This window comes from Archaeoglobus neptunius (assembly GCF_016757965.1).
Lineage (GTDB): Archaea > Halobacteriota > Archaeoglobi > Archaeoglobales > Archaeoglobaceae > Archaeoglobus > Archaeoglobus neptunius.
Genome location: NZ_JAEKIW010000005.1, coordinates 1 through 56,520 on the forward strand (window position 1 = coordinate 1; position 56,520 = coordinate 56,520).

Annotated in this window: 57 protein-coding genes, 1 tRNA gene and 1 other RNA gene (1 of these 59 only partly in view); 26 read left to right on the forward strand and 33 right to left on the reverse strand. The window is 45.2% G+C overall.

The window, feature by feature from the left end; all coding sequences use genetic code 11:
• A partial coding sequence (locus tag JFQ59_RS12775; RefSeq protein ID WP_407928333.1) for an AMP-binding enzyme occupies positions 1-135 on the forward strand: 135 nt, incomplete at its 5' end.
• Here JFQ59_RS12775 and JFQ59_RS04395 read toward each other — a convergent pair.
• The 6 genes from JFQ59_RS04395 to JFQ59_RS04420 are packed head-to-tail and all read right to left on the reverse strand — an operon-like array spanning position 132 to position 4,875.
• A complete protein-coding gene (locus JFQ59_RS04395) occupies positions 132-1,112 on the reverse strand; it encodes a hydroxyacid dehydrogenase (protein WP_202319206.1) in 981 nt (326 codons plus the stop codon). The genes JFQ59_RS12775 and JFQ59_RS04395 overlap by 4 nt on opposite strands.
• Positions 1,113-2,159: an Ldh family oxidoreductase gene (locus tag JFQ59_RS04400; RefSeq protein ID WP_202319207.1), complete on the reverse strand. Its 1,047-nt coding sequence runs from the start codon at positions 2,157-2,159 to the stop codon at positions 1,113-1,115.
• Positions 2,160-2,170: 11 nt separating this feature from the next.
• Positions 2,171-2,683 carry a 2-oxoacid:acceptor oxidoreductase family protein gene (locus tag JFQ59_RS04405; protein WP_202319208.1) on the reverse strand — a complete coding sequence of 171 codons (513 nt, stop codon included), beginning with the start codon at positions 2,681-2,683 and terminating at the stop codon, positions 2,171-2,173.
• A gap of 1 nt (position 2,684) precedes the next feature.
• Complete coding sequence (locus JFQ59_RS04410; RefSeq protein ID WP_230972302.1) at positions 2,685-3,500, reverse strand: 2-oxoacid:ferredoxin oxidoreductase subunit beta; 816 nt, start codon at positions 3,498-3,500, stop codon at positions 2,685-2,687.
• Entirely contained in the window at positions 3,497-4,657 is a 1,161-nt protein-coding gene (locus JFQ59_RS04415) for a 2-oxoacid:acceptor oxidoreductase subunit alpha (RefSeq protein WP_202319209.1), read from the reverse strand. Before JFQ59_RS04415 ends, JFQ59_RS04410 begins: the two co-directional genes overlap by 4 nt.
• Positions 4,654-4,875, reverse strand: coding sequence for a 4Fe-4S dicluster domain-containing protein (locus tag JFQ59_RS04420; RefSeq protein ID WP_202319210.1), 222 nt, complete (start codon positions 4,873-4,875; stop codon positions 4,654-4,656). The genes JFQ59_RS04415 and JFQ59_RS04420 overlap by 4 nt, the downstream gene beginning before the upstream one ends.
• 464 nt (positions 4,876-5,339) lie before the next feature.
• Between JFQ59_RS04420 and JFQ59_RS04425 the strand changes: the two genes are divergently transcribed.
• The 5 genes from JFQ59_RS04425 to JFQ59_RS04445 all read left to right on the forward strand — a co-directional run bounded on the left by JFQ59_RS04425 (position 5,340) and on the right by JFQ59_RS04445 (position 14,850).
• Complete coding sequence (locus JFQ59_RS04425) at positions 5,340-6,500, forward strand: B12-binding domain-containing radical SAM protein (protein ID WP_230972316.1); 1,161 nt, start codon at positions 5,340-5,342, stop codon at positions 6,498-6,500.
• Positions 6,497-9,883 (forward strand): helicase-related protein, encoded by a 3,387-nt coding sequence (locus JFQ59_RS04430; protein ID WP_202319212.1) that lies wholly within the window; start codon positions 6,497-6,499, stop codon positions 9,881-9,883. The genes JFQ59_RS04425 and JFQ59_RS04430 overlap by 4 nt, the downstream gene beginning before the upstream one ends.
• A 5-nt stretch (positions 9,884-9,888) precedes the next feature.
• Positions 9,889-11,793, forward strand: coding sequence for a DUF1998 domain-containing protein (locus tag JFQ59_RS04435; protein WP_202319213.1), 1,905 nt, complete (start codon positions 9,889-9,891; stop codon positions 11,791-11,793).
• Positions 11,786-12,373 carry a phospholipase D family protein gene (locus JFQ59_RS04440; protein ID WP_202319214.1) on the forward strand — a complete coding sequence of 196 codons (588 nt, stop codon included), beginning with the start codon at positions 11,786-11,788 and terminating at the stop codon, positions 12,371-12,373. Before JFQ59_RS04435 ends, JFQ59_RS04440 begins: the two co-directional genes overlap by 8 nt.
• Positions 12,374-12,534: 161 nt before the next feature.
• A complete protein-coding gene (locus JFQ59_RS04445; protein WP_202319215.1) occupies positions 12,535-14,850 on the forward strand; it encodes a DISARM anti-phage system protein DrmE domain-containing protein in 2,316 nt (771 codons plus the stop codon).
• Positions 14,851-15,034: 184 nt separating this feature from the next.
• Here the strand turns inward: JFQ59_RS04445 and JFQ59_RS04450 are convergent.
• Positions 15,035-15,108: transfer RNA gene (locus JFQ59_RS04450), tRNA-Met, on the reverse strand.
• A gap of 72 nt (positions 15,109-15,180) precedes the next feature.
• Between JFQ59_RS04450 and gyrA the strand changes: the two genes are divergently transcribed.
• Positions 15,181-17,544, forward strand: coding sequence for a DNA gyrase subunit A (gyrA, locus tag JFQ59_RS04455; protein ID WP_202319216.1), 2,364 nt, complete (start codon positions 15,181-15,183; stop codon positions 17,542-17,544).
• Here gyrA and JFQ59_RS04460 read toward each other — a convergent pair.
• The 3 genes from JFQ59_RS04460 to JFQ59_RS04470 are packed head-to-tail and all read right to left on the reverse strand — an operon-like array spanning position 17,524 to position 20,042.
• Positions 17,524-18,690: a digeranylgeranylglycerophospholipid reductase gene (locus JFQ59_RS04460; RefSeq protein ID WP_202319217.1), complete on the reverse strand. Its 1,167-nt coding sequence runs from the start codon at positions 18,688-18,690 to the stop codon at positions 17,524-17,526. The genes gyrA and JFQ59_RS04460 overlap by 21 nt on opposite strands.
• A complete protein-coding gene (locus JFQ59_RS04465) occupies positions 18,690-18,878 on the reverse strand; it encodes a DUF362 domain-containing protein (RefSeq protein WP_202319218.1) in 189 nt (62 codons plus the stop codon). The genes JFQ59_RS04460 and JFQ59_RS04465 overlap by 1 nt, the downstream gene beginning before the upstream one ends.
• Before the next feature lie 39 nt (positions 18,879-18,917).
• Positions 18,918-20,042, reverse strand: coding sequence for a 4Fe-4S binding protein (locus tag JFQ59_RS04470; RefSeq protein WP_202319219.1), 1,125 nt, complete (start codon positions 20,040-20,042; stop codon positions 18,918-18,920).
• A gap of 138 nt (positions 20,043-20,180) precedes the next feature.
• On the opposite strand from JFQ59_RS04470, the gene JFQ59_RS04475 reads away from it, so the two are divergent.
• The 4 genes from JFQ59_RS04475 to glmM all read left to right on the forward strand — a co-directional run bounded on the left by JFQ59_RS04475 (position 20,181) and on the right by glmM (position 23,621).
• A complete protein-coding gene (locus tag JFQ59_RS04475; RefSeq protein ID WP_230972303.1) occupies positions 20,181-20,978 on the forward strand; it encodes a DUF63 family protein in 798 nt (265 codons plus the stop codon).
• Positions 20,975-21,733 carry an SAM hydrolase/SAM-dependent halogenase family protein gene (locus tag JFQ59_RS04480; protein WP_202319221.1) on the forward strand — a complete coding sequence of 253 codons (759 nt, stop codon included), beginning with the start codon at positions 20,975-20,977 and terminating at the stop codon, positions 21,731-21,733. Before JFQ59_RS04475 ends, JFQ59_RS04480 begins: the two co-directional genes overlap by 4 nt.
• A complete protein-coding gene (locus tag JFQ59_RS04485; RefSeq protein ID WP_202319222.1) occupies positions 21,733-22,137 on the forward strand; it encodes a DUF61 family protein in 405 nt (134 codons plus the stop codon). Before JFQ59_RS04480 ends, JFQ59_RS04485 begins: the two co-directional genes overlap by 1 nt.
• A 140-nt stretch (positions 22,138-22,277) precedes the next feature.
• Positions 22,278-23,621 carry a phosphoglucosamine mutase gene (gene glmM, locus JFQ59_RS04490; protein WP_202319223.1) on the forward strand — a complete coding sequence of 448 codons (1,344 nt, stop codon included), beginning with the start codon at positions 22,278-22,280 and terminating at the stop codon, positions 23,619-23,621.
• On the opposite strand, the gene JFQ59_RS04495 is transcribed toward glmM, so the two are convergent.
• Entirely contained in the window at positions 23,610-24,209 is a 600-nt protein-coding gene (locus JFQ59_RS04495) for an SCP2 sterol-binding domain-containing protein (protein WP_202319224.1), read from the reverse strand. The genes glmM and JFQ59_RS04495 overlap by 12 nt on opposite strands.
• A 117-nt stretch (positions 24,210-24,326) precedes the next feature.
• Between JFQ59_RS04495 and JFQ59_RS04500 the strand changes: the two genes are divergently transcribed.
• Positions 24,327-24,704, forward strand: a complete 378-nt coding sequence (locus JFQ59_RS04500; RefSeq protein ID WP_202319225.1) for a thioredoxin family protein — start codon at positions 24,327-24,329, stop codon at positions 24,702-24,704.
• Positions 24,701-25,054 (forward strand): hypothetical protein, encoded by a 354-nt coding sequence (locus tag JFQ59_RS04505; protein WP_202319226.1) that lies wholly within the window; start codon positions 24,701-24,703, stop codon positions 25,052-25,054. Before JFQ59_RS04500 ends, JFQ59_RS04505 begins: the two co-directional genes overlap by 4 nt.
• A 74-nt stretch (positions 25,055-25,128) precedes the next feature.
• Here the strand turns inward: JFQ59_RS04505 and JFQ59_RS04510 are convergent, their stop codons facing one another.
• The gene (locus JFQ59_RS04510; protein ID WP_202319227.1) at positions 25,129-25,800 is read right to left on the reverse strand and encodes a HisA/HisF family protein; all 672 of its coding nucleotides are present in this window, start codon (positions 25,798-25,800) and stop codon (positions 25,129-25,131) included.
• 72 nt (positions 25,801-25,872) lie between these two features.
• Between JFQ59_RS04510 and JFQ59_RS04515 the strand changes: the two genes are divergently transcribed.
• The 4 genes from JFQ59_RS04515 to JFQ59_RS04530 are packed head-to-tail and all read left to right on the forward strand — an operon-like array spanning position 25,873 to position 29,096.
• Positions 25,873-26,694: a F420-dependent methylenetetrahydromethanopterin dehydrogenase gene (locus JFQ59_RS04515; RefSeq protein WP_202319228.1), complete on the forward strand. Its 822-nt coding sequence runs from the start codon at positions 25,873-25,875 to the stop codon at positions 26,692-26,694.
• Positions 26,695-26,738: 44 nt separating this feature from the next.
• Entirely contained in the window at positions 26,739-27,653 is a 915-nt protein-coding gene (locus tag JFQ59_RS04520) for a potassium channel family protein (protein ID WP_202319229.1), read from the forward strand.
• Positions 27,625-28,278: a potassium channel family protein gene (locus tag JFQ59_RS04525; RefSeq protein ID WP_202319230.1), complete on the forward strand. Its 654-nt coding sequence runs from the start codon at positions 27,625-27,627 to the stop codon at positions 28,276-28,278. The genes JFQ59_RS04520 and JFQ59_RS04525 overlap by 29 nt, the downstream gene beginning before the upstream one ends.
• 23 nt (positions 28,279-28,301) lie before the next feature.
• Positions 28,302-29,096: an MBL fold metallo-hydrolase gene (locus JFQ59_RS04530; RefSeq protein WP_202319231.1), complete on the forward strand. Its 795-nt coding sequence runs from the start codon at positions 28,302-28,304 to the stop codon at positions 29,094-29,096.
• A 19-nt stretch (positions 29,097-29,115) separates the two neighbouring features.
• Here the strand turns inward: JFQ59_RS04530 and JFQ59_RS04535 are convergent, their stop codons facing one another.
• From JFQ59_RS04535 to JFQ59_RS04550, 4 genes are all read right to left on the reverse strand, one after another.
• Positions 29,116-30,150, reverse strand: coding sequence for an ATP-grasp domain-containing protein (locus tag JFQ59_RS04535; protein WP_202319232.1), 1,035 nt, complete (start codon positions 30,148-30,150; stop codon positions 29,116-29,118).
• Entirely contained in the window at positions 30,129-30,887 is a 759-nt protein-coding gene (gene cofE, locus JFQ59_RS04540) for a coenzyme F420-0:L-glutamate ligase (protein ID WP_202319233.1), read from the reverse strand. Before cofE ends, JFQ59_RS04535 begins: the two co-directional genes overlap by 22 nt.
• Positions 30,877-33,597 (reverse strand): alanine--tRNA ligase, encoded by a 2,721-nt coding sequence (gene alaS, locus JFQ59_RS04545; RefSeq protein ID WP_202319234.1) that lies wholly within the window; start codon positions 33,595-33,597, stop codon positions 30,877-30,879. The genes cofE and alaS overlap by 11 nt, the downstream gene beginning before the upstream one ends.
• 76 nt (positions 33,598-33,673) lie before the next feature.
• Positions 33,674-34,663 carry a sensor histidine kinase gene (locus JFQ59_RS04550; protein WP_330999842.1) on the reverse strand — a complete coding sequence of 330 codons (990 nt, stop codon included), beginning with the start codon at positions 34,661-34,663 and terminating at the stop codon, positions 33,674-33,676.
• A 74-nt stretch (positions 34,664-34,737) separates the two neighbouring features.
• Here JFQ59_RS04550 and ffs point away from each other — a divergent pair.
• Positions 34,738-35,049: signal recognition particle sRNA (gene ffs, locus JFQ59_RS04555), an RNA gene on the forward strand.
• A 42-nt stretch (positions 35,050-35,091) separates the two neighbouring features.
• Complete coding sequence (gene argS / locus JFQ59_RS04560) at positions 35,092-36,741, forward strand: arginine--tRNA ligase (protein WP_202319236.1); 1,650 nt, start codon at positions 35,092-35,094, stop codon at positions 36,739-36,741.
• Positions 36,742-36,903: 162 nt separating this feature from the next.
• Here the strand turns inward: argS and JFQ59_RS04565 are convergent, their stop codons facing one another.
• The 3 genes from JFQ59_RS04565 to JFQ59_RS04575 form a co-directional block, all read right to left on the reverse strand.
• Complete coding sequence (locus JFQ59_RS04565) at positions 36,904-37,710, reverse strand: zinc-dependent metalloprotease family protein (protein WP_202319237.1); 807 nt, start codon at positions 37,708-37,710, stop codon at positions 36,904-36,906.
• Between the two features lie 4 nt (positions 37,711-37,714).
• Entirely contained in the window at positions 37,715-37,981 is a 267-nt protein-coding gene (locus tag JFQ59_RS04570) for a hypothetical protein (RefSeq protein ID WP_202319238.1), read from the reverse strand.
• 185 nt (positions 37,982-38,166) lie between these two features.
• The gene (locus JFQ59_RS04575) at positions 38,167-38,586 is read right to left on the reverse strand and encodes a UPF0236 family transposase-like protein (protein ID WP_330999845.1); all 420 of its coding nucleotides are present in this window, start codon (positions 38,584-38,586) and stop codon (positions 38,167-38,169) included.
• Positions 38,587-38,816: 230 nt separating this feature from the next.
• On the opposite strand from JFQ59_RS04575, the gene JFQ59_RS12550 reads away from it, so the two are divergent.
• Together JFQ59_RS12550 and JFQ59_RS12555 are read left to right on the forward strand one after the other, a co-directional pair.
• The gene (locus tag JFQ59_RS12550; protein WP_269140560.1) at positions 38,817-39,371 is read left to right on the forward strand and encodes an AMP-binding protein; all 555 of its coding nucleotides are present in this window, start codon (positions 38,817-38,819) and stop codon (positions 39,369-39,371) included.
• The gene (locus JFQ59_RS12555) at positions 39,343-40,461 is read left to right on the forward strand and encodes an AMP-binding protein (RefSeq protein WP_269140557.1); all 1,119 of its coding nucleotides are present in this window, start codon (positions 39,343-39,345) and stop codon (positions 40,459-40,461) included. The genes JFQ59_RS12550 and JFQ59_RS12555 overlap by 29 nt, the downstream gene beginning before the upstream one ends.
• Here JFQ59_RS12555 and cdhB read toward each other — a convergent pair.
• Together cdhB and cdhA are read right to left on the reverse strand one after the other, a co-directional pair.
• Positions 40,458-40,985, reverse strand: a complete 528-nt coding sequence (cdhB, locus tag JFQ59_RS04585; RefSeq protein ID WP_202319240.1) for a CO dehydrogenase/acetyl-CoA synthase complex subunit epsilon — start codon at positions 40,983-40,985, stop codon at positions 40,458-40,460. The two genes, JFQ59_RS12555 and cdhB, sit on opposite strands and share 4 nt — an antisense overlap.
• A 10-nt stretch (positions 40,986-40,995) precedes the next feature.
• A complete protein-coding gene (gene cdhA / locus JFQ59_RS04590) occupies positions 40,996-43,392 on the reverse strand; it encodes a CO dehydrogenase/acetyl-CoA synthase complex subunit alpha (protein ID WP_202319241.1) in 2,397 nt (798 codons plus the stop codon).
• A gap of 202 nt (positions 43,393-43,594) precedes the next feature.
• Here cdhA and JFQ59_RS04595 point away from each other — a divergent pair, with 202 nt between their 5' ends.
• Genes JFQ59_RS04595 through JFQ59_RS04610 form a run of 4 tightly spaced genes read left to right on the forward strand, consistent with a single transcriptional unit; the run spans position 43,595 to position 46,263 of the window.
• Positions 43,595-43,831, forward strand: a complete 237-nt coding sequence (locus JFQ59_RS04595) for a FeoA family protein (RefSeq protein ID WP_202319242.1) — start codon at positions 43,595-43,597, stop codon at positions 43,829-43,831.
• On the forward strand, positions 43,812-44,261 hold the full coding sequence (locus tag JFQ59_RS04600; RefSeq protein ID WP_202319243.1) for a metal-dependent transcriptional regulator: 450 nt from the start codon (positions 43,812-43,814) through the stop codon (positions 44,259-44,261). Before JFQ59_RS04595 ends, JFQ59_RS04600 begins: the two co-directional genes overlap by 20 nt.
• An 11-nt stretch (positions 44,262-44,272) precedes the next feature.
• On the forward strand, positions 44,273-45,970 hold the full coding sequence (gene feoB, locus JFQ59_RS04605; RefSeq protein ID WP_330999846.1) for a ferrous iron transport protein B: 1,698 nt from the start codon (positions 44,273-44,275) through the stop codon (positions 45,968-45,970).
• The gene (locus JFQ59_RS04610; protein WP_202319244.1) at positions 45,961-46,263 is read left to right on the forward strand and encodes a hypothetical protein; all 303 of its coding nucleotides are present in this window, start codon (positions 45,961-45,963) and stop codon (positions 46,261-46,263) included. Before feoB ends, JFQ59_RS04610 begins: the two co-directional genes overlap by 10 nt.
• Before the next feature lie 4 nt (positions 46,264-46,267).
• Here the strand turns inward: JFQ59_RS04610 and JFQ59_RS04615 are convergent, their stop codons facing one another.
• The 9 genes from JFQ59_RS04615 to JFQ59_RS04655 form a co-directional block, all read right to left on the reverse strand.
• Positions 46,268-46,507: a DUF5320 domain-containing protein gene (locus JFQ59_RS04615; RefSeq protein ID WP_202319245.1), complete on the reverse strand. Its 240-nt coding sequence runs from the start codon at positions 46,505-46,507 to the stop codon at positions 46,268-46,270.
• A gap of 5 nt (positions 46,508-46,512) precedes the next feature.
• Positions 46,513-46,710: a DUF5320 domain-containing protein gene (locus JFQ59_RS04620; protein WP_202319246.1), complete on the reverse strand. Its 198-nt coding sequence runs from the start codon at positions 46,708-46,710 to the stop codon at positions 46,513-46,515.
• Positions 46,711-46,880: 170 nt separating this feature from the next.
• Positions 46,881-47,645, reverse strand: coding sequence for an Mrp/NBP35 family ATP-binding protein (locus tag JFQ59_RS04625; protein ID WP_202319247.1), 765 nt, complete (start codon positions 47,643-47,645; stop codon positions 46,881-46,883).
• Entirely contained in the window at positions 47,646-48,497 is an 852-nt protein-coding gene (locus tag JFQ59_RS04630; protein WP_202319248.1) for an ATP-binding protein, read from the reverse strand. It lies immediately after the preceding gene.
• Positions 48,494-49,282 (reverse strand): nucleotide-binding protein, encoded by a 789-nt coding sequence (locus tag JFQ59_RS04635; RefSeq protein WP_202319249.1) that lies wholly within the window; start codon positions 49,280-49,282, stop codon positions 48,494-48,496. Before JFQ59_RS04635 ends, JFQ59_RS04630 begins: the two co-directional genes overlap by 4 nt.
• On the reverse strand, positions 49,279-49,530 hold the full coding sequence (locus tag JFQ59_RS04640; RefSeq protein WP_202319250.1) for a hypothetical protein: 252 nt from the start codon (positions 49,528-49,530) through the stop codon (positions 49,279-49,281). The genes JFQ59_RS04635 and JFQ59_RS04640 overlap by 4 nt, the downstream gene beginning before the upstream one ends.
• Entirely contained in the window at positions 49,521-49,943 is a 423-nt protein-coding gene (locus JFQ59_RS04645) for a NifB/NifX family molybdenum-iron cluster-binding protein (protein WP_202319251.1), read from the reverse strand. The genes JFQ59_RS04640 and JFQ59_RS04645 overlap by 10 nt, the downstream gene beginning before the upstream one ends.
• Positions 49,944-49,993: 50 nt before the next feature.
• Entirely contained in the window at positions 49,994-50,341 is a 348-nt protein-coding gene (locus JFQ59_RS04650) for a NifB/NifX family molybdenum-iron cluster-binding protein (RefSeq protein ID WP_202319252.1), read from the reverse strand.
• A gap of 50 nt (positions 50,342-50,391) precedes the next feature.
• The gene (locus tag JFQ59_RS04655; protein ID WP_202319253.1) at positions 50,392-50,889 is read right to left on the reverse strand and encodes an ACT domain-containing protein; all 498 of its coding nucleotides are present in this window, start codon (positions 50,887-50,889) and stop codon (positions 50,392-50,394) included.
• Between the two features lie 58 nt (positions 50,890-50,947).
• On the opposite strand from JFQ59_RS04655, the gene JFQ59_RS04660 reads away from it, so the two are divergent.
• Positions 50,948-51,793, forward strand: a complete 846-nt coding sequence (locus JFQ59_RS04660) for an ABC transporter ATP-binding protein (protein WP_202319254.1) — start codon at positions 50,948-50,950, stop codon at positions 51,791-51,793.
• 44 nt (positions 51,794-51,837) lie between these two features.
• Here the strand turns inward: JFQ59_RS04660 and gatD are convergent, their stop codons facing one another.
• From gatD to JFQ59_RS04675, 3 genes are all read right to left on the reverse strand, one after another.
• Positions 51,838-53,055 carry a Glu-tRNA(Gln) amidotransferase subunit GatD gene (gatD, locus tag JFQ59_RS04665; protein WP_202319255.1) on the reverse strand — a complete coding sequence of 406 codons (1,218 nt, stop codon included), beginning with the start codon at positions 53,053-53,055 and terminating at the stop codon, positions 51,838-51,840.
• Positions 53,048-54,499, reverse strand: a complete 1,452-nt coding sequence (gene argH / locus JFQ59_RS04670) for an argininosuccinate lyase (protein ID WP_202319256.1) — start codon at positions 54,497-54,499, stop codon at positions 53,048-53,050. Before argH ends, gatD begins: the two co-directional genes overlap by 8 nt.
• Positions 54,500-54,730: 231 nt before the next feature.
• Positions 54,731-56,520, reverse strand: the 3' portion of a protein-coding gene (locus JFQ59_RS04675; RefSeq protein WP_202319257.1) for a DNA topoisomerase VI subunit B. 22 nt of this gene lie beyond the right edge of the window; the window shows 1,790 of its 1,812 coding nt (coding positions 23-1,812); its start codon lies beyond the right edge, outside the window — the gene reads right to left on this strand; it ends in the stop codon at positions 54,731-54,733.

The window sequence follows — 56,520 nt, forward strand, 5'->3', positions numbered from 1 at the left end:
CATTTGATGAAGTTCGTGGATGAGGGGAAGATAACCAAATGGGCGGTGCCAGACAGATTTGAGATCGTTGACGAGATACCCAAAACCAGTGTTGGAAAGATAGATAAGAAAGTGCTGAGGCAGATGTTTGGTTAAAATACTGGGTTGAGCGGCCTCTCGCCTGACAGAATTCTTTTCACCTCCTCGACAACCATCAGCGACATTCTTTTCCTCGATTCAACGGTGATCCCGGCGATATGTGGGGTGAGGATTACGTTGTCCATTTTAGACATCTCTCTGTAAAGCTCGCTTTCTGGCGGCTCTTCTTCAAAAACATCCAGTGCAGCTCCACTTATTTTACCATTGATGAGCCCCTCATATAGTGCTTTCTCATCGAGAACCCCACCCCGTGCGGCATTTATTATAACAATGCCTTTTTTCATCTTCTCGATCTCTCTTCTTCCAATTATACCCTTCGTTTCAGTTGTCAGCGGAACCTGTATGATGAGGTAGTCAACCATCAAAATTTTTCCGGGAACTTTAAGACCCTGCCGCCTATCATCGTCGGTCAACGGTTCGTATCGCACACCAAGTTCTTTTTCAATCTGCCTCCTTCTCAGTACATCGTAGTAGAGCACCTGCATGTTGAAGCATCTGCAAAGTCTGGCAACCTCGGCCCCAATCCTTCCAAGACCAAGGATGCCTGCAGATTTTCCGTAAATTTCCGTACCATCATACCTTAACCTGTAATCCCAGTTTCCCTTCTTGAATTCCTCCTGGGTTGTGTGAAGTTTCTTGGCGAGAGCCAGCATCGTGCATATTACATACTCAGCAACGGAAACTGTGTTCGTTCCGGGAGTGTATGCGACAACTATACCTCTCTTCCTTGCCGCTTCAACATCGATGTTGTCATAACCAACTCCCCATCGCACTATCCCCTTCAGCTTTTTGCCATTCTCGATTATTTTCTCCGTGATCAATGCCGGCACTCTTGCGACCAGCACGTCAGCGTCTTTCACTTCCTCTGCAAGTACCTCTTCTTCAACATCCGGGGATATCCTCACGTTTCCCAGTTTGCTGAGCTCTCTCACAATAAGCTCGTCAATGTGGCTCGTCAGCAGTATCTTCGGCATTTACACCATCTCCAGCCCAACCCGGTATTTCTCAGCCAGAAGTCCTATCTGCTTCCACGTCTCCTCATGGACAGTTATGCCCTCTTTAAGCTGTTTCTGTTCCAGTCTGTACTCCAGCTCACCGGGAATCAAAACTTCGGATACACCCTCTGCTTTTTTGCATCCTTTAATATGATTTATGAGGGAATTCATTCTGTCTAAAAATTCATCAACCCCCACGAAAGTTTCAATGTCGATGGCCATGATCGTGTTGCCGAGGTTTGGGGGTTGGGAGAGGTCGAAGATTGGATGGGGCATGTCCGGGACAATGCTGCCGCCTGTTATGACTGCTGAAAGGATTTCCACAGCAAGCCCCAGTGCGTAACCCTTTGCTTCCCCTATGGGTACAAGAGCCCCCTCCAGCGCCTCTTCTGGATCGGTGGTTGGACGGCCGTATTTGTCTATTGCCCAGTTTTCCGGTATTCTTTCACCCTTGAGTGCGGCAAGTCTTATTTTCCCAACAACACCGGAGGTTATTCCCATATCAAGGACGAAAGGAAAATCTCTTCCTGTCGGTGCTGCAACGGATATCGGGTTTGTTCCGAGCTTCGCCTCTCTGCAACCGTAGGGGGCCACGAATGGTGGGGCGTTGACGAACATTATTCCGATCATGTTTTCCTCAGCGATTTTCATTGTGTAGTATGCGAGCATCCCGAGGTAATTTGTGTTACGGGTAAGTACAGCACAGACACCGTTTTTTCTTGCCTTCTTAATTGCGATTTCTGCCGCTCTAACAGCCACGACCTGTCCCGGGCCATTGTCTCCATCAATCCATGCATACGAATGCCCTTCGGCTATGGTTTCTATTTCCGGATGCAGGTTTACAACACCACTTTCAATGCGAGGAATGTAACTCGGGAATCTCATAATTCCGTGAGAGTGAACACCTCTCAGATCGGCCTTTACCGTAGAGTCGGCAATGATGAAAGCATCCTCTTCGGAAAGTCCCAGCCTGACAAGTATTGATTTGCATATTTCTGTGAGTTTATCTGGCATTACAACCGGCATGATATTCCCTCTCAGCCCATTTTGCTTAGCTCAAACCCCGCCATTAAAGCCCTCAGGTTCTTTTCCTCTGTCCCCTTTGGAACCCTTCTCAGTACAGCCTTTTCCGCAGATTTGATATTCACGACTTCTGTACTTCCAACGAGATATCCGACCACTATCATGTTATAACTTGCCCGTAGTCCCAGTTCTTCAGCCTTGGTTGTGAACGCACTCCCAGTGAACCGCTCGCCAGTTCTCACCATGTCGGTATCAATTATAAGCACCCCACCATTCTTCAAAATTGCACTGTTCTCCTCATACGCCTGCTGCGAAAGTGCAACCAGAATGTCAGCCTCGGTAACAACGACATCGAAAATGGGATCGGTAGAAATTATCACATCGGCCACCGACGCTCCACCCCTGCTCTGGGCGGAATAGTCCTGGGTTTGAATAACGTTCAGCCCTTCAATGGCTGCGGCCTCACCGAGAACAACTCCCGCAAGAATAACACCCTGCCCACCAAAACCTGCAATTCTTATCTGCATGCTACTCACCTTTCTCAATTAGCCTGTTCAACTCCTCAACAAACTCCGGCCTGTCCACGTCCACGAACTCCCCAATGGTAATCCTGCCCTCCAGCTCTTCTAGGCTCATCTTGGCCGCCTTTTTTAACGGTACTGAAACTTTCAGAAACCACTTGAGCATTTCAGTTGCAGTTCTCAACTCATTTCTCCTACCATACTGCACCGGACATTGGGAGATAACCTCGACAAGAGCAAAGCCTTTCTTCACCATGGCCTTTTTAATTGCCTTCAGGAGAGCGAATGGATGGGCAGTTGTCCATCTTGCAACGTAGCTTGCGCCGGCCTTTGCAATCGTTTCTGAGATGTCAAGTGGATGTTCAACATTCCCGTAGGGTGTTGTCGTCGTTTTAGCACCGAAGGGTGTTGTAGGAGCAACCTGTCCTCCTGTCATTCCGTAGATAAAGTTGTTAACGAGTATGACCGTGATGTCTATGTTTCTTCTTGCAGCATGGATCAAATGATTGCCTCCGATTCCTGCCAGATCACCATCTCCGGAGATAACAACGACATACTTGTCTGGCAGACCAATCTTAATTCCCGTGGCGAATGCTACCGGCCTTCCATGGGTGGTGTGCAGTGTGTCCGATTTAAAGTAGGGGCTTGGAATCCACGCAGCGCATCCAATTCCCGAGACCATAACCAGATTTCTTGGATCAATTCCGAGCTCGTCTATGGCATTTGCGAAGACGTTCAGAACAGTTCCACCACCGCATCCGGGACACATGGTGGTTGGCAGAACTTCCTCTCTCAGATACTTCAGCATTCGGTATTTTTTCATGACATCACCCCTGATATCGCCCTGTAAACTTCGTCACTTGTTATCGGCACTCCGCCTATCTTGTTTACGCCGATAAGCTTCACATCATCGTTTGTAAACCGCTGAACTTCGAGAATAAGCTGTCCCAAATTCATTTCCGGCACCACAATCGCTTTAACATCTTTACCCAGCTCGTTAATCCTTTTTCCAGGAAACGGATGGATTGTGATGACTCTGAAAAATCCGGCTTTTATCCCCTCTTTTCTGGCCCTCAAAACGGCTCCGAGAGATGGTTTGGCACTTATCCCCCATGAAATCACAAGAATTTCTGCATCATCGGTAAACTTCTCTTCCCACTTTACAATATCCTTCTCATGCTCCCTAACCTTTTCATGAATCCTCCTAACAAGTCTGTCATGAACGGATGGGGTGAAAACGTCTCTCATTCCCGTCTCCTTGTGCGTTGAGCCCGTAACGTGTGTGAAGTATCCTTTTCCGAATATGGGCATGGGTGGGACCAATTCTCTGCCAAAAGGGTACTTGGTCTCCTCCATGTTTGTTGGCAGTTTCCTCTCAATAATACTTACCTCATCAGGGTCAGGGATTCTTATCTGTTCCCTCATGTGCCCGACAATCCCATCGGCAAGAACCATAACCGGCATCCTGAACCTCTCGCTCAGGTTGAAGGCATCAATAGTTATCCAGAAACACTCTTCAACACTCGATGGACTCAGAGCGATTGCAGGATGGTCTCCGTGTGTTCCCCATCTTGCCTGAAAGAAGTCACCTTGTGCCCCCTTCGTCGCCTGGCCCGTGCTCGGACCGCTTCTCTGAACATCTACGATGACTGCTGGAGTTTCGGTCATTATGGCGTAGCCTATATTTTCCATCATAAGGCTGAATCCAGGACCGCTTGTGGCGGTCATCGTTTTCAACCCTGTCCAGGATGCCCCGATAATTGCCGCTATACTCCCTATCTCATCCTCCATCTGGATGTAGTATCCTCCCACTTTCGGAAGCTCTCTGGACATAGTTTCGGCAATTTCCGATGCAGGGGTGATCGGATAGCCCGCATAGAATCTGCAACCCGCAAAAATTGCACCATATGCTATTGCTTCATCACCCTGCATGAAGTAGTTACCCTTAGGATACAGCCTGCGCAAAACGTTATTGCTCATGACCTCACCTCCTCGATAGACAGGGCAAAGTCAGGACACATTATCTCGCAGCGTCTGCAGATGGTGCATTTGTCCGAATTTTCGGGAACTGGGTAGTGAACGCCTCTCTCACTCAAATCCTTCGAGATCTCAAAAACTCTGGTGGGACAGACCTCGATGCATATATTGCAGCCCTTGCAGAATGCCCTGTTCACGTGGATTTCAACGTTTTTGCCCATGCTATCTCCTCCACGATCTAATCACATAATCTATAATGATCTTTTCTATGATAAATTTTTTGATCGAAATCTGCCTTCTTTTTTTCCGAAATTATTCCTCATCTCCCAGCAAATCTTTAGTGAAACTTGACGAGAAAGCGATAAATTGATAATCAGAGAGAAAGGGAAAGGAACGCTAACTAAGCCAATAGCAGAGGTCAAGAATGTAATATCTGGGATAGTAAAGCAGATATAAAACTAACAAAATTAAAGAAGCTGGGGAGACCGAAGAAAGCTATCTGGGGAATAATATGGATGCAACGCAATAGTTCTCCAAAAAGATATTCGGGAGAAATAGGCTAAAAAATAACCAAGGACAAGATCATGATGTATTAGAAATGGATGGCTGAGCGAAATGGGAGTTATGGATTACCTTTTCTAAAAAGTTTTAAATACAACTGATTTCAAACACATCGGTGAGTGTTATGCACGTGCTGTTAGTAAAGCCGATGTTTTACACTAGGTATCCTCCTATTGGCTTACTTAAAATAGCCTCCTATCACAGAAACCTAGGAGATACAGTTGAATATATTGAAGGCGAAAAAGTTCCCACAGGAAAACCAGATTTGATTTATATTACAAGCCTATTCACTTACGCATGGAAGCCTGTCTATAGGGCTGTAAAATACTACAAGGAGATATATCCAGACGTTAAAGTGATTCTTGGTGGGATATACGCTTCTCTTATGCCTGACCACGCGGCACTTTCAGGAGCTGACGAGATTTATGTAGGGTTGTTCGAAGAGGCTGAAGACCTTATGCCTGCCTACGATTTAGTTCCGGATTGGGATGGTAGTATTATTTTTGCGTCTCGTGGATGCATAAGAAGATGCCCGTTTTGTGCAGTTCCAAAGCTTGAAGGAGGGATTAGCAGGATTAGGGACACTATAAAGCCACTTGTTTATCCAAAACACACTAAAATAATACTTTGGGATAACAATATATTGGCGTCACCAAAATGGAGGGATATATTCGACGAACTGGAAGAACTCGGCAAGAAGGTAGACTTTAATCAAGGAATTGATGCTCGACTAATTACCGATGAAATTGCCGAAAAACTTGCGAGTCTAAAAACAAACATCTTGAGACTTGCTTATGATTCAAAATCGGAAAGAAAAGCTTTAAAAAAAGCTATTGAGAAATTAAATGCTGCGGGAATTAATGGACGAAAAATACTCGTTTATATTCTTTACAATTTCCGTGATGACCCACAGGACTTTTACGAAAGAGTTAGAGACGTTCTTGAATGGGGTGCTGTAGCTTATCCGATGAGATTTGAGCCGTTAGATAGCCTTGAAAAGAACAAATATGTCTCTCCAAACTGGTCTGTAGAACAACTAGAAATGGTTGCAAAAGCTCGCAGAGTTCTCGGTTATTCCGGTGCTTTGCCACCCTATAAAGCACTGGTAGAGAAATTTCGAAAAGCAGAAACATTTGAAGAGGCATTCAAGTTGAGGCCACCCTCTAAGAAACAAAAAAAGAATACAAGGAGAAAATTTAACAAGAAGTCTGCTGAAAGTAAGAGATATTATGACCTTTACAACAAAATCGTGGTGGATGATGTAGGGGGTGTAATTAGGTCATGAATAATGCGATTGTAGAAAATGAATTTTGCGAATTTTTAGTTGAAGAGGTAATAGAAAGATTAAAAGGGAGCCACCCACATTACTCCCGATTAATTCTTCTAAATCAATACCCTCATAGGTATATAATATTAGGTAGTCTCGCACCGAAAATCATTAGAGGTAGTAATGACAGTAGTGAGTTAGAAATGTTTGAGAGTGAAGAAGTTAGGAAAACAATAATATCTGACAGGGTAAAATCGATTAGTTTTCTTCTAAATTCAAACGAAGTAAACCTGAAGCTGAAGGTTAGTTTTTACGTATTCTTTAGGACTGTACCGACTTTAGAAGAGCAAGTACTATTTCTGAGAGGTTACGAAGGACCTATCAAAGATTTTATAGGAGACTTCAGAACAGAAATAACAAATCCTGAACATGAATATCAAATTGCGCAAGTATGGCAGCGGAAGCTGGTGGTAATTGAGAAGGACCTGAAATTAAATTTAAATGGCTTAATACAGGACCCACTTGTCATCTCTTTAAAAGAAGACGCTATCAGAGCTCTTAAGGAAGGAGGAGAAACTATAAAAGTACCAAAAATATCTAAAAAATCGTTTGTTGGTATCGAAGCTCTAGAGAGCAAAGAAAAGTTCGAAGAAGAAATATCACGCTACAGTACTGAAATTACCGTAGATGAGCTAGTCAATGATTTTCTTAACGTATATCTTTACATTAACTGCGAAAACTATGAGCAAAATGGACAAGTCTTTAAAAAAATCAGGATAGTTATAGTAAATAACACCATATATGACAAAAAGAGACACAAAAACATATACTTAGACCCAGCCATTTTTGACTGTAATATAACAGTGCTCCTAAGTGATGATATTTTTCCCTTTAAAGTAAGAAGTCCCTCAGGTGAAATCATAGAAATACCTGTCAGAGCGAACAACTGCAGTGCTGAGTACACTAAAAATTCAGAGTTCAGTTTAATAGAGACTCAAAACTTCCTTCGTTATGATGAGCCCAGAATTCGCCCCAGAACATCTCCCCCAGACAAACCAGATATCTTCCCAAAATTTTCCGTATTATCGGACCTTGACAATGGAGGTTTTGAAATATTGGAAGCTATATATGACAGCCTCAGAGGATACTATTTGACGTTGGCTCAAGAAAGACCAGAACTAAAAGACCATATCTATGACTTCATAAAAAAATACAATGAGGGTTTAACTCTTCTAACAAACGATACTAACGCTAAAAAAGCATTCGAATTGATGAACAAAGTCTTCGACCACTACTCAAAGGATGATTTCGACTCCTGGAGGTTGTTCCAGATAGTTTTCATAATATGCAATTTACCAGATGTAGTCACTATGAAGGACTTGGACAGCGTAGACCTCCTAAATGTGTTTACAGGGGGAGGAAAAACCGAAGCTTACTTCGGTTTATGCATGTTCGCTGCATTCTACGATAGACTCATTGGGAGAGATTTCGGGACTACAGCCATAATCAAGTTTCCTCTGCGAATGCTCTCCATCCAGCAGCTTCAGAGGTTGACGCATATTTTAATAAGTGGCAATTACATTAAAAATCATGAGAACATTGGAGGCGAGGACTTTTCGCTTGGATTTTTTGTTGGAAAGAGTGCTGAATTCCCTGGGTCGTCTCTCTTAATTATACGAAGACTTAAACCAAATACTCCGGGAAAGTTCATAGATTCCTGCCCACTCTGCAATTCCAAAGTGTATTTGACTTACGATCATCAAAGTCTCGCTATATATCACACCTGCTCAAATGACAGTTGCTTTCTTAGTAAAGGTTTGGCGATTCACTATACACAACAGGAAATCTACCGATTTATGCCAACTTTCATTGTCAGTACTGTTGATAAAATGGGTTCGATAGCCTACAACAGACGTTTTAGAGGGCTAATCGGAGGGAAGGTCAGAAGGTGCAGAAAAGGACATGGATTCTTCCCTGATGGGGATAAGTGTACAGTATCCATTATAAAAGGAAAGGAAAAGATAATGTGCAATGATCGTGGAGAAGAAGTATCCTTGCCGAACACTTTTGGACCAAGACTGATGATACAGGATGAACTTCACTTAATTCGTGAAGGTTTTGGGTCAATCGTATCTCACTTCGAGACGCTGATAGAGACAATGAAAGAAAGATTTACTGGAAGTCGTCTAAAATACCTCTGCACAACAGCCACAATTGCTGGTGCTGATAACCAAGTCTTTAACCTATATCTTAAAAAATTAAGAGTTATTCCTCCAGAATCTGGATACGACATATCCAAGTTCTTCTTTGAGTCCGTAAAGGAAGATGACAGGCAGATTGTTGGCAGATATGTCTTAGGGCTAAGACCCAATTTAAGAGACAACCAGTATGCAACTCTCTTAACACTTCGCTACATAATTCAAGTTATTCTGTCAGCCATGTTAAAACCTAGTGAAATTGCTCAGAGACTGGATATTTCTGAAGAAGATTTAAGACAACTCCTTAAAAACTACATGTCATACCTAACATATCACAACAAGAAATCTGACGTCCAATCTACAGCCTTTTATCTCAGAGACGTAGTTGAATCAAAGTTCTATTACAACCCGTCGCTGGAGATAAGGAGGTTGCTTTTAAGAAAAACTCTAACAGGAGATAATACAACCGAACAAGTTAAAGAAGTTGTGAACGAGTTGATAGATTTTGAAAAATTGAAAGAACCAAGAATCTTCGTAACTTCTGCGACCAACATTGTTTCTCACGGAGTTGACATTAAGTGGTGGAATATAATGTTGTTCCAGGGAATGCCGAGGAATACGGCAGAATATATTCAGGCATTGAGCAGAGTAGGCAGGAGTTCAAGCGGGATCGTGTTCGTATGGTATTATCCCAATAGAGTCAGAGACTTAGACTTCTACAAGAATTTCAAGATATATCATCCAGTTCTTTATAAACACGTTGAGCCAGTTCCCATTACAAGATGGTCAAAGCTGGCGTTAGACCAAACAATACCTTCCGTCTTTAGTGCGTCGATTATTAATTACTTGTCTGAGTTGAAGAAAAAACCAATTTATTCAGACTCGCATTTCATACGATATCTTATAAATGAGGAAAGTAGCGAGGAAGATGTTGACCGAAACTTTAGGACGATTCTGGATTTCATAGAAAAAGCTTACATGAGAGATTTTGAAGATTGGCAGTCGCAGGCGCTTACAATGCTTATACCAAAGAAAGTTGAAGAACTTAGGAAAAATGTCTATAACCAAGCCAGATACAGGTCAGAAAATTTCTTCCCGAGACATCTTAGATTGCTTTACGGATTGAGAGGAATTCAAGACATGATTAGCCTTGAATATGATTCAGATACAAGTGTGTTTATACGGAGGAACTCTGGGAGGTGATACACATGAACAGGATGAATCTGGATTTTTCGGCACACAGCGCACTTTTTAGGGCTATGAAGAATATGATAGTTATACACGACGATTTCGTGTTCAGAGTAAAAAGTCTTGAGAGAAGACATCCATCTAAAGATATTAACATCACAAGATTAAAGAGGGCAATTTTTAACGAAATCCAGAGACTTTTCAACTTCAGAATTCAAAGTTATAACCTCCTATATCCTCCCATAACAGATGACGAAATTGCAGGACTCAGCATTCACCAAATAGTTGTAAAGAAGGATGAGACACAAGAAGACGATGTTTATGCTGGCAGAGTTGAGTTATATCCTTTAGTTTTTATGTGTGATATATGTGGAGATTTTAGAGAGATCAGCTCTCAAGACTTGCAGTACTTCGATACGAAATGTTGCGTCCAAGGATGTAATGGGAACTATCGTCAGTTAAGCCTGCTACGCTACTGCCGAGAATGCGGTAAAGTCGAGCATTTTCGCTATTGGTGTAGGGCTGAGAATGATAGAAGCCTTTCTCAGAAGTATACTGAGCACCCGATACAGCTACTCCAACCATCCAAAGACGCTCTTTTTGGCTGGAAATTCAGGTGCAAAACATGTGGATGGGAAAAAGATATATTTGATTTCTCTTGTGACCATTTCGACCAAAAAGCCCAAAAAAAGATTTCCGATAAACCACCAACCAAATTCGACCCCCTGACAATAAGAGAAGGGGGCGTATTCCAACCAATCGTGAAAACATACGTTTCTATAGAACCTTTAGAAAACGAGAAGATTCTGGAGGAGGAAGAACTCCTTATTGCGGTTGGTTACCACCTCGGAATGTTCTCATTTTTAGAGGACATTCTGAAAAGAAGTGAGGGAGAAGCAGAAATTATGAGCTTCAAGCAGGTTAAAAATTTACTAAGTTCTCTTAGAAACCTAAAATCAGCAGGGTTAATTAGGTCTGAGCAAGAGAAAGTCTTGGACCAAATGGAGTCCGTACTGGAAAATCTCAAAACCGCAATAGGACTCATTGGAACAAGAAACCTTGATGAATTTCTTACGATTAAAGACCTGACGATGCCTAGGGGAGACCCCGATGACATTTACAGTCGCTTCGTCAAAGATTACGAAGGACATCTTGAAAGTTCAAGTCTCCCAGCTGATAAAAAGGAGGAAATAAGGAATAAATACAAGAGAATGTGTGGGAATTTTGGGATTCAAAATATCACCTATATCCCTGAAATTAAACTTGTTTCAGCATACATCGGCTACATCAAAGGGCCGTTTCCGAGAGATGGGGTACCTCATTTTGAGCCAATTTGGATAGATGAAAGAAAGAAATTTGATGTCCACGAGCGAAATTTTGAAGCGTACATACACCCTTACAACACAGAAGGCATATTAGTTGAGTTTAATCCTCTCAAAATAGTAAGTTGGCTGCGTGAAAATGGCTTCGATGAGCTACGTGCCAACAACGAAAGCGAAGCACGAAAATTGCTTGTGCTTTTACGAGAAGAGAGTGATGACGGGCCCTATAACATGATTTTCAGACTCCTACACACTTTTTCTCATGCTTTCATGATGAATGCAAGTACATACTGTGGTCTTGACACGGATTCCTTGGGTGAGATTATTTTCCCCTCCGCAACTGCCGTAATGATATACTCGACAAGCGTGATAAACATTGGCGGGCTTCAATATATGTTCGAAAACAACTTACCTGAGGTTTTAGAAGATATGCGGAATCACATTCAAGAATGTATCTACGACCCTGTATGCTCTTCAGAAGGAGGAGCTTGCTTTGCATGTATGTATCTACCAGAATACGTCTGCGGGTATCTCAATCAAACTTTGGATAGAAGGATTTTTACAGGTTCGGAAAGTTTGCGGGGGTTCTGGGAACATGGCTAAATTGACAGACTTATTAGAGATTATAGACAAAAAAACTTCGGTTGTTTGCTTAAGCTACCCCTTTTTTGATAAGTACGGGATATCTGCAGAAATTGAGTACTCAACTGTACTCTCACTGCATGACTGCTTCCAATTCCTATTTGAAGTTGCTGAAAAGAAAATAGATATTTGCTCCCCATTTATTGAAGCTAACGCCTTACTGAGGTATAAAGACATTCTGCGTGAAAAGATTGAAAATGGAGTAAGGCTCAGGATCGTGGCAAGGGTGTTAGATACCGCTGAGGACAGACCTCTTGGCAAATTGAATAGTATAGTCCAACACATTAATCCACAAAACTATCCAAACCTAAAAATCTATCAGTACCATTATACTAGCCCCCGTGGAAAACTGCTAAGTGGGATACATGCAAAATTCATAACGGTAGATGGCAAATTTTGCTATTTGGGAAGTGCGGATATTAAAAATTCTTCGTTACTAAAAAACCTTGAATTAGGAGTCCTCACATCAGACAAGGAGATCGTCAAAGTAACGGAAATGATTTTTAAGGAGCTTGTTAGAGTATCTGATGAAGTTGGATAGTGATCATGAGCGAAAATAATAATGTTTTCAAATGGTGGGAAGAGTTCAACCTTACCTTTCGTAATCCTAAAAAAAAGAGTATGGACGTGTGTATATCCAGCGGCAAAAAGCCCTTTTTATCTCCATATACTAACTTTATAATTAACACGTCAATTGAACTAATGAAAAAAGGAAAGAACGTTGTAATTGCATCTTTTAAACCGATAATTCGCCCTATGCCACTCATTGGGTACATGGCATCCAAAATATTTCGTAAAGATGTCGAGATCGTCACTTATCGGAGTTCAAAAGAACATCACAACGCTTACTGTTTATTAGCAGAAGCGAACTACGTTTTTCTTTCAGTCCCTCCTATATTGGCTAAACAAAACGAGGAAGAAGGTCTTGTTTACCATTTGCAACCTTACATGCCAAAAGTGGGACGTAGCAGAAAATTGGATTTACTACAGGACGCTACTAAATCCTTAGGCACTTCAAACAAAGTACTGTTCTCAGAAAACTATTTAGTATTGTCGCAAGGAGAAGTTGAGATAAACGTTAAAAACGAAAAAGTGTTAGCAAGGTTAGAACCCAGAGTCTTCTTAATTGAAAATGGAAAGTTTTACTTAAAACATTCAAAATACTTCATGAAGTTTGCCGAAAACGTTGATGGTACCTTCCTGATTTACATACAATCATCACTCAATGATGTTGTTTTAGAGTTTGCCAAAAGCCTCGACGCTGAAATTATTTATTTACCACAGTCTTTTTTGTCACTTACTAAACATCATGCATACGATAAGTACAAAACAAAAATCTCCAGTAACAAATTCTTATTCACTGCTGGATTTCCATTCTCAGAAGATGGATGGTTTTTAAAAGATGCCCAAGCTTTGCTTGATATGTTGAATTTCGACCACGAATATGATTACTTCTACCCCAAGATTGAAATTGTGGGTATAAAAGGGTTCGAAAACTTAAAAGTACACCTTCAAAATATCCTAAAACAACTTTATGGGTTATTTCAGGCTCAGGTAAACATAAAGTATCTTATAGGAGACGTTTACAAAACCTCTACAAAAGCAATAAGGAGATTCCTACCTCCTGACTTAATATCCAAGTACAACCCTCGCACTGGATACCCTGAAATTGAGTACGAATACTACTTAAAACAGATTGAACGTGCCCTTAACCGTATATCAGATGGCCGATTCTATGCTAAACTTCATGATGTTCGTTATAGCTTTTCAGCGATCTGCAACACCCTTAAACAAGTCAGTAGACCCTATAGTAAAGATAGTTTCCCAGATAGTAAATTGATGACTTTGCTAAAACTATTAAAACAAAGGGAGCCTGGAAAAAGATACTATATTTGCTGCACCAATGACCCAGTTAGCACTGTTGAAAGAATAGTCAAAAATTATCTGGGTGATACGAACACCCGCAATGGGGTAATAGTCCTTAATCCAAATAGTCTTGCAGACCTCCTGAGTAAGAATGAAATAAAACCCAATTCGGTTTTAGTAGTCTCAGACCCAACAAGTGTATTTAAGTTACTACCTGCCCCATTTGATAAAGTGTTCGTCTTGGCTTACGAAGGCGTTGAAAATTATGAAGAACTTGAAAACTGGGAAATAAAAAAAATATATGATACAAAGTTGGCTATCGATTTGATTTACAGCTTGCATAGACAGCTCGGAATAGAACCTCCAAAGTTATTCTCGAAACTTCTAAAAGAGTTAGTCGGAAAACGTGAAGAAGAATATCTCAAGGAAATATCAAGAATGAAAAAAGTTCTACCTAAAGTTAGAGATGAACACCGCACTCCGTCTTACTATCAGAAAAGTGAAAGAAGTGTCCGAACTTGCAGAGTATTGTTAGAACCCTTAAAAGGAGGCATGTGTCGTGAATTGGAGGGTACACTCAACAAACGCATCCTGAGAATCGAGGAATCTACAGGTTTCGAAGTTGTTACATTATCAGAACTTAAAGATGAAGACGTGGTTTGTTTAATAGACGATGATGATAGGAAAGACTTGGTTGATTTCCTCTCTGAATTCGTCATGGAACAAGTTGATACCGAGTTTGTGAAATACTGGTATACCAAACTTGTAGAATTCCTTGCTGAGAACCAGATGACCTATTCTGAATTCTACAAAATATACAAGAGCACTAAAAAGAAGAATGTTAGAACATTTCCGGCAGTGAGACAATGGCTGCTGGGTAAAACTCTGGCTCCAGACGATAAAGATGACCTGAAGGTGCTTGGAGAAATTATGGATGATGACTTTCTGCTTGAAAATTACGCGAGGATTTATGAAGAGGCAAACAAAATCAGAAAGGTGCATAGAATCGTTGGCAGGAAAATATACAACATTGTCAGAGGTATTATTACTTCAGACTTTTCAAGTATAACGAGCTTTGATGATGAATTGATAGCTTCCAGAGTTAGATTATACAGAGTAGTCTCAGTCGATACAGGAAATTCTACACCTTAACTCCTAAAATTGACGGACTCAAAAAGCTTTCTTCTAACTTTTTACTATACTTTACTTTGCATCAGAAAGTAGGAGGTAGTTAGATTTTTATAAGGGCTGAAAGTGGACAAATAGTACAATCCAAGTCTATAAAATTCGACTCCTGGTGGAAAGTCATGGTAGGGCATAGAACTGGAAGAAGGAGTGCCGAGGGGGGGATTCGAACCCCCGACCTCCTGATTATGAGTCAGGCGCCCCAACCAGCTAGGCTACCTCGGCTCAGTTAAAGTTGCCTGCATTGAATTAAAACACTTTCGCTTAAGTTTTTAATCCCCGGATTGACATTCAAGAATGGAACTGCTCAGGGACATCAGTGAGGAATTGAAAAGTTCGTACATCGATTATGCGATGAGCGTGATAGTTGGCAGAGCCCTTCCTGATGTTAGAGATGGTCTGAAGCCGGTACAGAGGAGAATTCTGTATGCGATGTACGAGATGGGATTGCTGAGTAACAGACCATACAGAAAATCCGCAAGAATAGTAGGAGAGGTTCTGGGTAAGTATCATCCTCATGGTGATACTGCAGTCTATGATGCCCTCGTCAGACTGGCTCAGGATTTCTCAATGCGCTACCCGCTGATTGATGGTCAGGGTAATTTTGGTAGCATAGACGGCGATTCGCCTGCGGCCATGAGGTACACCGAGGCAAGGCTGGCAAAGATTGCCGAGGAGATGCTGGCAGACATTGAAAGGAATACAGTTGACTTCATGCCGAACTTTGACTCCACCCTGCAGGAACCGGAGGTTCTTCCGGCGAAAATTCCCAATCTACTAATAAACGGCTCAAGCGGCATAGCTGTCGGCATGGCTACAAACATACCACCCCACAACCTTTCGGAGGTGTGCGATGCGGTTGTTGCGTTTATCAGAAATCCGGAGATTTCGGTTGACGGGCTGATGAGATACATTACTGCTCCTGACTTTCCGACTGGAGGAATAATCGTGGGCAGAGAGGGCATAGCTGAAGCATACAGAACCGGAAAGGGTAAGATAATCGTGAGAGGCAGGGTTGATGTTGAGGGAAACAGTCTGATCGTCAGAGAAGTGCCTTACATGGTCAACAAGGCAAAGCTTGTGGAGAGCATCGCCGAACTGGCGAAAGACAGAATCGACGAAATACGGACGATCAGGGATGAATCTGACAGAGAGGGTATAAGAGTTGTCATCGAGTTAAAGAGCGGTTCAAACCCGGAGCTTGTTTTGAAGAAACTGTATGCATATTCCAATCTTCAGACAACCTTCGGAGTAATCTTGCTGGCTCTCGTTGATAAGGAGCCAAGAATTCTTAACCTCAGAGAGATCATAGCACTTTACGTTGACCACAGAAGGAACGTCGTCAGAAGGAGAGTTACCTTTGACCTCGAAAAAGCCAGAGAAAGACTGCACATCGTAGAGGGTTTGAAGGTTGTGGTTGAGGACATAGATAATGCTGTAGGTCTTATCAGGTCTTCACCCTCACCGTCTGAAGCCAAGAAGAGGCTGATGGAGAGGTACTCTCTCTCATCGAAGCAGGCTGATGCCGTTTTGCAGATGAGATTGCAGAAGCTCACTGCCATTGAAATCGACGCTTTGATGGCTGAGTATGAGGAGCTGAAGTCGAAGATTGCGGAATATGAGTCGATTCTGGCGGATCCGAAAAAAATTGACGATATAATCGTCAGAGAGGTGCTGGAGATAAAGGAAAAGTACGGGGACGAAAGAAGAACGGAGATAGCCATTCAGCAAGATGAAATTGCAGCGGAGGATTTAATAGAAGAGGAGGAGAACATCGTGCTGATAACCTCGGAGGGATTTGCGAAGAGAATGTCGCTCGAAGAATTTCGGCTGCAGGCGAGAGGGGGCGTGGGGGTAATAGGCACTGCACTGGGCAGAGAAGATAGCATTTCGGTTTTCAGAATTTGCAAATCAACCGATCATCTGCTGCTCTTTACAAACACGGGCAGGGTGTTCTGGATCAATGCTTACGAAATCCCCAAGATGGACAGAACTTCGAGAGGAACGAGTCTGAGAAAGTTCATAAGGCTTGAAAACGGTGAGAGAGTGGTTTCTGCAATAGGGGTGGACAGTTTTGATGAGAAATCTGTAGCGATACTCTCTTCGGACGGGTACATAAAGAGGGTTTCGGTGTCTGAATTTGAGAACGCCAAGAGGGCAGGAATAAGGGCATCAAGCGGTGATATAGCATTTGCCGAGCTTGTAGAGGATGAAAGTGTCGTTATAGCGACATCAAATGGAAATGTTGTAAGGCTAAAAGCCTCGGCGATACCGGAGTACGGAAGAAATGCCAAGGGGGTTATAGCTGTAAGACTTCGTGAAGGTGACAGTGTATCGTCTATGAGCACATCAAAGGGGGAATATCTTCTGATTCTCACCGAGAAAGGCTACGGAAAGAGGTGTCACATCGACGAGTTCAGGTTCATAGGTAGAGGTTCGATGGGCATGATAGGTTACAGGGTTTCGGGCAAAACCGGAAAAGTCGTATTTGCAGAGCTCTGCAGTGGTGGAGAGGCCTTTATAATAAGTCCTGACGGCTACTGTATAAGGGTAGATATATCCACGATTCCGGTCCAGGGCAGGTACTCCTCCGGGGTGGTTGTGGCAAGAAAAGGTGTGGCTGCGGTGGCTCTCAAAAAATTATATAAAAATGCTTTTTAAATCCCAGAGCAATCTCGGGTGCGCCTTGATCAGCTCGGTTACAATCGCCCTTATACTCATTTCACTTAAATTTTTACCGGATATGCTTGCTGCCAGCTTGTTGATGGTGGCATCATCCATTTCGAGGAATTTTAGCTGGAGCTTTTTGTTTCTTTTCAGCTTCTTTCCGAAATCATCTTTCCAAAGTTCATCGTACTTCCTGAGAAATCCAGCAGAGAAATCGCCCTTTTTAACTGCCTCTGCAGCCACTTTACCCGCATAGTAACCGCCTGCCAGGGCATTTGCTATACCTCCTCCAGTTATCGGGTCAGCGTGGAAGGCAGCATCCCCAACAAGCATGATATTGTCACTAACGGCAGTTTCAATCTCTCCATATACGGGAACAGCACCGGCAACAACCTCAACAACCTTGCCCTCGATACCTTCCCTCTCAATGAATGCATCAAGATACTCTCTCGCCGTTTTTTCTGCCATTTTTGGTAAAACACCTATCCCCACATTTGCCGAGCTGTTTCCCTTCGGAAATATCCAGGCGTAACCTCCCGGAGCAACCTCTCGGCCGAGGTAGAAGTAGGTGTAGCTCTGGTCAATGTCCAGACCTGTCATGAGGTACTGGACACAGCTTTCGATGTCATTCATCTTGAGTGTTTTGATTATTCCGGCCTTTCTTCCTATCTTGCTCTCCACACCATCTGCACCAATCAAAATCCTTGCTTCCACATCCCATTCTTCGCCCATTCTTCTCAGCTTTACCCTTACAAACCCGTTTCTTCTTTCAAAATCAGTGCAGGCTGTTTTTACATAAACCTCAGCCCCGGCCTTTGCGGCCTCCCTGGCAATGAATCTGTCAAATATTTTCCTCTCAAGAACGTATCCAACCTCGTTACCTGCCATCTCCTCGGACATCACGACCTCGGTCTTATCCGGGGCGTAAATTTTGGCTCCCGTAACCTCGGCTGCGATCCATTTCTTGTCAACCTCAAAAAATCGTTCAACGTTCTCCCTGCTTATCCCCTCGGCACATCTCACCGGAGTTCCGATCTCCTGTCTTTTCTCCACGAGAAGAACCTTAAGCCCGTTTTCTGCGGCGGTCTTTGCGGCCATGCTTCCAGCAGGTCCGGCACCAACAACCACAACGTCGTACATCAGTTCACCTCCACCAGTACAAGTGCACCCATTGGGCAGGTTCTGACGCAGATTCCGCAACCGTTACACCTGTCATCGTAAATTTCGAGATAGGTCTCGACAAGTTCGTTCGCATCAACAGGGCAAACAGCAACGCAGGCACCACAGTAAGCGCATTTCCTCCTGTTAACAGTTGCCTTTCTTGCCATGAAGAAAAAAGGAAAATGTAAAATATATTTGCTTTTCGTTCAGGTTTCCTCCTTCAACTCCCTGACAGAAATCGTCTCAACAGGGCAGTTAACAACACAAAGTCCGCATGCTGTGCAGTATTCGCTCACCCTACCTTCAGCTTTACCCTCAACTATCTCAATTGTCTTTCCATTCTTACTGACAGGACAAATGCTCTCGCAGATACCGCACCCTATACAGATTTCCCCGATTCTGATTTCTTTCTTCCTTTTCTCTCTTATCCTGCGAAATTCAACTTCTATCTCTTCCTTCAATCTTCTCTCAATCTCTATTGCGCTTCCGGGACAGTATCTCTCGCACGTTCCGCAGAAATTACATCTATCGCTGAAAATAACAGCCTTACCATCTTCGTAGCTGTAGGAGATTGCGTTGTTGGGACAGATATCTCTGCAGACCGTGCAGTCTTCATAGCATCTCTCTTTCTCCCACCTCTGCTCTCCTTCAAAAATTCTGTCAACCCTGATCGCTCCGGTGGGGCAGACTTCTTCACACATCCCGCAGGTTGAACACGAGTGTTCGTCCACCATCACTGCCCCGCTGACAGCGTAAATTCTCTGGTCGAAAATCCTGCACGAATCGCAACGGACAGATATAACACCCATCGGGCAGATTTTCGAGCAAATTTCGCAGTAAATGCATTTATCTTCATCTATAACGGGTTTTCCGTGATATATTTTTATTGCTTTGGTGGGGCAGTTCTCAACACAAAGTCTGCATTCAATACAACCATCTTCTATGCTGATTTCACCACTCCTCAGCTTTTTCAAATCAACAGACCTGACAACTTTAATCGCATCTCTCGGGCAGTTTTTCATGCATAGAGCACACAATATACAATCATCATTATTTACGGTTACTTTATTAAATCCTATTTCTTCTTTTAAAATTTCAGTATATAATCCTCCTTCTTTCCCATTTCTGGAAAATCTCAAAGCCCCAAACTGGCAGAAGTCACTGCATGTACCACAAACTGCGCAATTATTACCGATTTCGACCTCGAAACCCTTTCCGTTTCTGTAAACGGCTATGGCTGCTTTGGGGCAGACAGACTCGCACATTCCGCATCCAACACACTTTTCGGGCACAAAGTACAGATAGTTGCCCCTCTCTTCATCGCTTGCCAACTCTATGATGGTATCACCTCCCTTTTTCCAACTGCGGAATCTGCTGCTTAATAAGCATTTTGGTTGATTTTGCCTGTATTGTATCGATACAAATAGATTTTAATGAGAAGCTTATTTAAACGAGAGTATATTTGGAGCATGGAGTGGTTGTGGAATTTTATTAAAGAGTACTATATTGATTCGATAGTCTACAAAGAGGGATACAATCCTGTGAACACACTTACGTGGGCAGTAATTTTGATTATCGCAGTTTTTGCAATTTACAAGTTCTTGGAAAAGAGACTGGAAATTGACACCAGGTTTGTCTATGCCAACATTCCGTACATATTTCTGGGGTCATCTGTAAGGGTTGTGGAGGATGCTGGTTTCCTCAAACCTCCCCTCTCCTATGTGTTCATGACACCACTCATTTACATCCTGATTTTTGCAATTGCATTTCCAGCCCTGCTTATATCAGTAAAGAGGTTTGGCAGGGAGTATTACAGACCTTATTCGGCTGTCGGCATCGTTCTGAGCCTCGGTGTGATTGTTTTACTCTTTACGAATCTTTCTGTAGAAAATGGCTGGATAATTCCGGCAGGATTGGCCCTTTCTTTGCTCGGTACCTTTATTTTTTATCTGATCTCTCCAGGGCCGATGAAGAATCAGTTGAGCCTTCTGACAATTTTCTCACACATGTTTGACGGATTTGAGACGTACTTCGGCATTGCGTACCTCGGTTACTGGGAACTCCACGTTCTGCCAAGAATTCTGATAAGCACGTTTGGTCCTGCAATCCTTCCGGTTGTGAAATTCGGTGTTTTTTTTGCCATTCTGTATCTTCTTGATACATCGGATGAGGAGGAAAAGCTAAAGAACTACATCAAGTTTGTCCTAATTGTTCTCGGACTGGCACCGGGTTTGAGGGACGGTATAAGGATGATGTTCGGAACATGAGGATCGTGACACTTCTAACGGACTTCGGGAGTTACTATCCGGGAGTGATGAAGGGTGTAATCTGGAAACTTGCTCCAGAAGCCATCATTGCGGACATAACTCATGAAGTTGAACCGCAGAACATCTTTCAGGGTGCTTTTCTGCTTTATCATTCCTACAGGTATTTCGACGGGGCGATCCATGTGGCAGTTGTTGATCCGGGTGTTGGTAGCGGGCGAAGGGCACTGGCCGTTTTGACTAGAAATAATGTTTTTATCGGGCCAGACAATGGAATACTCTATCCATCAGCTTCAGAGGACGGAATAGTTAAGGTCTACGAGATAAGCGAGAGTGTTTCAGAGCTCGTAGGAACTCTCTCGACAACCTTTCATGGCAGAGATGTGTTCGCTCCTGCAGCGGCTCTCGCTTTAAGGGGGAAATATGAGGGCTATTTTAAGGAGACGGATCGCATGCTAAGGATGGATATTTTCGATTATGCCGTGGGAGAGGAAAGAATCAGGTGCAGGGTGGCGTTTGTTGACAGGTTTGGCAATATTGTGACAAATCTCAGGGCTGAGGATGTGAAGGCAAAAGCCTTTTACTTTGGAGGGGTCAAGTTTCCGGTGGTGAGAACGTACTCTGAAGTTGATCCAGGTGAGCCGCTCGCCCTGATAGGAAGCTTCGGAACCCTTGAATTGAGTGTTAGAGAGGGCAATGCATCCGATTTGGTCGGGATCAGAAAGGGGAATGTTGAGATCGAACTGGAGGTCGTCTGATGGATGAGAAAACCCTCGCAAAAATGATTGAAGCTGTAAACAGGCATATGCCTGCCAGGACAAGAAATCTTGAGGAGATGCTCAGAGAAAAGGACCCCACGATCAGAGCGAAGGATGGTAATGAATACTACATTGAGAAAAAAGAGCTTGAGTTCATCGCACAGTACGTGGATGAGCTGGACCGAAAAAGATTCAGAATACCGATAATTTTAGAAATGAACGATCTGGGTGGCGAGAGGGTCATATATGTAAGGGACAGGTTACATGCTGAGTTTATAAAAAAAGCCTTTGGTTACGACAGGATTCTGAACGGAATCCTGACGATCTACATGTATGAACTTCCGGAGATACGAAGAAAGCTCAGGACAGCCAGTCAGGTAATCTTTCGAATCTCTTTGAAATAGTCTCGAAAAATTGGGGCAGTGATGTTTTGAACGCTTAAAATCAGGGCAGCAGTCCGATATTGCGGTCGGTGATGTGGATAGAGGGGCGAAAATAAAAGATTTTTAGATAAGTTTTTGAACATTCTCGGGGAAATAACCACATGAGGGCAGGTGGGGCAGGTGAACTCTTCGGCACAAACGGTGTTAGAGGAATTGCAAACTCCGAACTCACAGCCGAGCTGGCTCTGGATCTCGGAAGGACTATCGGTACACTGAGGCCTGGAAAAATAGCCATAGCATGTGATACGCGAATATCAAGCTCAATGCTCAAATCGGCTGTCTGTGCCGGAATCATGTCTACTGGAAGTGATGTTGTTGACATGGGTGTTGCTCCAACCCCAGCACTGCAGTTCTACACCAAAATGACGGATTGCAGTGCAGGTGTGATTGTAACAGCGAGCCATAACCCCAGAGAGTACAATGGAATAAAGTTTGTTCAGGAAAATGGAGTCGAGTTTTACAGGGAGATGGATGAGGAGAGCGAGAGAGTGTACATAAGCAAGAAATTTAGACTGGCAGAATGGAGCAGGGTTGGGCAGCTTTACAGAGATGAAATGGGGATAAATAGATATATAGATGCGATTGTCAACAGTGTTGAGCTTGACAGGAGCTACAGGATTGCAGTTGATTGTGGAAACGGTGCTGGTAGTTTCACAACTCCGGAAATACTCAGGAAACTTGAGTGCGAGGTCTACGGTATAAACTGCAATCCTGACGGAAAGTTTCCGGCAAGAAATCCGGAACCAGTTGAAGAGTCTCTTGACCTGCTTAAAAAAGCGGTTGTTGATTTTCGTGCAGATCTGGGTGTAGCGCATGATGGTGATGCTGACAGGGCTGTTTTTGTTGATGAAAAAGGGAATTTCGTAAACGAGGACGTCATGCTGGCTATTATGGCCAAGTACTATGTTGAGAGGAACGGTGGAGGGATAGTGGTAACTCCGGTATCGTCTTCAAAATGTGTTGAGGATGTGGTTAGGGAGGCAGGTGGTGAAATCATCTACACGGTTGTCGGTTCACCAGTTGTTGCGAAGGTGATGATAGAGAAAAATGCTGTTTTTGGTGGGGAAGGTAATGGTGGTCTGATATTTCCCGAGCATCTCGTTGCGAGAGATGGAGGTATGAGCGTTGCGAAGGTTCTCGAGTTAATGGACTCGACAGGGAAAAAGCTGAGTGAGCTTGCCGCAGAGATACCCCGGTACCATATTGTTAAGGGAAAAGTGGAGTGCAGGGACAAGAAAAAGCTGCTGGAAGAACTGAAAAAAGAGTTTCCAGAGGCCAATCACATAGACGGGGCCAGAATCGATTTTGATGATGGGTGGTTGCTGATCAGACCCTCCGGAACGGAACCCATTGCAAGAATCTATGCTGAAGGAAAAACAGCCAGAAGGGCAGAGGAGCTTTATGAGATGGGTAAAAAAGTTGTTGATAGGATTTTAGGTCAGTAGGCTCTGGAATTTTCTGGCCATTCTCATTCCTTTTATTTTTAGCCTCCCGCTCAGCACCCATCTCAGGGTTTTCAGCAGACCTGCCTTTCCTGCTGACAGAGCGTTTATGGTTTCAAAGTCTGCAGATATTACGGCAAATTTGCCCTCCACAGGTTTTCCGTTGTAGACCGTAATCCTGTCCCTGTTGAACTCCACGGTGGCGGATACATCCATGTCGGTCACTTCAACGACCAGCGAGCCCTTGAGGTCTCTCACCACATTACCCTTTGCCGGGTTTTTCGACAGGGATTGCTCGATGAGCTGACCGAGTATCGAGGCAAATCCCTGTTTTTCGTAGGTTACCTCCAGCGGGCTCATCATCAGCTCGTATTTCTCTACAAATGCCCCGCTGCTCACCTTGAATATCGCTGCAAAGAGTCCGAAAAATAGGAGAAACAGGCCGGCAAAACCTAAGAAAAATGCAAGAATCCTGACACCGGAGAGAAAAAGGAACACACCGGCAGCAATAAACAAAATTCCGGCAATCATCCACAACAATCCGAGGAGGAAAGCCTTAAGGGCCAGTTTAAATGCATCTCCCCACTTCATATGCATATTGATGATGATGTTTTTTTAAAGTTTTCCATGTTAAAGCCAGCCAAAGTAAGGACATTTAAATTGCAGCAAACCGTAAAGGATATATTGACTTCATTTCAGTTCGTTTCGATGGTAAGCAAGCCTTTGTTCTATACAACTGCGGTTCTGCTGGGAGTGTTTGCTGCAGTGCTGGGCAGTGTGTTTTTTCACCATAACGACATGTCGGAGCTTCTCAGAACCATTGACAGCGCCAAAATCTATTACTTTTACTCCGATTACTGTCCCCACTGCAGGGAAGTAAAGCCATATATCTCCAAACTTGCCGGGAAATACAGCATTACATACTGCAATGTGCTGGATTTAAGCGATGAGTGTGCTGGAATCAAAAAAAAGCTCAATATTGAATATATCCCCACGCTGGTTTTCATAACAGACGAGAGTAATTACGTTTTCACAGGTTCAAATGAAGTGATAAATGTGATAAATGCTGTAGAGGGGATAAAATGAAGAAAATAGCTCTTATCCTGACACTAGCAGGAATTCTGGATTCTGCGTATCTCCTCTACACAGAGATGCTGCCGAACTGTCCGTTTGGAACCTGTGCGTCGATTTCCATTTTCTTCTTCCCGCCATATGTTCCAGCGTTTCTCGGTCTTGGTTGGTTCATCGCATCTCTCCTCATCTTCACGCTTGGTACCGGAAGTGCAGTCCTTCAGGTATGGAGATTTGCAGGAATTTCAGGCATGGCCTTTCTGGCAACCTATGCGCTGCTCAACAGTTATTTCTGCCCGTTCTGCTTTACAGCTTACGGACTGGGAATACTGCTCGTATGGATTTCCGAAAGGGAGTTCAGCTAGGCTTTCCAGCAGGATATGCCCAATCTGCTTTCCAGCTTTTTTCAATTTTCTCTATCAGATGGGAAAAACCATTGTCAAATTTTGCCTTTTCTTATAATTTCCACCGGTATCCTCCCTCTATGCACGGCAGTTGCAACCAGCGCACCCCTGCATCCCATCTCTTTCAGTCTGAGCAGATCGTCCATTCCCGAGATTCCACCACCGATCATCACAGGGTTTTCGGAAACCTCAAGAGCAATGTTGAGGAGAGAAAAATCGGGCTTCATGGTTCCCACAGAGTGTATAGGAAGGACGATAATGCCCGGGAGATCAAAAGAGTTCAGGAATTCAACTGCTGCCTGCCAGCTTCTGAATCTCCCCGAGGCATCAAGAAATTTCCCTTTAAAATCCAGACTCACATAGCATTTCCTGTCAAGGTGAGTTATGTCGAAGGTTTCAGTACCCACCACGGGGATGAATGGCAGATTTTCAAGTTCTTCTGATCTCCTGAATCCGCAGTCGGCTATTAGCTCATCAACCATCGGAGCGATTTGATGCAGGATATCGAAATTATCTCCTTTGCCCGTTATTCTGTCAAGATCTGCAGCGTAAAGAAATCTTGGCTTGATCTCGGATATAACATCCACAGGCTCGTCCGATTTTACAAGAGAACTCACATGGCTGACGGGTTGATACCTTTCCCTTTCCCCACTCTTTCCAGCAACAACGCTGCCGTTTTTGATGTCAACGACAAAGAACACCCTCATGCTTGAATGTTCGTGAAGGGATTAAAAAGGAAATGTTAAATAAACCACTGTTTACTCATCACAGGTGATACTATGGTTGTGAAAGTTGGAGTTTTGAAGATGGGTGCAATCGGGACTGCTCTGCTTGTCGAATATCTGCTTGATGAGAGGGCTGATAGAGAGGATATTGAAGTTAGGGTAGTTACAAGCGGTGCAAAAATGCAGCCTGAGGAGGCTGTGGTGGCTGAGAAGCTGAAGGAATTTGATCCGGATGTTATTATCGTAATCTCACCAAATGCGGCCTTGCCTGGACCAAAAGCTGCCAGAGAGGCCTTTGAAGGCAAACCTGTAATTGTTATCAGCGATGCACCGGCAAAGAAGGCAAAGGACGAGCTTAAGGAAAAGGGATTCGGTTATATCTTCATTAATGCCGACTCCATGATTGGTGCACGCCGTGAGTTTCTTGATCCGACAGAAATGGCTCTGTTCAACTCAGACGTTGTGAAGGTTCTCGCTGCAACCGGGGCATTCAGACTCGTGCAGGAAGCAATAGATAAGGTTATTGAAGACATCAAGGCAGGAAAGCAGCCCGAACTCCCGCAGGTTGTCGTCACCGCTGAGAGAGCCGTTGCGGCCGGTAAATTCAGCAACCCGTATGCAAGGGCAAAGGCGATGGCGGCATTCTACATTGCAGAAAAGGTTGCTGATATCGACGTTAAGGGCTGCTTTATCGAGAAAGATCCCGAAAAGTACATACCGCTCGTCGCATCTGCCCATGAGATGATGAGGATTGCGGCAATTCTTGCGGATCAGGCAAGAGAGCTTGAAAAGGGCAATGACACCGTCTACAGAAACCCGCACTCAAAAGACGGTGCAATTCTGTCCAAATCCCAGTTAATGGCCAAGCCTGAATGAGAACAAGAATTTTAATCTCAATTTTTATATTCGTATTTCTAATTTTGGTTTATTCCGTCCTTTTTGTTGCAATAATGTTCAACTTCGAGGGAGAGAGTTATACCGTTATTGACGGAATTTACTGGGTCATCTCCACGATTACGACCGTGGGATACGGAGACATATATTTCACATCTCTTCCGGGTAAGGTTTTCTCAGTGGTTGTGATGCTCAGCGGCGTTCTGTACTTCTTTGGATTCTTTGTTCCGTACGCCATAATACCGTGGGCTGAGCAGAGATTCAGGCTCGTTTTGCCAACAGAAATTAAGAATTTGAGGGATCACTTCATCATTTGCGGTTACAATCGCTTCACGAAAGAGTTCTGCAAGATACTCGAGGAGTTCGGAGTAAGCTATGTTGTCGTTGAAAGGGATCAGGAGAGGGTAGGGGAGGCTATGGATGAGGGGGTCAGGTGCGTTTACTCGGATGGTTCGCTGGAGTCTTTCAGGAAGAATGGGGTGGAGCAGTGCAATGCACTCATCATCGGATGGGAGAATCTTGAGGATATTATTGACACACTCCTTACACTGAGGAAATACGGGGCAAGAAAGTACGTAATCTACGGAGACCATACATACACAAGATATCTTCTGTATGCAGGGGCCACAAAGGTGTTCCTCCCCAAAAGTCTGATAGCCTCGAGTACTGCACGAATGATACTTCAGGAAGTTCAAATAGGCAGAATGAGGGAGATCCTCGGTGACATCCATACGATCGAAATTGTTTTACCGAAGAATGTCCCTGTTTCGGAATTTGAGGCCAGGGGCGTCAGGGTTGTGGCAGCCTGTCGCATGGGCAATCTTGAGTTCAATCCAGGCAAAGACAGGATCCTCGAAAAGGGATGTGTTGCTCTTGTGGCAGGGAAAAAGGATTCCTTGGAGGAAATTATACATGAGGGTTCTCATATTAGGCTACGGTGATGTTGGGAGAACTGCTGCCAGAATACTGATTTCAAGGGGAGTTGAGACTGTCGTGGTTGATAAAACTGTTGATGAGACAGTAGCTCTGGATGATGGGGCAGAACTGATAAAGGCCGATGTTACAAACGAGACCTTCTGGGAGGAGATCGAAATTGGCGATTTTGAGGCAGCAATTGTGGCACTTCCAGATGATCTCCATGCCATATTCTGTATCCTGGCTCTGAAGAATAAGAACAGGAATATGAAGATATATGCAAGGTGCAACAACGTGGAAAATGTTGAGAAGATGTATGCGGCAGGTGCCGATTATGTTATCGTTTTACCAATCGTCACTGCCGAGATGATACTTTCGGAGATATTCGGGGAATCCATCAGAAGGAAGATGACCTTTGAGAACATTGATGTTGTCGTTTACACCATAAACAGGGGCTCTCGTGTTCTGGGAAAAACACTGAGGGAGCTTGAGAATTACGGAGTGATTGTCATAGCCGCAGAGTGCGGGGGCGAAATAATAACCGAGCTTGACGCAAAGATCAGGGAAGGTTGTAGAGTTGCAGTTGCTGGCAGGAAGGAAGACCTCATCAAAATTGAGGTAGAGCTGAGCATGGCGAAAGAAAAAGATTAAGAATTATCAAATCAACATCCTGCATGGTCAGAGTTTACGTTCTGGTTGATAACAAGGTGGTGGATTTGAGACCTCCAGGGATGAGGGCAGAATGGGGTTTTTCAGCGTACATTGATGCCGGAGATCCGGTTTTAATGGATGCCGGACAGTCAGATGTGGCCTTCAGAAATATGCTTGCTCGCAATCTAAAAATCCCTCAGAAAATGGTGATCAGTCACGGACATTACGACCATACGGGTGGGCTGGCAAACATCCTAAGGCCGAAGATGAAAATATATGCCCATCCCAACGCCTTTCTGCCCAGGTTCTACAGGAAGATGCATGTGGGAATTCCCTACGTCAGGGAGAGGATAGAATCTGTTGCGGAGGTTGTTGAGCACAGAGAGCCTGTGGAGGTTGCGAAGGGTGTTTGGGCGCTGGGTGAAATTCCAAGAAAGTATGAGGAGGCACTTCTGGAGGACTCTTACATTGTGACCGGCGGTAAAAAAGAATTTGACAGAATTCTTGACGATACAGCCGTTGCGGTGAAGACAGATGAAGGAATCCTGCTGGTTCTCGGCTGCTGTCATGCCGGGTTGAGAAATACAGTTGAGTATGCCGAGGAGATTACCGGTGATGAGGTGAGGTACATAATTGGCGGCACACACCTTATAGCCTTCAAACCGGACGAAATGTCTGAGATAATAAAATGGCTTGGCGACAAGGTTGAGAAAATAGCGCCGTGCCATTGTACGGGTTTGAACAATGAATTTCTGCTTAAAGAAAAGCTTGGAGATAAGTACATGATGGTCGGGAGCGGGAGTGTTTTTGAAGTTTAAATTTTTGTAAAATAGGATGTCAGGCCAGGCTTAAAAACAAATCTCGTCTCTCCACAATTTTTCTCTCAACAGCCTTCACTTCATCTCCTGCAGCCAGAATGGAAACCAGTGGATCCTCCCTTCGGTAGAGCTCACCTTTATTCGGTACGTCCGCAAAGAAAGGATTTCCAGTAAAATCCGTTCTGATTTTCATGTCACGGGGGGAAAAGAGCACGGCCCTTATCGCGAACCTTTTTGGCCTTGGTTTTTCCGGAACTTTCCCGTTAAAAGCTCCTGCGTGCATCTCAAATACATTAACATCACAGCTCCATTCTATGCTGTCCAGAGAACCCTGAAAACGAGGATTGATCTCAAGGATGTAGGGCTTATCCGACAAAACAAAGTCCACACCCACCGATCCTGAAAGATCAAAAAGCTCCACAACCTCAACTGCAAGCTCCTCCAGTTTTTTTCTTTTTTCTTCCGCCACCACCAGAGGAGTGAGGTTTCCTGAGTATCTGAATTCCCCTGCGTTCATTTTATCCCACCCTGCATAAATGAGGTTGCAGGCAATCGGAACGGCTTTACCTTCTGATGCAATAAGAGATACACTGCATGGCAGACCTCTGATGAATTTCTGCTTTACGTATCCCTTTGGAACACTCTTCGAGATTCTCACCTCCTCCCCACCCCCGCCCCTCCGGGGTTTAACTATACCACTCTCATCATCGGACAGAAGCTCTGGAAATGGTAGGCCCGCTCTTTCAAGCCTTCTGTAGAACCTCAGTTTGTCTGTAACCTCCAGTACAGTTTGGGGATCATTGCATAGGAACTCTCCCTTAACGTTGAGAGTTTCGAAGCCAGAACAGAGCACGATTTTAGCTCCCAGCTCCTCGGCTTTCGCCTCAACGAGTTCCGCTGCCGCATCATCATCAATACTGAAAATCTCATTACAGTATATCTGCAGGTCTGCGTCAGCAAATTTTGTCAGAGCGTAAACTTCCCAGCCCGTTTTTCGTGCAGATTCCGCAACATTTCTTACATTGGTACCGGCTAAGAGCACTTTTTCAGACATCTTATTATGACATCCTCCTCTTCAGGGCGGTATATTTCCTCCATGCTGCCTTCCCCCAGGACGTCAAGTCCCCTTATCACAACGACGGGGATCCCGTCCCCCCCTTCCCCCATCAGAAGATTGGCGAAGGCAGCAATCTCGTCTGCAACGCACTCCACCGTAACCTCAAGTTCTCTGCCGTAGAGATCCTTCTCTCCCACCCAGTCCCTCATTGCTTTGATTCCGGCAACACCGATGGCAAAGCCCACAACACCCCTCCTGAAACATCTTCCGTTTGTGTCCGTGATCACAACGCCAACACTCTTTCCGGTAAGTTCCTTTATCCTGTCCCTCAGTCTTTTTGCACTCTCGTCCGGCTTGGTGGGTGGGAGAATGATTCTACCTTCATCAATGTTGCTGCCGTCAATTCCAGCATTCACGCAGACATTCCCGAACTTTGCCTTAACCAGAAGAAATGGAAAATCGAGCAGAATTTCATGGCTTTCTTCAATAACAGCCTGTATGAACTCTGGAGGCTTTCCAAGCTTTCTGGAAAGAATCAGTGCCTTTTCTGATGGGTTATAGCTGCTTAGCTCTCTCACTCTGCCTTCAGCCTTGGAAACAACTGTAGAGCACACAACAACAACATCACCATCGGCGAGATCGACTTTATCGGCGATCATCTCCGCTATATCGTCGCCCTCCTTTATTATAGGCAGACCCCTGACGGGGATGATCTCCACTGACTCAGACCTCATGTTTCGACAGAAATTCGAAGATTATATCGAATATCTCCTCCCTGTCGAGCAACTGCTGAACTGCCCCCTGCGCAAGATCCTTCCTTCCACCCCCGCTCCCCTTTGCCACTCTGCCTATCTCCCTCATGAGTTCTCTGGCATCGTATTTCTGACCGCTGAAGGTTACGACAAAGACCTTACCCTCACCCTTGGCCATCAGACATCCAACGGCACCTCTGGATGCAAGAAATTCGGCAACCTTCTGAAGAACCTGCATATCGCCATCGATCACCTCTGCCACGACCTTCACAGAGTCAAATTCCTCGGCCCTTGAAAGAAGGCTTTCGGCTTTAACATCTGCAAGCTCAGCCTTAAGCCTGTCAATCTCCTTTTTCTGCTCTTTCCACTCCTCAAAGAATCTCTCAACAGTTTTCGGCAACTTTGCCGGTTCAACCCTGAGTATTGAGCTCGCTTCCTTCAGTATTTTTTCCATTTCCTCAACAGCCTCTATCGCTGCCTCTCCAGCAGCATACTCGAATCTGATAACTCCGTCCTGTATCGACTCCACTCTGAGGATTTTGAGCATACCTATCTCGCCAGTGGATCGGCAGTGAGTGCCTCCACACGCCTGAACGTCATCCCCAACCTGCACTATTCTTATCTCTCTCCCCGGTGGAACACCGCCCTGATAGAGTCTGAAGCCAAACTTTCTTTCAGCTTCAATTCTATCCATCCATTCCCATTTAATTGGCTTGTTCGCCAGAATTTCCCTGTTTGCAAGCATTTCTATCTTCTTTATCTCCTCCTCACTCGGCCTTCTGAAATGGGTTATATCAAGCCTGGCCTTGCCGTACTCCTTTCTGGCACCAGCCTGCCATGCATGCTTTCCGAGTATTTTCTGGATTGCGTACAGCAGTACGTGTGTTGCAGAGTGATGTCGCATGTGTCTCCATCTCGTTTCCCCATCTATTACCCCTCTAACCTTTGTGCCGAGTTCGGGTCTGAATCCTCTGATTTTGTGCAACACCACCCCATCAACCTCTTCAACATCGGTCACCTCTATCTTTTCATTGTTCACGATAAGAAATCCCACATCGTTATCCTGACCTCCGCTTTCTGGATAGAATGCACTTCTGTCAAGGATTACGTAGTCGTCCTCCACCCCAATAACGTTCGCTTCAAACTCCAGAAGTGTCGGATCGTCGTAATACAGCTTCTCCGTTTTTGGATAAGCCTTTTTAAGCTTTATTTCTGTCTCCTGAACCTTTTCGGCTTTCGAGTGCCTTGAAGCAAGTTCAGCGTAGAAATCTTTGGGCATTTCGACCTCGCCACCTTTTTGTCGGGCAATGTTTACTGCGAGCTCTGCAGGTACACCGTGAGAGTCGTAAAGCTCGATCAGATCTTCCTTTTCAAGCTTTTTCTTTCTTTCAAGAAGTCTTTCAACAAGTCTTATTCCTTTCTCGACCGTGGATGCGTACCTTCTTTTTTCTATGTCCAGAATCTCCTGAATCGTTTCGAGAGGAACATCAAAATCAAATTTCAGTATGTTATTGTGCATCTCAACAAGTTCGAAAACGTCAATGCTGACACCGAGCTCTTCAGCCAGTCTCAGGCTGCGCCTTATCATCAGTCTCGCCAGATAACCTGCTCCGGCATTTGAAGGTATGAGTCCATCGCCGAGCATGAAAAGGATGCACCTTGTGTGGTCAGCAAGTGCGTAAACCTTCTCGAGTGGTACGACAATACCCTCAAGCTCTTCAACACTAACCCCGACCATGTCTGCAACGCTTTTCCTGAGCTTGACAAGTCTCTCTCCTCTCAGCTCGCCCATTATTCCGGCCAGTCTGGAACTCTCGGAAACAATTCTTCTTACGTGCTCGTCTTCTCTGTCAAATCCAATGCTGCTGCTTTCGATGATTCTATCCACGACATCCGGAAAAATTGCGTCGTACACTGTAGGCGTACCCTTGCTTGCCCATACAAACCTCTCCAGCCCATAACCGGTGTCAACAATGTAATTGTCCATTTTTCTGTATTTCTCGCCCTTGATTTCTATGTTTCCGTCAGGATGCTCTTCCAGATTCATAAAGACAAGTGTGGCGACCTCAAGCCCGCCAACAATTGCCTCCAGACATGGTCCGGCATTTCCTCCGCCTGCCCAGGGCTCTTCCTTGTATATGATTTTCTCCTTATCAACACCCAGCAATTCGAGAAGCTCCGTGCAGTACGCAACAGTCTCGTTTTTCCAGTATACCTCTCTCTCAGGATTGTTGAATGCGTGGTGGGCCATCATCTCAAAAAGCGTGAGGTGCCTTCCTGTTCTACCAACGCTGTCGAGATCATCAAGCCTTATACATGGCTGGGATATCGTGAGGGGATTTGCTGGAGGGGGAGCTACACCGGAAGTTACAAAGGGCTGAAAATCGGCAATCGAAGCGATTGTGAGAAAAATGTCAGTCCTCCATCTTGCGACCACCGGGTATCTGTCAATTCTCCCGTGCCCCCTTTTCTCAAAAAAGCTGAGGTAGAATTCTCTCATCTCGTCCAACTCATATTCTTTTTTGAAGACGGGGTTCCCTATGAAGCTGTAACTCTCACACGGTGGATCTCCGCAAATTTCTCTGCTCTCGTCTGCAGTCCAGAAATACTTTCCACACTTTGGACACTGCTTTCTGACGAAGCCGTTTTCTGTGAGGAATGTGATATCCAGATACTCTTCTTCCAAGCTCATCGGATGTTTTTAGCATTGCATGTTTATATTGATTCTGTTTACTATCATGTTGATTCAGAAGGACAGTGTGCAGTAATTACAAGGGAAAGGTTATGAGAAAGGTAGCCCCGGAAGAACTGTCTTCAACTGTAACGCTACCTCCGTATTTCTGCATAAGGGAGTTCACGATGTACAGCCCCAGGCCACCTCCTCCGGTAGAGTATCCCTCCTGAAATATGTTTTCTCTGACATTTTCCGGAATTCCGATTCCATCGTCTGAAACTTTTATCTCACAGTGACCCACTTTTTCAACAATGTTAACTTCAATCCTCCTGCTTTTCCCGTGCCTTACCGAGTTGCAGATAAGGTTCTCAACCACCGAGTATATCCCGTCATCCGCAGTAACCTCACAATCTCCAGAAATTTCCAGTTCAATTTCGTAGTGTTTTCCAACATTTTCAAACACTTCCCTAACCGAAAAAGGTTTCATTTCGTTACCGCTTCTTATCAGCATTTCAAGATCCTGCATTCTGTTAAGAATTTGTATGCAGCTCTCGATACTCTCCAAAGCTCTTTTCAGAATTGTTTCATCCCTGTGTGTGAGATAGATGTCAAGGAAGCCAAAAGCAGCAGAGAGCTTGTTGGACAGATCGTGCCTTATAATCTTTCTCGTTAGCTCAACGAATTTTTCAACCTCCTCTCTCTTTCTCTCTGCAATCTTTTTCTCCGTGACATCAAAAACGCTGCAAAGTATGGCCGGTTCCCCACCGTATATCGCCGGAAGGGGTCTTAATGCAACCCACCCATCGCTCCCATCTTTTTTGGTGATCAGAAGTATGAGCTCGAACGGCAATTCACCCATATCACCCTCTAGAGCTTTTTTGGTAAATTTCATCATGGCATCTCTCTGATCCTTATCTGCAATAAGCTGAAATGGGTTCATTGATCTGAACTCCTCTTCAGAATAACCGCTTATCCTGGACAGTTCTCTGTTTGTGAATACAAACCTGCCGTTCTGAAATACGTAAATACCCACTTTCAAATTATTTAGCATTTCTTTTCCAAATTGAAAGTCTAAATTTAACATAATTTCATTCGATTTACATCTAAATAACTTTTTTCGTAGGTTAAAGTTTTAAGCTGAGGTGTCAGGTTTATTAATGGTGGGCTAGGCCGGGGGGTTCGGCGTCCCCTGTAACCCGAAACCGCCGATATGCGGGGGCCGAAGCCGAGGGAAGGTCTGTCGAGCGGATGGCAGCGGCTCCGGGTGTTGTAGAGTCTCCGTCCCGGAGGGTCGGCGGTTATGGTCGGGCTGCCCGGAGGGGCTGTCCGCCATATTTGCCGGGGGGAACGGCCCAGGCCCGGAAGGGAGCAGGCTAACCCCGGACGTCCGGCGCTTCCGGGGGTGCGGGGAGGAGACACCCGGAGCTTCAAGCCATCCGTAAGGCAGATCGACCCGAGGCGTGCCCACCTATTTTCAGTTAAATTGAAAAATCCACACGCTGAGGTGGGACAATGTTTCTGCGATTTATAAACGAGGTGAAAAGGACTCTCGGTGAGTATGGTGATGAAAGATTTCTCAGAGAGAGCGAACATTCTGATCTGGCTTCAACGATCTCATTTAAACTTGCTAAAGAATTGAGAAAGAGTCCTAAAGAAGTGGCAGATGAAATCGTTCAGAAAATTGAGATTGAAAGCGATTATATCGGGAGCGTTGAGAGTACGAACGGGTACATAAACTTCTTCGCAAGTTACGATTTTCTCGAAGATACCGTAAATGTAATCCTTGATGAAGACGAAAATTACGGGCATCTGAACCTGGGAGGGGAAATTCTGGTTGAACACACGTCTGCAAACCCCGATGGCCCTCTGCATATCGGCCATATTAGGAACTCAATCATAGGAGACACAATTGCCAGAATTTTGAGGAAAGCTGGTGTGGATGTTAAGACGCACTATTATGTGAACGATATGGGCAGACAGGTAGCGATAACAGTTCTGGGAGTTGAAAAGTTTGGTCTTACCGGGAAGAAGCCAGACCATGCTATCGCAGAAGCGTACATTAACGCAAACAGGTTGCTGGAGAGCCGTCCAGAACTCGAAAGGTACGTTGAGGAGCTGATGCTGAAATATGAAGGCGGGGATGAAGAGGCAGTCAAGAAATTTAGGAGCGTAGTGGGCAAAGCTCTTGATGGAATAAAGCAGACTTTAGACCGAATTAACGTAACACATGATAGGTACGTGTGGGAGAGCGAGTTCATCAGGAACGGGTACGTTGAAAAGGTCCTGAAAGCTATTGATGGGAAAGGTCTTATAAAAAAGGATGGAGCATGGATAATAGAGCTTGAGGATTTTGAAAAGGAGGTTGTTGTGCGGAGGGAGAATGGTACAACTCTCTATATTACAAGAGATCTGGCCTACCATCTCTGGAAGAATGAGAACTTCGATAGGTTCATAAATGTTCTGGGTTCTGACCACAAACTCTACGTTTCACAGCTCTCCAGAATTCTCGAAATCGTTGGTTTAAATCCACCTGAGGTCATATTTTTCGAGTTTGTGTCCCTCCCTGAAGGAAGTATGAGCACAAGAAGAGGAAAGTTTATCTCCGCTGATGAGCTGATATCCAAGGTTTTGGAGGAGGCGGAGAAGATAATTGCAGACAGGGATATGGATGAGGAGGAGAAAAGGAAAATTGCAGAAGCTGTGGCGGTAGGAGCGGTGAGATTTGATTTCGTAAAGGTTGCACCGGAAAAGCCAATGACCTTTGACTGGGCCAAAGCACTGGACTTTGAAAGGCAGACGGCAAGCTACATCCAGTACAGCCATGCAAGAGCATGCAGCATTCTGAGAAAGGCTGTTGAAGGTGGTATGCCTGATCTCGAGTTCAAGGGTGAGCTTTGCAATGCTGAAGAAAGAAGACTTGTGATGCTTCTCTCAAAAATGCCGTACGTGATAAGCAGGGTTGTGGATGAACTCAGGCCCAATGTTTTTGCTGAGTATGTTCTGAGTGTTGCTGCAGCATTCAACGAGTTCTATCGCAGCAACCCCGTCCTGAAGGCCGAATCAGAGGTTAGAATGCACAGGCTGGCGATTGTGGATGCAACCCGCATCGTTCTCAGAAACGGACTGGAACTTCTGGGCATTGAACCTCTTGAGAGGATGTGATTTTGATAATGGAATTTATTTATTTGTAGGAGTAAAAATTAAATTATTTAAAAATTTATTGTAGATGGGACTATTACAAGAAAGAAAATCAAGATTAGGGCAAGCAATAGCAGCGGAATCAGTATTAGAAGTTTTCTCTTTCTCATTTTTCCAGCCCCGTAATTACGTCTCGCTTATTCCATTAATGTTGTTGTATATCTTCTGCCAGCATGAGTCGCACCATGTATTCGTTCCCATAATCGCCCAGCAATAGTTCATTATGCACCTATCATGCTCCCAGCAGTATCTGCCCATATCATCGGCATTGAAGTTGTGAGATATCTCATGCTGAGCGATGATGTCCAAAGGTAAAACCCAGCATGAGTAATATCCGCTCTCAGCTACTCCGACGCTGAAGTAACCATTTATATAGGCGTACCCACAATAGTTATCGTCAGCTGTTTTTATCCATCCGATCACCATATCATTCTGTGGATCTCCATCGTTTAAAGTGTACCTGACCCAATCCATATCTTCCTTTAAATCTTGGAGATAATCGCTTAATTTCTTCGTGTACACATCGCTCGCATCCCAGTTATTTACAACAAAATAATAGTCGAGTGTCGCAGCATCATTAAACTGCTGAAACCTTCTGTAACCATCCAACGTTGCATAGAGGTAATCTATGCTACTTGGCGCATCACCACCTGCAGCTTCCACGATCCAGAGATAAAGGGCGTTGTTCTTAAGTTGAGGTCCCGTATCTGACGTCGTTTTTACTGATGATTCTTGATTGAGCTTAATGCTCAAATCAAATTTTGGTATCCTGCCGCCTCTAACAAGTTCCTCACCCAGTCGTTTAGCATACTCTTTGGGGACAGGAATGCCATCTATAACCACCACTTTCGGATTCAAAGGATCGACACCGTACCTTTTCATGTATTCCTTTCTTGCCCTTTCCACAATATCTGAAAATTCAGATGCAGTCAATACTTTAAACCCCATCCTCTCCAAAATTGATGGTGTCATTTTCGTTAAGTCTGTCAACCACGCCCCCGCTTGGCGATATTCTACCCATAACGACGTATGGTCCGTCTAGTACATCATCCAAGAAGTGTGGCAGTTCACCCCGTGCAAATTTTATGTCGTTCTCCGTTATGTTGTATTTCGCATACAGAACATGCAGCTCTTTTTCCGTGAAGTCTTTAGGATGTTTTAGCCCTGTATTGGTTTGTTTCGGTGTAGCCAATGCATTGACCATACCTAATACCAAAGCTGGCACCAAAATCAAAGCTAACAGTGACCAAGCTTTTTTCACTTCATCACCTCCTCAACTTTCTATCAGTTAGATATGTATATTAGTTATCAAGTGGTATTTAACAATTTTGACTGCTCCAATCTACGTTGAAATAACGAAAAATTATAGGCTGATCGTTTTGATGCTTTTCAAGCAGAATGAAATCTTAGGTGTAAGTATTTTAACCCAGTAATTTCAATCATTTTTAAGAACTCTCTTAATAAACCTGATTTAAAGAGTATCGTGGGATGTGAAGGGGACTCTGTCATTCTCTCAAGCCTCTGCCTTGAATCTCTGTGGCTCATCGATAAAGCATAATAGATGGCTATTGCAGCTATGTCTGGCTGGTAAAGTCTTTTCCCGTCGAATTCTATTAAGTTATAGAGAGGACAGAAAGTTCTGCCTGTCGATTTGTCTTTGACCCTGCTAACTTTAAAGGTTGTTTTTCCAAGCTGCGTTAAAATCGTCCTCCTCTCTTTTTGATGTTTGTGGTATTCATTCTTTCCGTATCCTTTCTGCATTGAGGAGACCAAAAGGCAGTCTATTTCCTCCAGAACTCTCCCCAGAATTGCAGCTTCAAGTCATTTTAGAGCAGATGTCAGCTCCTGAATGGGAATCTTTTTATTCTGTATGTCTATGGTTAACTGTAGGGGCATATCTATCCGGAGCTGCATGGGTGGGGTTAAAATCCTGTTTAATTTCCAAGGAAGATGTAACAGCACCTAAATTTTTATGTTCTAAACACTTACTTAAACGAAAAATTATTGTAGATTGGGGCGTATATTGTTTGGTGAGAAAGATGTTAAAGGGAATACCTTCTACGATGAATGATGACTACCAGCTTAACACCACAAGAATAATTCAGTATGCGGCCAGAATCCATCCGAAGAGGGAGATATCATCAAGAACAATTAAGGGTATGCTCAGATACAACTATGCTAAAGCTTATGAGCGTATTTGTGCGATTGCCAATGCCCTCGAAGAGCTTGGTATTAAGGCAGGAGATGTTGTTGGCATAATGGGTTTCAACACCCATAGATTTTACGAGAGCTACTTTTCTGTTCCCGGACTGGGAGCGGCTTTGCTTGAGCTCAACATGCGATTGCCTCCAGCGGATTTGGGCTATGTGGTGGAGCACAGTAATGCTAAAGCTCTTCTTGTGGATGATCTTCTGGTGTCCTATGCAGAAATGCTGGCACAGCAGCATGACTTCGAGTTCTTTGTTGTTATGAGTGACAGAGAGGTGGAAACAAAGCTCGATCCTGTTTACAGCTATGAGGAGCTTGTTGAAAAAAGCAAAAAGGAAAGGGAATGGGATGAGATCGATGAGAGAAGTACGGCAACAATATGCTAACACATCCGGAACAACTGGAAGGCCGAAGGGAGTGTACTATTCACACAGATCTGTTTACCTCCATGCATGGGGAGGTGTGGCAAATCTGGGGATAAGGGCTGAGGACTGCGTGATGCAGATCGTGCCCATGTTCCATGCGAACGGCTGGGGCGGGCATATCGGCGGGACAATGGTTGGAGCAAAACTCGTGTTTCCCGGATTCTTCACGCTGCAAAACGCCGATCTGCTGGTCAACCTTATTGTAGAGGAAGGTGTTACCGTAACAATGGCTGCACCGGTCATACTAATCCCGATGCTGGAGTATCTGAGAAAGCTTGAACCCAGACCTGATCTCAAAGGGCTCAGGATAGGCTCGGGAGCTTCAGAACCTCCGGTGGCGATGATGAAGGGTTTTGCGGAGTTTGGTGTTGAAATAGTACACGCATACGGTGCTACGGAAACGAGTCCACTAGTCACGATGAATTTCGTCAAACCTGAGCTTGATCTGAGTGAGGAGGAGTACTGGGAGCTGAAAAGGTGTCAGGGACTTCCGGTTTTGGGTACGGAGGTGAAGATTGTTGATGCAGAGGGCAACGAACTGCCATGGGATGGTAAGTCGATGGGCGAACTGCTGATAAAGGGTTTGTGGGTTACCAGAGAGTACTATAACGACGAGAGGACAAGGGATAGCTTTACTGATGGGTGGTGGAAGAGTGGTGATGTAGCCGTAATCACCCCTGAAGGGTACGTTAAAATCGTGGACAGGGTTAAGGATGTTATAAAAAGCGGTGGAGAGTGGATAAGCAGCGTTGATCTCGAAAACTACCTGATGGCTCATCCTGCTGTTTACGAAGCCTGTGTGGTTGCTGCGGAACACCCCAAATGGCAGGAAAGACCGGTAGCCATAGTCGTGCTGAAACCTGATTACAGGGGAAAGATTGCATCAGCGAATCTCAAAGAGTTTCTCGGTCAGAGGTTTTCAAAATGGCAGTTACCAGACGACATAATCTTTGTGGACGAAATTCCAAAGACAAGTGTAGGGAAATTTGACAAAAAGCTGCTCAGAGAAAGATACAGAAAATATCTGATGGAAAAAGTAAATAAAAATTAAAGTTCCGTCAGAATTTCGTCCAGCAGCTTCAAGTAATCTTCTTCTTTTTTCCAGAGGTTGCCAAAGCTCATGTCTGCATTCGGATGATAGTAGCGGTCGATTGCAAGAGCTCTGATGTGCGGGGCGAAGTTCTTGATTGCGGCAAGCATCTGGGAGCCGTGGTAGTAGATGGTTCCAAGCATGAGGACAAGGTCGTAGTTACCCTGCCCGTCAAATCCCTGCCACTCGGGGTCGAGAAGGAACTGGGTCAGTTCATGCAGTACCGCATACTTGACCTTTCCGTCAACTCCTGCCTCAACAAACCTCGTTATTGCACTTCCCGTTGCCACCACTGTGATATCCTTCTCAACGAATTTCAGAACTCTCTCGAACATCTCATCCGTTATGTCCGGTCCAACGATGAGCAGAGGCCTCTTTGCCCTCTTTATCATGTTCGCCACAGGTTTGCCCTTCTCAAGCAACGTCGCCATCTTCGGCCCGGGAATGTTTGCCGCATCGAAAGGCTGTTCAAACGCTTTCGGCATCTTCACCACCTCACAGCGTCATGAACCCTTCCTTAAACAGCCTTTCCACGTTCGTCGGGTTGAAACCTGCATAGTAGGGTCTTATCGGTCCCTCAACGATCTTCTTCTTCTCCCAGTCGATCTTCCAGCCGTGCTTGTCTTCGAGCTCCTTCAGCAGCTCCTCCTTCTTGGCGAGAGGCAGGTCAGCCTCACTCCTCACGAACAGATGCCAGTCGTCGGGCATTCTTTTGAGGTACTTCAGGCTGAGGTCGAGATAATGTGTCAGCTTTATCGATCTTCCCTGAGAGGTATCGTTGGGGCGGAAGCAGAGCTTGGCCATCAGCGGAATTGCCTCTTCAACAGTTTCTGCTGCAACAAGCAGGTCCTGTGGAGCTGGCTCTATTCTAACCTTCTCCCCGCTCCTCACATCGTAAACCATCCAGTCCTCGTCGTTGTATGGTCTGCCAAGAAATGCTCTGCGGTACTTGCTTCCGTGCGGCCCGACAACTACAGGAATGCCGAGTCTGTTAACTCCGGTTGCAATTGAAGCAGCCTTCTGGCTGTAGGCTCCCCAAGCCAGACCGCATGCACCAAGTCTGTTAAGGATGTAGTCCGCAATCTCCTCAAAATTCGCCCTGATGTTCCTCTTTGCGAAAATTCTCGCAACCTTTATCGCTGCACCGTGGATGTGAGCATTAGCAACGCAGCTACCGAGGTTGGCAACACAGCCACCGTCGAAGTCATCCGGATATCTCTCGTAAACTGTCTGTCCCTCCTCGTCCTTGTACAGTCCAGCATCCATGGCCATACAGCCAGTTGTGACGACGATGTAGTTTCTCGAAGCGAATTCGTTCATGAACGTGTATGCATCCTTTGTTCCGTTGGGGTAGTTGCTGCATCCTACGATAGCAATAACTCCCGGAATCGTACCCAGAACGATCGGAGCACCAACGTTCCTGATCTCCGAGTCCCTAACAGGACCTCTACCCCTCCTGACTTTGCCCTTCTCGTTGATAATTCTGTTCCAAGCGGCGAAGTTGAACATGTCTATGATGGGTATGTTCTTCGGACACACCTGCTCGCATCTGCCGCATGCTATGCAGATGTCCCACCTCTCCTCGAGCTTACTTCTATCTCCATTTTCAGCAGCTTCCATAGCCTCTCCAATCCTGATCCCCTGCGGACATGCTATCGTGCAGTTTCCGCACTGTGTGCAGGCTTTGGCATAGTTCATGAACTCTTCCTCGCTCAGAACCGGCTTGAAGTCTTCACCTCTCTGCTTTCTCCTCGCCCTCGCAACCTCAACCGCCACCTCACCAACTTTCAGCGGATCGAGGATAACACAACCAACGTTGCCATCAAGCAGGTACTTGATGATCTCTTTCGGATCCTTACCCGTCATATCCGGCAGACCGTGCATGGCTTTCTCGTTTGTGCATATAACCGGAATTCCGAGCTTTTTGGTGTGGTAAAGAATGTCTGCCCTTATGCACTGCTCGTCAATAACGATGACATCCGCAATTCCTGCCCTTATCGCCTTAAGCTGTCTGCCAAGAGCTCCAACAATCTTTGCCTTCTCGTAGTATCTGCTCATGTCGTGGGCTGTGCAGCAAATTCCTGCGAGCTCTACATCGTTCTCCAGTCCGTTGTTGTCGATGTAGTCGGCAATATTTATTGCTGGAGGAGCGTGATGACCTATAACAAGAACGACGGCTTTGTTTCTGTCAATTACTCCCATTCCAATCTCTATTAATGGCTGGTTGCTCTCCCCCTTTGGAAAGCCAAAAGCACAGATCTGGGCGATGTCTGCAATCTCCTTACCCAGAGCATCCATCATTCCCAGATGTAGAGCCTTGCTCTCAAAGTCAAGATAACTCCCCTCCTGTCCGGTATGGACGGCATCCATTACCTGAGTTATCTGCTCCTCCACATATCTCAAAGCCTTTTCAAGGTCGGCAAGCGTTTTCGGCTTTATTCCTGTGATAAGCTCTGTCAGCGGAGCAACCTCTGCAATCTCTGGCCCGAGATCAACCGGAATTTCATCGAGCTTCTTTCCGGTCATGTGTACAATATCGTGAAGCATGTGCCTTGCATGCCCTGTGTGACAGGTTGTTCCCATTGCAACGGCTATCGTCACAATCCTGCCCGTCTGGGCTGCGAGGTCAATTCCGCACGCTCCTCTCTTGTTGCCCGTCAGATCACACTTGCCCATCGTACACAGGCAGCACATGTCGCATGCTGGAGCGTAGAATGGCTTGTACCTTTTTAGAAGGAAGAAATCCCAGTCTCTGAGTGTTGCGATGCCTGGCATTGGGGTTGGGCCCATTGGAGCCCATTCCTCCTCCTCTTCAACAACTTCTCCGATTTTTATGCTTACGTTCTTTAATTCATCTATAACAAAAGTTCCTTTTCCGAGCTCAAGCACCATGTAATCACCTCTTCTCTGGCTGCTGTTTTTTTAAGTAATTAAGAACTTTTCGATTTGTTTCGCTCAAACCGGTGGATAACACGTTTTTTTGGAATGTTAATACCAATTCCATTATATTTTATCATTATTCATTGAGACACCCGGCTCTCAATTATTTAGGATAACCGAAAGATTTAATAGCATTTAGGTTACCCTAATAGTAATGACAGTACTCCCATTGTCAGCACTCAGAGAAGGGCAGGAAGGCAGGATCGTTGCAGTAAATGGTGGTAGGGGCTGTACTGTTCGATTGATGTCAATGGGAATAGCTCCTGGAAAGAAAATCAAGATCGCAGGAAGGAGGGGAGGAGCCTTACTTGTCTCTGTTAATGGCACGAAGTTTGTTGTCGGAAGAGGTCTGGCGATGAAGGTGGCAGTTGATGTTGGGGAAAAGGGCTGAAGACTATCTGGAGGCTATTTACTCTCTGAGCAGGGAGAAAGGTTATGCTAAGGTTATGGAGCTGGCAGAAATGCTGGATGTCAAGCCTGCCACCGTTTCCGAGATGCTGGATAAACTTTCCAGAAAAGGATATGTTGTGTACAGGAAAAGGCATCATGTAACACTGACTGAGAAAGGCATAGAAGAGGCAATGAAGCTCAGAGAGAAAAGAAATTTGGTGATTAAGTTTCTTACTGCTCTGGGTGTTCCTGATCACGTTGCCGAGAAAGATGCGTGTGCTCTCGAACATGTTCTGCATCCTGAAACGCTCGAACAACTAAACAATTTCGTCCGTTTTATAGAATCCAGCCCTTCAGTCAGTCCAAAGTGGCTGGATCACTTCAGAGAGTTTTGCAGAACAGGAAAACATCCATGCCTGAAGCAGAGGTGAATTTTTTGAAGGTGGCGATGGTTGGGAATCCCAATGTTGGGAAAACGAGTTTGCTCAATGCTCTGACCGGCGGTAACTTCTCTGTGGGCAACTTTCCGGGCGTTACAGTTGAAAAGAAAGAAGGTAAAGGTAAGATTGACGGAAAGACCGTTACATTTGTTGATCTGCCGGGCATTTACAGTTTTCAGGCGGAAAGCATTGATGAACAGGTGGCAAGGGACTATTTAATCAAAGAAAAGCCCGATCTGATTCTCAATGTTATAAACGCTCTGAACATTGAGAGAAACCTGTATCTGACTCTTCAGCTTACGGAATTTGGAATACCCATGATCGTCGTTCTCAACATGATCGACGAGGCTAGGAAGGAAGGAATCAACATTGATGCCGAAAAGCTGAGTGATCTTCTGAGGGTGCCTGTTGTCGAGACCTCTGCCGTTAGGGGAGAGGGCATCCAGGAACTCAGGAGGGAAATACTGAGGGGCGGGAGGATACCCAGGGTATATCATGGCAGCATTGAAGAAATAGTGAAGATGGCCGAGGACATTGCAAGGGAGGTTGTGAGAGCAGGAGGTATCGGAAAGTCGGAATTTGAAGAAGCTCTGGATGAAGTCTTTATGGACAGACATCTCGGAATTCCGATTTTTCTTTCAATCATGTGGATGATGTTCGTATTTACCTACTCTGTCGCTCAGCCTCTGACCGATTTGCTTGGCAGCCTGTTCGATAGCATCGCATCTCATATTGCCGGACTGGGTGGATGGTTTTTCTCCATGCTGGGTAATGGTGTTGTTGCTGGAGTTGGCAGTGTTCTTTCGTTCGTTCCGAACATAGTCTTCCTGTTCCTTTTTCTTTCTCTGCTTGAGCTGAGCGGTTATATGCCCAGAGCTGTCTTTCTTGTTGACGGATTCATGTCCAGATTCGGGTTAAATGGGAGATCCGTAATTCCTATCATAATGGGTTTTGGTTGCAATGTTCCGGCTGTTCTTGCGACAAGAAGCATTGAGGACAGGAAGGTCAGGATAGCCACAGTGCTGGTAAATCCCTTCATCTCCTGTTCTGCAAGACTTCCGATATATATCCTATTTGCCGGTACCTTCTTTCCCGAGAGTGGAAGTCTCATAATTATGGCGCTCTATTTAACCGGTGTGGTGATAGCCCTGGTTTCAGCTTTGATACTGAGAAACTCGCTGCTCAAGGGTGAAAGCGAGTTTATCATGGAACTTCCACCCTACATGCTTCCGAACACCAGAGAACTCTGGCTCATGACATGGAGCAGGACAAAGCACTTCATTCAGAAAGCCGGTACGGTAATTCTGGTTATGTCGGTGGTGGTATGGTATATAACAAACTATCCGGGAGGGAATATAGAGAGCAGCTATGCAGCGATGCTGGGAAAGGCGATCCAGCCACTATTTTCGCCAATGGGCTGGAGCTGGGAACTTGTTCTTGCTTTGATATCTGGATTTGTCGCAAAGGAGGTCGTTGTTGCTACAATTGGTGTTTTGAATGTGGATATATCCAGTATTATGAGTCCGACTCAGGCCTTCGCTTACATGCTGTTCACTCTTTTGTACATGCCATGCGTTGCAACAATATCAGCGATCAGGGCTGAGATCGGAGCAAGGTGGGCGGCGTTTGCGGTTTTATTCAGCTTTTCAGTTGCGTACGTTATATCCATCCTTGCAACGGTGGTGGGAGCATGGTTCTAGCTCTTGTTTTCACCCTTTATTTCCTCCTTCTTACGGTTATGGAGGTAGTGTCGGCCCTGCACCTCTACAATCTGGAGGGAGGATCGCTGATGAATGCTTTTGTTCTTGGGACGATAACGGCAATATACCTTAAAGGACTGGTGGTTAAAAAGAGCTCGTACGCAACTGTAGCTTCACTGATTGCAGCATCCTTCTCGACGTTGATGATTCTCGTCTATCTGGTATCGGGGAGCTTCAGCTTTGGAATGCTGGGGATACTCGCACTTCCCCATGCTGTTAAAAAAGTTAGATAAAAAATTACCTCTCAAGATCCCTTTTCAGCTCCTCAATCCTTTTTGTGATATCCTTGAGTTCAGCTTCAAGGTCTTCTTTCATCGCCTCAAGCATCTCCAGCTCATCCTCGGGCCTGTATGTCGGAGAGGGTGGATAGAATGGAGGCTGTTCCCACCAGCCCCATCTCATCCATCCCGGCAAGCAGGTGGCTCTGTACCACCATCTCCAGCCTCTACCACCCCATCCGGGCATCCACCAGGGCATCGCAATCACCTCCTGCCTCTACTTCTCCCTCTACCTCTTCTCCAGAATCCAAATCTGCCAAACCATCCGAACCATCTGCCACCGAAAGGAGGATACACTGAGCGGTTCATGAATCCGGGCCTGCTGTAGCCGGAGCAGAAGCCAGCCCTTCTTCCAGTTCTTGGCCCCCTTCCCCAGGGGCCAGTTCCATCTCCACCCGGCATGCTATCACCTCAAGTTTAAAGTTGTACATTCTTATATTAAATTTTTCGGCGATCCTAAAAAAGGTTGCCGATCCTGGTGGCTTGTATATCTGGTCGCAATCACAATAGAATCCCCTCTTAAGAAAACGTTGGGGAATAAAAAGGTAATGGAATTGCTTTTGTATTCGGTTTTAGAAGTCAGCGTCTTCAAACCAATCCTTTTCGTACTCTTCTATCCTTCCGCTGTCAGCCAGTTTCAGCAATTCCTCCTCGATTGGTATCTCGGTAACGAAACCTATACCATATTTTTTCGCCAGCAGCTCTCCCCTTCCCTCTCCAAAGATACGACTTCTGTGACCGCAGTTTGGGCAGACAAAGTAGCTCATATTCTCAACAAGCCCGAGAACAGATGTTTGGGTCTCTTCAGCCATGTTTATTGCTTTCTCCACAATGACTGCAGTCAGTTCCTGTGGTGTGGATACCACAACAACTCCTGTTGGCTTTGCGTCCTGCATGACTGTAAGTGGGGCATCTCCTGTCCCGGGTGGGAGATCTACGAGAAGGTAATCAAGCTCGCCCCACGCAACCCTACCCAGAAACTCCCTTATCATCCCCGCAATCAGCGGCCCCCGCCAGATGACCGGAGTATTCTCCTGCGGTAGAAGAAACTGCATCGACATCACCCTGATTTTGTATCTCTGAGTCAAAACCGGCTCAAGTCCATCAGCGCTCACGGACACTCTGCCATTCCTCAGCCCGAAGAGTATGGGTATGCTCGGGCCGAGAAAGTCCGCATCCAGAATTCCAACCTTCTTTCCCTTCCTGGCATAATGCAGGGCAAGCAGTGCCGTGACCGTTGATTTGCCAACACCACCCTTGCCGCTCATCACGGCAATCCTGTTCTTTATTTTATCCAGTCTGTTTTTAATCTCCTCATCCGTAACTCTCCTCTGCACTCACAACACCTCCTTAACATTCTTCCAGCATTTCTCAATCTCTCTTGCTGCCTTGCCGTGAAATGGAAAGTCCAGATTTGCCATCTGTTCTGGAATCGATTCATCAAACGGGATCACACCTACGAACTCGACTCCGTTAGCGTTGCAGAAGCTCTCTATTTCGTAACTCACCTGTTCGTTCAGGTCGTATTTATTTACAACAACAAATGGACGGATTCTGAAATGTCTGCACAGGTCAATGATCCTCAGCATATCATTAAGACCAGAAGCGGTCGGCTCTGTTACGATAATTGCAGCGTCAACTCCGGTAAGGCTTGCCATTACCGGGCATCCGATTCCCGGAGCAGCATCAACAATAAGAATCTCGGCATTTATCTCTTCTGCAACAGCCTTCGCTCTGTTCTTGACTTCTGTGACAAGTCTTCCGGTATTTTCTTCACCGGGCTTAAGCCTTGCGTGTATGAAGTAACCCCATTCTGTCCTGGAATGGTAGATTTCCCCAGTCTTGGTGTCCATCATAACAATTGCATTTTCTGGACAGATGTTGTAGCAGAATGCACAGCCCTCACACTTTTTCTCATCCACCACGTAATTTTCACCAACTTCAATCGCATCAAATCTGCAGACTTCGTGGCACATACCACATCCCGAACATAGATCCTGCCGTATTCCTGCCTTTTTTGTTGCGGTAAAATCCCCGGAGCTTAAAATTTCTGGCTTTAATAGAATGTGCAGATTTGGAGCATCGACATCGCAGTCGGCAATCACACCACCCTCAACTGCATGAACCGTTGCTGAAAACGATGTCTTCCCCGTTCCCCCTTTCCCGCTTATCACAGCCACCTGCTTCACACTATCCCCTCGTAAAGATCCACGAAAAAGCTCTTCATATCATGAAGCAGTTCTCCTCTGGAGTATTTCCTAGCTATCTCCCTGCTGAAGGGTATCTTGCCAAGGATCTCTATTCCCGTTTCCCTGCAGTATTTCTCAACACCCTCGTAGGGCAGGCCGTATTTGTTTATCACGACTCCGAATTTTCGCCCCAGATCAGATACCACCTCTGCAGCAATCTTCAGATCATGAAAGCTGAAAGGTGTTGGTTCTGCGACGAGAATAACGAAATCACTATCGTTCACACTTTCAACCATGGGACATGCAACGCCGGGTGGGGAGTCGATGATGGCATCCCTGCCCATTAATTCCTTGACCTGCTCTATCAGGAAAACGGCTGAAGCCTCACCGATTGTGAGCTCACCGTAAGTGAGTATTATGTCTGAATCAACAGTTACTATCTTTCCCGTCTGGTAGTCTGTCTCTTTCAACGCATTTTCAGGACAGAGATGTATGCATGCGCCACAACTGTGACAGAGCTCTGGCAGAGGATATGCCCTGTCGATGACGTATATTGCATTGAACTGGCAGATGTCCTTGCAGAGACCACAGGCATTGCAGTCATCTGTCACAACAGGAACCTTTCTGTAGGCCGTCTTCTCTTTTTTCTCTCCCTTGATGAAAATGTGGTCATTCGGCTCTTCAACGTCAAGATCAAAAAGATTAACAGAATTAAACACTGCGAGATTAACTGCAACGGTCGTTTTTCCCGTTCCACCTTTACCGGATGCAACAGCGATTCTCATATCTCCTCCACTATAAAATCATCCCCGCTTCTTTTAACCCTCACCCGAATTTCCCTGCTGCCGTCAAAACCTCTTTTTCTGAGCTCCTGAAAGTTGGCCTTTTTCAGAAATTCAAGAAGAAAATCGAGTTCCCTCTCCATTTCTCCTGTTTTATCCTCCTCCCTGAGCAGATTGCGAACGAGCCTTTCGTACCTTTTCTTTGCTTCTGTTTCGATGCAGTGTCCCTTGAGGTGGATCACTATCTCCATCTACCTCCTCCCTTCCTGCCCTGCCCCATTTCTCCAGTCCCTCTTCCCTTACCTCCTCCCATACCTCTGGAAGGGGATGCAATCTCTTCGAGTTCTCCATTCATGAATCTCTCTATCGCTTCTCCGACTTTCAATCCATCGGCTCTGAAAATTCCAATACCTGCCGACTTCAAAACGTTCATGGCTTTTGGTCCCACATTACCGGTCAGAATCGCCTCAACCCTTCTATCAACAAGAATCTGTGAGGCTGCAATCCCTGCACCACTTGGTTGAGATGCTGCAGTATTCTCCACAATCTCGACGTCTTTTATCTCGCCATCGTAGTCGACTATGGTAAAGGTAACAGCCCTCCCGAACTGGGGGGTTATGGTATCCTCAACTCCCCCTCTCCGTGTTGTTGCCGCAATTCTCATGATCATACTTTTCCTGTGCTGTATATAACTTTTCGGGAAACCTAAAAAGATCAGTGAGTGCAGCCCATGGATTCATCCGCTTCCAAAAGCTTTCCGGCCAAAAACTGATCAATTGCCTCCTTAACCGTACCGCTCGCACCCATGTATACCTTTATTCCAAAAGTTCTGAACATGGCTATAGCCCTTGCACCCATACCACTGCAGATTACGACATCAGCTCCAGCAGCCTTTATCAGTTCTGGAGGTCTCCCCATTCCGCCAAAGTGCTCGCTTGTATTCCTGATCACTGATATCTCCCCTGTTTCTGTGTCATAGATTGTGAAACTCTCCGCCCTGCCAAAATGATCGCAAACGTAGTCGTCCAGTCCTCCTCTGTAGGTTGGTATGCACACCTTCATATAACAGGGATCACTTGACGATTTTTAGGTTTTTCTAAAAATGTTGTTCGTCAGCTAATCAGAACCTTTTCCACACCGTCAACCCTGAGAATTTCATCGACAACCCTGCCGGGAATTTTGGTCTCGGTGACAATGGTCAGTTTTGACTCCACACTTAGCTCCGGATCCTCGGCAAGAATGTATCTTATGGAAATCCCCTCCCTCGCAAGTGCGGATGACACTCCTGCAACTATCCCTACCTTGTGACTTTCCGCATAAACCTCAACAACTCCGAATCCCAGAAGTCTCGCAACCTCTGCTATGTTTGCAACAGGCTTCAAGGCTGAAAATACCTTTCTTAATTCATCATCACCCTCAATATTCTGGATGGCAGCCAGAACGACCTTTCTGTCAACTCCTATTGCATCGGCTATTTTTGTTGGTACGAGCTCAATGTCCCCGCAGTACGCCTTTCCGTCTCTCACGGCGATACCCAGTCTGAGAAACTCTCTGGCTACAGCAATTTGAGATGGATAATTTTCGAACTTTTCAGCAACTTTTTTCCACATGACCGTACTTAGACTTCCAAGTATTAAACTTTATATCCTGCTATATTATTGTAGACTGGTGCTGGAGGTAAGTGGAATATCCAAAAAATATGGCGATTTCTTGGCCTTGAAGGATCTGAGCTTCACGGTGGAGAGAGGAGAGGTACTGGGGATTATAGGCGAGAACGGTGCAGGAAAATCAACGACACTCAAGATTCTGGCTGGATTGATCGATCCTGACAGCGGTGAGGTGAGGTACTTTGGAAAAAGGATTGACAATGATGTAAAAAGAAGACTGAGCTATCTTCCTGAAATTGACGCCCTTTACGATAACATGTTTGTTTCCGAGTACCTACGTTTTTTTGCGGATATATATGGTGTTGAGAACCCGGATAGGAAAATTCAGGAACTGATGGAAAAACTCAGTCTTCAGGACAGATTGATTGGGAATCTATCCAAGGGGATGAGGAGGAAAGTTTCAATCGCAAGAACGCTGATTCACAATCCAGATGTGCTGATTTACGACGAGCCAACGGGTGGACTCGATCCGAGCACGTCCCTGATGGTGGCAAATTTAATGAGAGAGCTGGCGGAGAGTGGAAAAATAATTGTGTTTTCAGCTCACAATATGTTTTATGTTGAAAAGATAGCGGATAAGGTTATCATAATGAAAGGAGGCCGGGCGCTCTATTACGGCGGTCTTCGGGAGCTGATGGGGAGGAGTGCATACATCATCGAATTCACGATTGACGGGAGAAGGAAATCTTTAGAAGTCTCCGAAGTTGATGAACTCGTGAAAACTGTGGAGAAAATTAGGCAGGAGGGTGGTACGATTCTGGAGATAGACAGAGAGGTGCCGAGACTTGAGAACGTTTATTTCGCTCTCATGTCGGGTAATTTCAAAAATGTGAGAAAAGTTTATTAATGATAATTTACTTTACATTCTTTGGGGGTGATAGCCAGAAAGGGCTAATACTTGGTTGTTGGCTCGATTTCGCCGACTATGTTCTTCTTTACCATTTCTTTTGCCTCCTCCATACTGTAGTTTCCGAGCAGCCACATCAGTTTTATAAGGGCCACTTCCGGCAGCATATCTTCCCCCTCAATCACACCGGCTCTTATCAGATCTCTTCCGGTGTCGTAAACCCTGTCACAGACCCTTCCCCACAAACACTGGGAGGTCATGACAACCACAGAGTCCTCGCAAATTCGCCTCAATGTCTCCATCCAGTCAGTCGAAACGTGACCAAGACCCGTCCCCTCAATTACAAAACCCCTGAAACCCCTGGAGTGGTAGTATTCGAGAATGTCACTCCTCAAACCGGGGAAGAATTTTATGAGTACGACTTTCTCCTCCAGCCTGTCCATCAGATTGAGCTCCCTTTCATTCCTTCTGAACCTCCACGAAATCCATTCGACATTCAGAGATGGGTACTCCACTCTGGCAATTGGTCTGATGTTGATCGACTGAAACGCATCTCTTCTTGAGGTGTGATTTTTTCTCACCTTCACACCCCTGTGGACATAGCAGAAGTCATCGCTTGTGGATCCATGCATTGTGACAACAACCTCTCCCAGGTCTTCACTCGCAACCCTTGCAGCGCAGAGAAGATTCATTGCTGCATCACTGCTCGGCCTGTCCGAGCTTCTCTGTGCACCTACGAATACAACTGGTTTGGGGGTTGAGATCATGAAGGAAAGCGCAGCGGATGAGTAGTGCATCGTGTCGGTTCCATGTGTGATTATGACTCCATCATGTTTTTTCAGCGCATCGTAAACGTGTCTGGCAAGCTCAATCCAGTTCTGGGGCTTCATGTTTTCGCTCAGTATATTGTAGAGCAGCTCTGCGTCGACGTTACAGATTTCGGTCAGTTCTGGAACCTCGGAAGCAATTTCCTCAGCGGAGAACTGGCTGGTTACTGCACCGGTTCGGTAATCAACCTTGCTTGCTATGGTACCTCCCGTGGAAATAATTTTCAGGTTGGGTAATCCCTCCTTTCTGGCGAGTTGGGGAATTTCTACCTCGAATCTCTCCTCATCCAGTACTTCGAGAAGCTCGTATTCTTTGAATCCGATGTTATAACCGTTGTCAAGCTTTAATACGAAATTTCCGGTGAAGGACGGCATTGCTATGCCCTCAAAAACCCTTCCCTTGGCTTTAATCCTCACCCTCCTGCCCTCAAGCATGGAAATTCACCTCCAGCTTCTCCGCCTCCTGGTAAAGCATTCTCAAGCTAAGACCTATTCTTCCCCTCAGATTTCTGATTTTAGCTCTTCTATCTTTGAGTTCACTTTTTCTGGCAGTTATCATTCTCCTTACCTCCTCCAAGGCGGTGCCACCAGTATTCTTTCTCCTCTCCACAGCCTTCCCGATATTCATGGCTTCGTCAATATCGTCGTCATTTATTTTTATACTGTAGCCCATTTCCCTGGCCAGGGACTCAATATCTTTCCCGGTAGGTTTTTGCACCCCTCTGGCAGCCAGCTTTCCAATGATGCGGTGTGAGATTCTGAAAGGAATGTTGTATTTCATTACCAGCATGTCAGCGAGTTCCGTGGCTGTTGCAAATCCCTTTGAAGCTTTCTTCTCAATAACATCCTTCTTAAATCTGATTTTTTCGAACATCGCTGCAAGAACCTCACTTGCCGTTTCAGCCCTTTTCAGCGAGTCGTAGAGAATGGCATTCATTTCCTGAAAGTCTCTGTTGTAGCTGAACGGCATGGCTTTGTATATGCTCATTGTGGCCGTGAGATTTCCAATCATCCGTCCAGCATTGGCTCTCAGCAGTTCGGCAATGTCGGGATTCTTTTTTTGTGGCATGATGGATGATGTGGAAGCGAATTCATCTGGCAAATCAATAAAGTCAAATTCGGAAGAGAAAAGAACGATCTCTTCGGCGATTCTGCTAATGGACAGCATCAGGGATGCACACACATACACAGCGTCTATTATGAAATCTCTCGAAGAAACAGCGTCTTCTGAGTTCTCAACAACCCCGTCGAATCCGAGGAGTCTTGCAGAGTAATGTCTGTCGAGAATATAGCCGGTTGATGCAAATGCTGCTGAACCGAGAGGTGACCTGTTCGCCCTCTTGAACGCTTCCAGAGCTCTATCAAAATCCCTTGAAAGCATATCATGGTAGGCAATCAGGTGGTGAGATAGTCTGGTGGGCTGGGCGTACTGCAGGTGGGTGAACCCCGGCATTATTGAATTGCTGTTTTCGGCCCTGTTAAGTATCACCTCCATAATCAGCAGGATGTTTTCGGCAAGGTTCAGAAGATGGTCTCTCGCAAACAGTCTGAGACACGTGGCAACCTCATCATTTCTACTCCTTCCCGTGTGCATCTTCATTCCAGCAGGAGTTAATCTGGTAACCTCTGCCTCAATCGCCTCGTGGACGTCCTCGTATTTCCACTCCGTGTTGTAACCCCTATCCTTAATTTCTTTAAGAGCCTTGAGTATCTCGGCCGCCTCTGTGTCGGAGAGATAGCCTGATTTGTGAAGGGTCAGAGTGTGGGCAACATCTACGAGAATGTCATAGTAGAAAATATTTCTATCATGAGCAATTGAACTCGAAAGTTTGAGAGCGCGAGAGTCCATGCCTTTTTCCATTCTGCTATCTCTGAGCATGTGCCTAGTATTCCACTTGATTAATTAATTTTCTTGTTTCTCCCGAGATCGATGGTTTTTTGTTCTGTCAAAAACTTAAGAAAAGCTTGATGGGTAAAGGGATAATTGAATATAATCGCAAACTGACCTTGACAGACCTCAAATTGGGTTTTCGGTGGTTAAAAAGGAACGGAGAATTACAAGCTAACAGAAACCGGACGAAGGAGAACCAATAGTTTTTGATATGCTCGACTAGTAGTTCATCACCTCTCCACCGCTCAGCACCTCCCTGTCAACTCCATCGAAAAGTGGCTTCCTGTTGAGAATTCTCCCTTTCAGAGTGTATCTCAGCTCAACCTCTTCCCCCGGCTTCAGGGTCAGATTCCATGAAATGGTGGTGAATCCCGAGGATGACACCTTTGCCCCCTCTGCCTCTACATCGCCAGAACACATCTCAAACACTTTGAATTCTTTTTTGGACCTTGTGAAGTTTGATATTCTCAAAACCACTTCTTTAACACCGTCTTTCTCTGCCATTTCACGCTCGGCGTAGAGATACCCCATGATTCTGGCCACGATCTTGTCGATCTCTATCGGATCTTTCTCGAGAACTTCGCAGACTTTCTTTGCTATAAGGGGTAGAACCTTGCTTATCATTTCCTCCTTCTTTTTCTTCTTCTGCTGTCTGCTCTTTCTTTCGATGTATTCCTTCAGTTTTCTTCCTGCTTCCTGAAGCGCCAGACGAGTTTCATCCATTATCTCCGGTATTGCCGCTATGGCCTCTTTCGATTCGGATGTGTATGGAATGTTGGTCGATGCAACGTGCACGAGAATGACAGCCGGGCCCGAAGGCAGTTCACCTCTGTTTTGCATTAACCCGTAGGTTTTCCAGTTGACGTTCTCTACAGCCTTTGTTATTGCGCAGCCACCCTGCTGGTAAAGCAGAGGAATTTTGTTTGCGTATCTGAGAACCGCAACTTTTTCAGTTTTTATTTCACCACCATAGGCGATTCCAACCTCAACCAGGAAGGGATGTCCGGAATAGACTTTTGGCCGTCTGGTTACTGCAAAGACGAATTCTGGAGAATACTCAGCCATCAAACTTCGTGCAATCATCTTTTCTCCTATTGGTGAGAGACAGTCTGTTGGGGGTGGAAGGAAATCGGTGTTACGGAATGCTTCAAGAAGTTTTACAGCTTCATCCCTCCCCATCTCATGAATATTCTCGGTGCCACTGAACCCGGCCCTTCTAAGGACATCATCAGCAATTTTATCACCGACCCTCACGAATTCATCTTTCAGAAACTTCTTCAATGTTGTTGCCTTTGAAGTTTTCAGCATGTTCATCAGAGTCCCAAGCTCGATTCCATGTGGATGTGGTTTTATGGATTTGGGAGCTGCCGGAATTTCGTCAGTTACTCTGTCAAATTCGTTAATCGTCCCATCCGGCTCGACAAAGGTTATTTTGGCATGGGGATTTATGACAGACGTTTCCCTCAGGTACTCTAGTACACTCTGTTTCCTTTCACGAACGTAGCTTCCCGCAATTTCAAGCTCGATTTTCGTTCCACTGGGCATGTACCAGTCCTCTTCAACCACCTCGACGATTTCGGGCTCGTTCTTCTTTGTGTTGATGTAAAGGACCATTTTCGTAGCCTTTTCATCTCGGACAGTTTTTGAAACGACCACCGCCGGTTTTCCAGTTGTGAGCTGAGCGTACAGCACTGCTGCAGAAATCCCAATTCCTTGCTGACCTCTGCTCTGCCTTATTTCGTGGAATCTCGAACCATAAAGCAGCTTTCCGAAAACTCGTGGAATCTGCTCTCTCTCAATCCCGGGCCCATTGTCCTCGACGGTGACCTTGAAGTGGTTGTCAACCTTTGTTATCCTCACAAAAATGTCAGGGAGAATTCCGGCCTCTTCGCAGGCGTCGAGAGCGTTATCTACGGCCTCTTTCACAACAGTTATGATTGCCTTCGACGGGTTCGCATATCCGAGGATGTGTCTATTCTTTTCAAAGAACTCTGCAACGCTTATCTCTC

Coding starts and splice junctions, on each gene's coding strand:
- JFQ59_RS04595 (WP_202319242.1), top strand. CDS start 43,595: ATGACAGTACTCCCATTGTCAGCACTCAGAGAAGGGCAGGAAGGCAGG.
- JFQ59_RS04620 (WP_202319246.1), bottom strand. CDS start 46,710: ATGCCGGGTGGAGATGGAACTGGCCCCTGGGGAAGGGGGCCAAGAACT.
- JFQ59_RS04650 (WP_202319252.1), bottom strand. CDS start 50,341: ATGAAGGTGTGCATACCAACCTACAGAGGAGGACTGGACGACTACGTT.
- JFQ59_RS04515 (WP_202319228.1), top strand. CDS start 25,873: ATGGTTGTGAAAGTTGGAGTTTTGAAGATGGGTGCAATCGGGACTGCT.
- JFQ59_RS04445 (WP_202319215.1), top strand. CDS start 12,535: ATGAAAAAAGGAAAGAACGTTGTAATTGCATCTTTTAAACCGATAATT.
- JFQ59_RS04500 (WP_202319225.1), top strand. CDS start 24,327: ATGGTAAGCAAGCCTTTGTTCTATACAACTGCGGTTCTGCTGGGAGTG.
- JFQ59_RS04395 (WP_202319206.1), bottom strand. CDS start 1,112: ATGCCGAAGATACTGCTGACGAGCCACATTGACGAGCTTATTGTGAGA.
- gyrA (WP_202319216.1), top strand. CDS start 15,181: ATGGAACTGCTCAGGGACATCAGTGAGGAATTGAAAAGTTCGTACATC.
- JFQ59_RS04640 (WP_202319250.1), bottom strand. CDS start 49,530: ATGGAGATAGTGATCCACCTCAAGGGACACTGCATCGAAACAGAAGCA.
- alaS (WP_202319234.1), bottom strand. CDS start 33,597: ATGAGCTTGGAAGAAGAGTATCTGGATATCACATTCCTCACAGAAAAC.
- JFQ59_RS04505 (WP_202319226.1), top strand. CDS start 24,701: ATGAAGAAAATAGCTCTTATCCTGACACTAGCAGGAATTCTGGATTCT.
- JFQ59_RS04410 (WP_230972302.1), bottom strand. CDS start 3,500: ATGAAAAAATACCGAATGCTGAAGTATCTGAGAGAGGAAGTTCTGCCA.
- JFQ59_RS04635 (WP_202319249.1), bottom strand. CDS start 49,282: ATGAGAATCGCTGTTGCATCCGGTAAAGGTGGAACGGGAAAAACGACC.
- argH (WP_202319256.1), bottom strand. CDS start 54,499: ATGCTCAGAGATAGCAGAATGGAAAAAGGCATGGACTCTCGCGCTCTC.
- JFQ59_RS04610 (WP_202319244.1), top strand. CDS start 45,961: ATGGTTCTAGCTCTTGTTTTCACCCTTTATTTCCTCCTTCTTACGGTT.
- JFQ59_RS04400 (WP_202319207.1), bottom strand. CDS start 2,159: ATGCCGGTTGTAATGCCAGATAAACTCACAGAAATATGCAAATCAATA.
- JFQ59_RS04615 (WP_202319245.1), bottom strand. CDS start 46,507: ATGCCCTGGTGGATGCCCGGATGGGGTGGTAGAGGCTGGAGATGGTGG.
- gatD (WP_202319255.1), bottom strand. CDS start 53,055: ATGCTTGAGGGCAGGAGGGTGAGGATTAAAGCCAAGGGAAGGGTTTTT.
- JFQ59_RS04435 (WP_202319213.1), top strand. CDS start 9,889: ATGAACAGGATGAATCTGGATTTTTCGGCACACAGCGCACTTTTTAGG.
- JFQ59_RS04550 (WP_330999842.1), bottom strand. CDS start 34,663: ATGTTAAATTTAGACTTTCAATTTGGAAAAGAAATGCTAAATAATTTG.
- cdhA (WP_202319241.1), bottom strand. CDS start 43,392: ATGGTGCTTGAGCTCGGAAAAGGAACTTTTGTTATAGATGAATTAAAG.
- JFQ59_RS12555 (WP_269140557.1), top strand. CDS start 39,343: ATGAGAGAAGTACGGCAACAATATGCTAACACATCCGGAACAACTGGA.
- JFQ59_RS04440 (WP_202319214.1), top strand. CDS start 11,786: ATGGCTAAATTGACAGACTTATTAGAGATTATAGACAAAAAAACTTCG.
- JFQ59_RS04655 (WP_202319253.1), bottom strand. CDS start 50,889: ATGTGGAAAAAAGTTGCTGAAAAGTTCGAAAATTATCCATCTCAAATT.
- JFQ59_RS04600 (WP_202319243.1), top strand. CDS start 43,812: ATGTTGGGGAAAAGGGCTGAAGACTATCTGGAGGCTATTTACTCTCTG.
- cdhB (WP_202319240.1), bottom strand. CDS start 40,985: ATGCCGAAAGCGTTTGAACAGCCTTTCGATGCGGCAAACATTCCCGGG.
- glmM (WP_202319223.1), top strand. CDS start 22,278: ATGAGGGCAGGTGGGGCAGGTGAACTCTTCGGCACAAACGGTGTTAGA.
- JFQ59_RS04415 (WP_202319209.1), bottom strand. CDS start 4,657: ATGAGCAATAACGTTTTGCGCAGGCTGTATCCTAAGGGTAACTACTTC.
- JFQ59_RS04420 (WP_202319210.1), bottom strand. CDS start 4,875: ATGGGCAAAAACGTTGAAATCCACGTGAACAGGGCATTCTGCAAGGGC.
- argS (WP_202319236.1), top strand. CDS start 35,092: ATGTTTCTGCGATTTATAAACGAGGTGAAAAGGACTCTCGGTGAGTAT.
- JFQ59_RS12550 (WP_269140560.1), top strand. CDS start 38,817: ATGTTAAAGGGAATACCTTCTACGATGAATGATGACTACCAGCTTAAC.
- JFQ59_RS04495 (WP_202319224.1), bottom strand. CDS start 24,209: ATGAAGTGGGGAGATGCATTTAAACTGGCCCTTAAGGCTTTCCTCCTC.
- JFQ59_RS04425 (WP_230972316.1), top strand. CDS start 5,340: ATGCACGTGCTGTTAGTAAAGCCGATGTTTTACACTAGGTATCCTCCT.
- JFQ59_RS04510 (WP_202319227.1), bottom strand. CDS start 25,800: ATGAGGGTGTTCTTTGTCGTTGACATCAAAAACGGCAGCGTTGTTGCT.
- JFQ59_RS04525 (WP_202319230.1), top strand. CDS start 27,625: ATGAGGGTTCTCATATTAGGCTACGGTGATGTTGGGAGAACTGCTGCC.
- JFQ59_RS04460 (WP_202319217.1), bottom strand. CDS start 18,690: ATGTACGACGTTGTGGTTGTTGGTGCCGGACCTGCTGGAAGCATGGCC.
- JFQ59_RS04485 (WP_202319222.1), top strand. CDS start 21,733: ATGGATGAGAAAACCCTCGCAAAAATGATTGAAGCTGTAAACAGGCAT.
- JFQ59_RS04530 (WP_202319231.1), top strand. CDS start 28,302: ATGGTCAGAGTTTACGTTCTGGTTGATAACAAGGTGGTGGATTTGAGA.
- JFQ59_RS04430 (WP_202319212.1), top strand. CDS start 6,497: ATGAATAATGCGATTGTAGAAAATGAATTTTGCGAATTTTTAGTTGAA.
- cofE (WP_202319233.1), bottom strand. CDS start 30,887: ATGAGGTCTGAGTCAGTGGAGATCATCCCCGTCAGGGGTCTGCCTATA.
- JFQ59_RS04475 (WP_230972303.1), top strand. CDS start 20,181: ATGGAGTGGTTGTGGAATTTTATTAAAGAGTACTATATTGATTCGATA.
- JFQ59_RS04405 (WP_202319208.1), bottom strand. CDS start 2,683: ATGCAGATAAGAATTGCAGGTTTTGGTGGGCAGGGTGTTATTCTTGCG.
- JFQ59_RS04645 (WP_202319251.1), bottom strand. CDS start 49,943: ATGAGAATTGCGGCAACAACACGGAGAGGGGGAGTTGAGGATACCATA.
- JFQ59_RS04465 (WP_202319218.1), bottom strand. CDS start 18,878: ATGGCAAGAAAGGCAACTGTTAACAGGAGGAAATGCGCTTACTGTGGT.
- JFQ59_RS04535 (WP_202319232.1), bottom strand. CDS start 30,150: ATGTCTGAAAAAGTGCTCTTAGCCGGTACCAATGTAAGAAATGTTGCG.
- JFQ59_RS04570 (WP_202319238.1), bottom strand. CDS start 37,981: ATGGTCAATGCATTGGCTACACCGAAACAAACCAATACAGGGCTAAAA.
- JFQ59_RS04480 (WP_202319221.1), top strand. CDS start 20,975: ATGAGGATCGTGACACTTCTAACGGACTTCGGGAGTTACTATCCGGGA.